The sequence below is a fragment of the Vibrio sp. L3-7 genome, from assembly GCF_963898195.1.
Classification (GTDB): domain Bacteria; phylum Pseudomonadota; class Gammaproteobacteria; order Enterobacterales; family Vibrionaceae; genus Vibrio; species Vibrio echinoideorum.
The window spans coordinates 173,015-230,685 of the sequence record NZ_CAWQUW010000001.1; the positions used below are offsets into that span (position 1 = coordinate 173,015).

The following is a 57,671-nucleotide window of genomic DNA, read 5'->3' on the forward strand; positions in this document are numbered from 1 at the left end:
TTGGCGCATGCCGTTTTCAGCTGTTGCTTCAGGGATGAAACGTAGGCCTGATTCGAATAGACGAACGCGAGACTGTTGACGCTTCTGGTTGTGAACAACTGTGTTTAGAAGACCTTGGATTAGGCCAAGACGCATTGCTGACATGTCCGCAGAGATTGGGAATGGCAGGATTAGCGGCTCAACACCAGGTACAACAAGTTTTTGCTGTTCTGGTTCTACGAAGCTGTATGTGATTGCTTCGTGGTAGCCACGGTCTACAAGAAGGTCACGAACGCGCTTAAGCGGTTGGTTAGCTTCTTTGTGGTCATTCATTTTAAGTGCCGCTTTAGGCGCTTGGTTTGGAATGTTATCGTAACCGTAGATACGACCTACTTCTTCAATTAGGTCTTGCTCGATTGCGATATCAAAACGCCAAGATGGAGACGTTGCCGTCCAGCCAGCTTCTGTCGTTTCGACGTTACAACCTAGGCGAGTAAGAATTTCCACTACGTCGGTAGATGGGATTTCGTGACCTAGTAGGCTGTCTAGCTTAGCGCGACGTAGAGCAACTACGTTTGCTTTAGGAAGATCAGCTTCAGATTCGCTGCCGTTTACTGGCGCAACTTCACCACCACAGATTTCAACTAGAAGCTGTGTTGCACGCTCCATTGCTGCTGCTTGAAGTGTTGAATCAACACCACGTTCGAAACGTAGAGAAGAATCTGTGTGAAGGCCGTAAGCACGTGCGCGACCACGGATGTGATCCGGTGCGAAGAATGCAGCTTCAAGAAGTACGTCTGTTGTTTCAGTAGTAACACCTGAATCTTGACCGCCAAAGATACCAGCGATTGCTAGTGCTTTGTTTTGGTCTGCGATAACAAGTGTGTTGCTGTTTAATTCAGCTTCGTTGCCATCTAGAAGTGTTAGTTTTTCGCCCTGCTCTGCTAGACGAACCACGATACCGCCTTCGATCTTAGCTAGATCAAATGCGTGCATTGGTTGGCCTTGCTCTAGCATCACGTAGTTTGTGATGTCTACAACTGGGTCGATTGAACGGATACCACAACGGCGCAGTTTTTCTTGCATCCAGATTGGCGATTCCGCTTTCACGTTTACGTTCTTAACCACACGGCCAAGGTAACGTGGACAAGCATCAGTTGCTTTGATTTCAACAGATACTGTGTCTTCAATGCTTGTTGCAACAGCTTCAACTGTTGGCTCTGTAACGTCTGCGCGGTTTAGTACGCCAACTTCACGAGCAAGGCCACGGATGCTGAAGCAATCTGCGCGGTTTGCTGTTAGGTCTACGTCGATAGTTACGTCGTTAAGCTCAAGAAGCTCACGTACGTCCATACCTAGCGTTGTGCCTTCTGGTAGCTCAAGGATGCCGTCAGATTCTACGTCGATACCTAGCTCAGAGAAAGAACAAAGCATGCCGTGCGATGGAACGCCACGTAGTTTTGCTTTCTTGATTTTGAAGTCACCAGGAAGTACTGCACCAACTGTTGCTACTGCTACAGTTAGGCCAAGACGACAGTTAGATGCACCACAAACGATATCTAGCAGCTCTTCTTCGCCGATATCAATTTTAGTTACTTGTAGTTTGTCTGCGTCTGGGTGCTGACCGCACTCAACCACTTTACCTACTTTAACGCCGGTGAAAACACCCGCAACAGGTTCTACATCGTCAACTTCCAAACCAGCCATAGTGATTTGGTGAGCTAGCTCTTCGCTGTTAATTGCAGGTTTAACCCACTCGCGTAGCCAAGATTCACTGAATTTCATAGTTTTGACTGCCCCGGATTACTTGAATTGTTTAAGGAAACGAAGGTCGTTCTCGAAGAACGCACGAAGGTCATTTACGCCGTAACGAAGCATCGTTAGACGCTCTACACCCATACCGAATGCAAAACCAGAGTATTTCTCAGGGTCGATGCCAACAGAGCGAAGTACGTTAGGGTGAACCATGCCACAGCCTAGAACTTCTAGCCATTTGCCATCTTTACGTTTCACGTCAACTTCAGCTGAAGGCTCTGTGAACGGGAAGAATGAAGGACGGAAACGCACTTCAACTTCTTCTTCAAAGAAGTTACAAAGGAAATCGTTAAGAATGCCTTTAAGTTGTGCGAAGTTTACGTTCTCATCAACTAACATACCTTCCACTTGGTGGAACATTGGCGTGTGAGTTTGATCGTAGTCGTTACGGTAAACACGACCCGGAGCAATGAAGCGGAAAGGCGGTTTGCCGTTTTCCATCGTACGGATTTGAACACCAGAAGTGTGCGTACGTAGCATTAGATCGGGGTTGAAGAAGAAAGTATCGTGATCAGTACGAGCTGGGTGATCGTCTGCGATGTTTAGTGCATCAAAGTTGTGGAATGCATCTTCGATCTCAGGGCCAGACTCAGTGCTAAAGCCAAGCTCACCAAAGAACTGTTCGATACGCTCAACTGTGCGAGTAACTGGGTGAAGACCACCGTTCTCAATGCGACGACCTGGTAGGCTCACATCGATAGTTTCTTCAGCTAGTTTCGCTTCAAGCTCTGCACGTTGTAGTGCGTCTTTGCGAGCTGCGATCGCTTGTTGAACAGCACCTTTCGCTTTGTTGATCTCTTGACCAGCAGTGCGACGCTCTTCAGGTGGAAGTTTACCTAGGCTTTGTAGTTGAAGAGTGAGTTCACCCTTCTTACCTAAATACTGAACTCGCACTTCATCAAGTGCGACTAACGAATCTGCTGTATCAATAGCAGTCGTTGCATTAGCAATGATCTCTTCTAGATGTTGCATCATTTCCTCATCTACCAGTTGGTAGTGTCCGTATCGGATGATTAGTTTTTTTAGATAGCTACACATAGTAATCAAACACGCTACCAATGCCAAATTGAATCGCTAAAAGAGCAAGTTATTGACTAAAAACACGGCAAATTTAACAGGATATTAATGAGGAGTAAGAAGAAGTGGAACAATTACTGGTTCCACTTCTTTATTTGGAGCCGAGCTAGGTTTTAGATTTAAAGCGGCTAGACTCTAGATTTAAAGTCGCTAGGTTCTAGATTTGAAGCGAGCGGAGCTCTAAAACTAAAGTGAACCGTGCTCTAAATCTGAATGGAACTGCGCTCTAGATTTTAAATGAACTGAGTTCGATATCTGAATCGAGCACACGCTGTTTTTGCCCGCGTTTTTCGCTAAATAAACAGACTCATCGGCGGCTTTAACCAACTCATTCATGGACCCGAATTCTTGGGTTATTTCAGCTACACCGACACTAATACTGCCAATCCAAACTTGATTACTGGTTTCAACCTCTAATTCAGACACTTTCTGTCGAGTCGTTTCCGCGATGTGCATACCGCCTTTAAGGTCGGTATCTGGGCAAATCACCAAGAACTCATCGCCCCCTAATCGACACACAATATCGTCATTGCGAAACGCATTTTTCAGTTCACGCGCGAGGGTTTGTAACACCAAATCACCTGCATCGTGGCCACTGGTGTCGTTAATGCGCTTGAAGTGGTCGGCATCAATCATAATGCACACTAAAGGCATGCCAAGTTCTTTCGAGTCTTGCCAATGTACCGCTAACTGTTTAAAAGCACTGCGACGGTTAGGTAATTTAGTGAGTGAATCTGTTAACGACAGTTCTTCAAGTTTCTTGTTCGCTTGTTTTAACTCTGCCGTACGTTCCTCGACTTTTTCTTCGAGTAACTGGTTGAAACGTAACAACTGCTTGTTGCGCTCAGAGACTTGTTCAAATAAGCCGTTAAGCGCAGCGAGTAAAGGGATGGTTGAAGAGTCTTTCTGCTTTTTTTCTGCTTCAAACGCTTGTTGAGGTGTTGCTCCCTTTTCTATCGCGGCCACTTGTCGAGCCATGTTTTGGTCGATACCGAGGATGTGGTATGCAAGCCAATGGATGAGGAAATCAAGTAACTGCCGTGCTGACGACTGATCTTCTTCCAAGATGAATGCTTGCATGCTGTAGATATCTCGCATAAACATGCGATGAACTTTGATGTGTTCTTCAATGTGTAAATCGTATACACCGCAATCTCTCATTAAAGATTCTTCTTCTTTAAAATGAAATTCGGCATAGCGTGTGAGATCGAGTAAAGCGACGCTCATGTCGTCTATAGAGATAGTATTCTCTGACAACAGGTTTCCATAGTGGTTGATAAAACCAACAAGGTATTGATGTTGTTCGTCTACGACACCAATGCCTGTTTCAAAGTTATTATCCCAATTGAATGAATTCATATATCCCTTAGGGCCGATACCACCAGCACGTTTCACATGCATATTCGGAGGTTATAGATGCTCGAAAAATATAACCATTTTACCTGTGGGACTATTCGATTGTTTGATCCATTTTATAAAAATACGACTTTGAACATTCTAAATATGGCTCATCTTAAATTTGAGACGTTCCCTTTAACAAGAACGCCTCACGAAACCAACATTAACTTATTGGAAATACCTAACTTTTCGGAAATGCCAAGTTCTTGGAAATGCTAAATGGTTGGAAATACTAACTTTTTGTAAAGACTAAAAATAATATTCCAACGCCATCTCAACAAAATCGTCCTTACGCGCGAAGAACAACAAATCTTCTGGGGTTTCGTTCTCAAACAACCACGCGTTTAATCGCCACTTGAGGTTGTTGTTAATACGGCTAGATGCTTCGAGCTTTGCACTGTAGACATCGCTGTTATCTAAGTCTTGAGTAATGCCCGTTAACACCTCGGTCCCGTCTTCATCGTTCAAGGCGAAGCGCGCTCCAAGAAACACATCGTTTTGACCGACACTTTGGGCATTATTGCCTCGGCTGTCGTACAGGTATTCAGCAATGAAGCCAATATCCCAATACGACTCTAGCGCGCCAACCCATGTGTATTCAAAGCCTGTCGCGACACCTGTGTGGTTGTCGTAGCTGTCACGATAAATGCTTTCAAGCTTCCATAACCAGTCACCCATAATGCCTTGCACATCTAACCCAAAATGCTGCATTTGCGCGTAATACGGCTTGAGTTCATTGCCTTCTACACGATAATAAGGGTCACGATTTGTGCCGCCTAAATAGCTTAAACCGACATCCCAATCGCCGTACATTTGGCTATAACGCAGTGCCACATCAACGTGCTTTTCTTCTTTCGATGATTCGTAAAGCGCATCGTCTGAAACGGGTACGGGCGTTCTTAACCGACCGTCTTCCCCTGCAAAGGTACGTTCACGAAAATACGGCAGTAACATAGCATCGATGGTTCCCCAGTCTTTGATGGACGTAAAGTGCACCATAGGCTGACCCAACTTGGATTCGCCATCGACCGATTCAATCGCATCGGTTTGATTTACTACGTCCACTAAGTGCGCCGATTCAGTCACGCCCCAGAACACTTTGCCTACACCCACTCGCAGTTCGTAATCGTCCCAATAATTGAGATATAGAGCTTCACGAACATCGCCATGAGTTCGTTCATCGTCTTCGCTGTCTAGGCGAAAAAACGGCGTGAAGGTAAAGCTGCCGTTGCCCTCTTGTTGCTCCCAGTAAAACTCCGGTTGCAAAACCAGTGAACTTTGCCCTTTATCCTGCCCTTGTAAGCCGTCACTAAAGAACTGCCTGTGTTCAAGGTTAACCTGCCCTGCTAGCTGTGGGGTGACCTGTTCTAGTCGCTCTTGGCTAAACAGCTCTACTGGCTCAGAGCTAAAACCTGCCGCCACACATGGCAACGACACCTGCATTAGCCCAACGGTCGCCGCCAAGGTTAAGGATAACTGCGTTCCTGTTAACACAATCCTTTTCATATTCTTGCCTTACTTTGCACGTTTAAGTGTGTTTTTTTGAAAATCCTTGTCCTTAAGACCGGTCTGGAACGCTAAATCTGTCGTGGTTAATACGGTACTTTTGCCTGTTTGGTGGTTTTGCATCGACATGGTGTGCGCGCGCCAGTATTGGTTTAGGTATTGTTTGTAGTCTTGGAACGAGAGGGTTTTTAGCAATGCACCTTTACGGTCGTAAAACTCCACTTGAACGGGGCGGTAATATTGTTGGTCTAGCCATACTTTCTGCATGGTGTAGCCAGAGTTTTTGTCGGTCGGAACTTGCTCCAATACAAAGGTATCAACACCTTCGATTTTGGCGTCTTCAATGTAGTTGAAGGTGTACTTTCCTAGCTCGAACGAGCTCAAATCTTCGTAAGCAAATTCACTGCCCATAAACGGGCCCGATTTGTTACGTGAAGAGATGCGTTTTACTCGTTTCAATGCTGGCAGATACAGCCATTGATCATCTGATTTCGCTATGTGTGAGTGGTTCAAGAAAGCCGTGCCTTTTACGTCACGCGGCTCATCAAAAATGGTCAACCCTTTGTCGCCATCGTCATCCACTTCTAACGACTTCAATCGCATTAGGCGCGAGCTACTTTCGCCTTGTTTGTTGCGAAGTAGCATTTCCATGGTCGCAACAGAATCGCCCCACCCCATATCGACGGCTTTACGCTGCTCGGCGATCTCTAAGCCTTTCGCAGGATCGGCTAACGCAGGGAAAGCCACGAATGCGCCAATAGTCATCAATGACGTTATTAGTGTTTTCTTTGTAATAGAGTGTTTAAAGCTTTTCATAATGATCTCCTTGAGTCAGCCCACCGCAGCAGGCTGACGATTCCTTATTTGGTTGAAGTAGTCAGTTCGCCAACTGGTTTAGACGGGCTAGATTGCTCTTCTTTAGATAGCTTTGATTCGTGCTGAGGTTTATCTGAATAGTGAGTCTGTTTGTCGAAGATCATCAGTAAGCTCGGTAGCAAGATGAAGTCGACCACCAGCGCAATAAAAATCACAATCGCACTGAGTAAGCCCATGTCAGAGTTGAGTCTGAAGCTCGACATCGCCAATACAGAGAAACCCGCCACTAACACAACCGTGGTAATCCACAATGCACGGCCAACAGTGTGGAAGGCGTACCGAACCGCTTCTTCCGCTGATTGCCCTTCTAATCGTGCTCGTTGGTATTTACTTAAGAAATGCACCGCATCATCGACAACAATACCCAGCGTGAGCGTGACTACGACGGACAGACCAAGGTTGATTTCACCGGAGATAAGCGCCCACAAACCAAAGCCAATAATCGCCGGGGCAATGTTTGGTACTAGGCTGATAATGCCCAAGCGAACCGAGCGCAATGCAAAGATCATCAAGCCAGAGATAAGTACTAAGGTGATAGGCAGAGTTGATAGCATGCTCGCCATGTTGGTTTCCCCGATATGGGCAAACATCAGCGACGGGCTAGACGCCACCACTTCATATTGAGGCGCATTGGCTGCAAACCATGAGTAAATACGCTCTTCGAGTTCCACCAATTCAACGCTGCCTAGGTTGTCGACCGTCAGCACCATTTTTATCGATGATTTATCGACGTTGATTTGGTTGTTCAAGTCCAAACCATAAGGCAGAGACATCTCATAAAGCAGTAGGTATTGCGCCGCAAGTTCACGGTTAAGCGGCAGTTGGTAGTAGCTGTCATCATCGCCATGCATGTTCTTATTCAAACGCATGTAAACATCGGAAAGCGTGGCCACATGATCGGTTTCTGGTTGTATGCGTAGCCAATCGGTAAAGTCACCAATCGCTTGCAGGAATACAGGATCAGCAATCGCTTGAGATTCGTTGGTTTTCACCGCAATACTGATGGTCGTCATGCCGCTTACGGTCTGTTCCATGAAGTCTGCCGCTTGTCTGAACTCGCTTGAGGTATCGAAATACTTCACCGATTCATCATTCACTCTGTTCAATGGAATTAACGCGGCTGCGCCAACAATCACTAAGGTAGAAATAGGCAGCAGTGCTTTACGGTTCGCTACGACAAAGTCGCCCAGTTTATCCATGAAAGTGACTTTGCTTTCCGCTGCTTCATTGGCTGGTAAAGTCTTTACTGGCAATAGTTTTAACAGCGCAGGCAACATAGTCACGGATAGGAAACACGCGATGATCACGCCCAATGCCGACAAGTTACCGAAGTCTCGCAATACTGGAGAATCCGACATGTTCATCATCAAGAAGCCAATCGCGGTGGTGACAGAAGTAATCAAAATCGGCATCGCATTAAGCTTGATGCTGTATTGAATGGCTTGGGCTTTCTCCATACCGCGTTGCATCGCTTGTCTCATGGTCACAATCACGTGAACACAATCGGCAACAGCAAGGGTTAACACCAAGGTTGGCACGTTAACCGTTGCGGTGCTGAGGAACATCCCTGCCCAGCCAGACAAACCCATGGTCGCGACAATCGAAGAGATAATCACAACTAAGGTAGCAAGCACGCTAAAGAACGAGCGCAGCATAAAGGTTAGGAACACCAACACCACTAACAGCATTAACGGCACCAGTGTTGAGCTGTCTTCTTGAGCCGAGGTCATAAAGGCGTTATTCATGGCAATGATGCCCGCCTTATGGAATTCGACATTAGGATATTGTGCTTCATAGCGGTCAATCATGGCGTTGATGGCCGCAATGACTTCTTGCACTTCCGCCGTTTTGTCCACTTCGGGCAATTGCACCGTCACGTTAACAATGGTCACATCGCCGGAGGCCGATACCAATGCATTCTTAAGCAGTGGTTCGTTGAGCGCGATCTGTTTTACTTTGGCGATCCGCTCTGGCGTGTGCTCGTATTCTTCGTACAGCAAGTCTTCCACTAACAAGTCGTCTTCAACGGCTTCGGTATGCTGATAATTGGCAAGCGAATCGACACGGCTTGAGTACGGGATCTGCCACGCATCGACCGTGAGGTTTTGAATTAAGGTGAGGGTTTCTGGAGTGAAGACATTGCCGCCTTCAGGTGCGACAACAATCGCAAGGTTGTCGGTTTTCGCAAAGGTAGTTTGAATTTCATCGAACGCCATCAACTGTTTGTTGGTGCCTTCGAAGAAGATGTTGTAATCCCCTCTAAAGTAGAGGTTCTTTGCCCCTAATGCAGAGAGCATGATGATTGAAAAAACCACTAGCAGAACGATAAACGAACGCTTGGTCGGTATTGAGTGCCAACTGTTATTTAGATCCCCGTTTACGCTATCGACATTACGGTTATCTCGATTTTGGTGATCGAGAGCGGGCTTCTGGCTGTCATGTTCCATCACAGTCTCCATTTGTGACGATTCGTCATAGTTGTGTCTTAAAAAGCCAGCCGAAGCTGACAAAAGACACAATTCTTAGTCATACACTCAAGAAAACCAAAACAACACTAGGCAAACTTAAGTTTATGACGAATCGTCACTAATGATTATTAATAAACCCACATAGGTGGGTTTAGTTGAAGCTTATCGACCTACTGACTCTAAGTAAGCGACTTCTTCACTGAACAGTTCTTGTTCTACACGGCGCCAGGTTTTACGGTAATCCCAATCACTCGAAAGGGGCTGCCAGTTGAGGCCGTCTAAAATCATGTTCGCGTTATGTAATACTGAATACGGATCTTGTAACCGCTTGATACAATGACTGTTTGAAGCATTCTGAGACAAAGCATTTGAACCAAATGCGATTGACCAGTTGGCGAATACGATGGCATCTGAACCCACGCCAGAAGAGAACTTTAGGTCACCGGCTTCTACTGCTTGATTGACGAGCAGATCCGCTTGTTCGATAACGATTTCTTCTAATTGATTCATCTCGGCCACGCGTGCACTGGAGGCTTTCTCTAGTACCCATGGGCTTTTCGCCATAATCGCGCAAGTTGATAATACCGGTTCCATACGAGCATAAACTCGGTACGCAACATGCAATGCCACAATCTTTTCGCGTGAGTTGCCTTCAAACTCTCCAGAACGAGCAAACAACAGTGCCTCAGACTTTAGAGAATGAATACATAACGCTAAAACCACGTCTTCTTTGCTGCAAAAGTGATTGTATATCGTACCTTTAGAATAAGAGCTTGCCGCCGTTAGCCTATCCATCGTTAGATTTCCGAACCCTTGTTCTCGAACCAGATCTTTTGCTAACAACATCAATTCTACTTCTCGGTCGGCTATGGATTGCTGCTTCTTAGACAGCACCGCCTTGCAACCAAAGATACTTTGTTTATCGCCTTTACAACCAAAGCCAAACATAATTTTTCAGTCCGTATTTGAGCTTAGCTATTACCTAAGCTTAATCAGCATTTAAAACGCTCCTGTCCAATATATTAACACGAATAGTAAATTCATGTGGTTAACCATTTTATGACGCTTCGTCATTTCTGACTTATCGTCATAATAGCGCAAATATTGATCATATCAAGGTGTTTTATAAATTTAATATGATTTGTGAATAGATGGGCAAATATGTCAATACATAGATAAGTCAATCATCAGTAGTCACCAGAGAGAGAAGGTTGGCATTTTCATGAAGACAACACGAAAGTTAGAAGCTCATTCTGAACGTTAATAGACCACATTATTTTAAGCCTTGGTGCAGAATCAGACACGAAAAATACGACCGTAAACCCCATCTTTAGCCACCTTCTGACCTAAAATGAATGAGTGTAGGCTTACTTTTTGGGGCAGACCTCTCCTTATGGTCAATATTTGGCTTACTAATGTCGTTTTCTGTTAAGTTGCTATAAATTCGGTAAGGGGTGACTTACAATAGTGACAACGACTTACCTTTTTTGAGAACACGATATTGAGCGCCAAATATTCTTATTTAGCTTGGCAAGTGAATACTTCTAGCCCAGCAGAAAAGCTGGTTTTATTGATGCTTGCAGATGGTGCTGATGAATTCGGTTACACCAATGTATGCTTGCAAGCGGCAGGTCAACTTTGTGCTCTCTCGACGTTCGGTTTAGCCGACTGCCTTAAGTGCTTAGTCGACCAAGGTTTTCTCGATAAAGTAAAAGTAGATTATCGAGACAAAAAAGAAATACACGTTTTCAAAATGCTCATTGAAAGAGAGCAAACTGCGGTTCAAGTTGAAGCTCAACCGACCAATAGCATACCGGTTTACTCTACTGCACCTGCACCTGCACCTGCACCTGCACCTGCACCAAAGTTTCAGCCAGCGCCGGCACCGATGCAACATACGCAGTATGCCCCTCGCCCACAAAGCCGAGGCTCAATGACCAGCAATACCGTTTCAACCCATGATCTTGATGAAGAGATCATTCCGACATGGGCTGAACGTGCTTTTAAATTCTCCGGCCTTGCTGGTGACCATAATTTAATATGGAAAAAATTTGTCCTCTGGTATAAAGCCAAAGCCAATGAACTAATGCCAATATCACGCATCGAATCTAAGCTGCAGTATTGGTTAGTTAACGAGAAGCAAAATGAAAGACAACAACAGCAGAAGACCGCTCAATATTCAGGAAATGCAGGACAAGCTCAAGGAAATGGGTATAGACAAAAGCTTAGCCCATCTGAACGCTTCAGGCAGCAGCTCATTCAAAAAGGCAAAAAGCCAACCTTCTGAGCCAGCTCAACCTGTTGTTCCTGACGCTACAGTACAGCCTACCGCACCTGAAGTGATTGAAGCACAAAGTACAGAAGTGAACGTAGCGACACCAAACGCTGCGGGCTCTGGTGCGTCTCAACAAGTGCCTGTTGTTGATCAAGATCCAGCAGAGTTAGAGCTAACCGATTGGTGTATCCATGTGTTCGGTTCTTTCTTGAGCGTGTACGAAACTCAGTGGGAATACCAATACGGTAGTGAACCAAGCGGTAAGTTTCTTGAGTTTGCCCACTCTGTTGACTCAGACGGCCTTAACCGCGTGCTAATGCACTGCCACGAACGTATTCAGCTTGGTAACAGCTGGCCGCCGCAAATGGGTGAGCTTTGGATCCTGAAAGATTCTTTGACTGAAGAAGAATTGCTGGATAGCCGTATTCGAGTGTTGTCGCGTAGTGCTGCGAACAAGATTGAGAAATGGTTAATTCAAAACAAGCTGTATGACTTAAAGCGCACTGCGGAAAACAAGCTCGATGGCCTGTTTAAGAAATACTACTTGGAAGCAAAGCGTTTAGATGAGAAAGGCATGCTGGAAACAGAATTGCCGCAGTTCCTTCTTGCTGCTAACTCAGTGAAGAACTTGAACGACTTGAAACGCGAAGAGTACGAAAGCCAACACGGCAAAGCGGTTAACCCAAGAATTCAGAAGATTCTAAACAGTAAGAAATAGCGCTGCTCGCTTAACTTATACCGCTTAAGTCAACGACATTACTATTCTACAGATACAAAAATGCCAGCTATCAAGCTGGCATTTTTTATTGAATTCTTACGAACTCTTTAACGACTATCCGACCGTTATTTACGATCGCCTTACTGATTAATTACAGTAGGTGGATAGTTGCGTTTAGAGAGAAAACGCCAGAGTCGTCATCTTTCATTTTGAAGTTTTGGTAGCTAGCGCCAACAGATAGTGGACCAAAAATAAAGTACTCAGCGCCAACTGCAAACATTACGTCTACATCGTCTTGCTTAAAGTTATCGCCTTTCACTTCGTATGAGTGAAGGCCGCCCTTCGCGTATACGTGTAGAGGACCGAAATCGATGCTTGGTTTGATCGCTAGGTAAGCTGTGCTTACGTCAACACCTTGTTTAGCGCGGTTGCCGTAGCTAACGTTGTCGAAAGAACCAAGATCCCAGTAACCAGCTTCAACACCAATTAATGGAAGGATACCAGTACCCACGTGGATACCCATCGCCGTTTCATCTTCACCAGCAAATGAGTTTTGACCACCCATTACGCCGCCGTACAACCAAGAATCAGCCATTGCTGTTGAAGATGCACCTAGCAATACTAGTGCTAATAACGTTTTTTTCATATTCGACCTTTTTCGTCCTAGTGGCAGGCCTTGAGTGGTAATAAATTGCCACCAAGTCGCCCTGTATGTAATAACTATTCAATTAGTAATGCAATAAGCAAGATTTATACCTAAACCTTGCTATTGCGTCTAGCTTTATTCCTTAGCAAGCATCAATCGCGTTTTTAACACGCTTATCTGATACTGGGTAAGGCGTTCCGAGCTGCTGTGCGAAGAAGCTTACACGAAGCTCTTCTACCATCCAACGCACCTCTTTTACATTTTCTGGAACCGCGATCCCTTTTGGGATTTTATTCAGCAGCTCTTTGTAATCATTCATTACCGACTCAACTTTGATCATATGCAAGCGATCTTTGTTCGGGTCAATCGGCAGTTTTTCCATGCGACGCTCAATGGCTCTCATATAGCGTAGAATATCCGGCAGACGTTTCCACCCGCATTCTGTGGCAAACCCCTTAAAAATCAAACCTTCTACCTGAGCTTTTATGTCAGAAAGTGCGAATGCCATTGAAAGGTCAACACGTCCTTTCAGCTTCTTACTGATGCTGAATGCCGTAGTTAAGATGGTTTCAACCTGTTGAGCAATCTCAACCACGCTGTCACCCAGTTCCGCACGTACGTGTTCTTTCAATGCTTCAAACTGCTCTGGCTCCCAAACCAAACCGCCCTTCTCTTCAATCAGCTTATCAATACCACAAGCGATACAGTCATCGATAAGATCGAGTACCTGTCCGTATGGGTTGAAGTACAAACCTAACTTAGATTTGTTCGGCAAGTTAGAGTGCAGGTATTTGATCGGCGATGGCACGTTCAACAGGATTAAACGACGCTGACCCGATTTCATTGCCGAGATTTGCTCTTGCTCGGTTTCGAACAGTTTGATCTCTACGCTGTCTTTGGAATCTACCAGCGCGGGGAATGCTTTAACATCGTAGCCGCCACGTTTCTGTTGGTAAACTTTTGGTAGCTCACCAAAGCTCCACGTGTGCAGGTTCTGCTGTTCAATATCGTCGTCAGCAACCTTAGAAAGCGTTTCTTGAACCTTGTCTTTCAGGCTTTCTTTTAGCTCATGCAAGTCTTTCTGTTCTTTCAGCTTACGCTTGCGATGATCTACGGCGCGGAATGTTACCTTTAAGTGCTCAGGGATCTGGTCTAACTTCCAGTCATCACGCACCACTTCTACACCTGTCATGCGGCGCAGCTCTTTTTCAAGAGAATCCAACAACGGAGCTTCTAACGGTGTAACACGAGCCAAGAACGCATCGGCGTAGTTTGGCGCAGGTACAAAGTTACGGCGTAGCGTTTTTGGTAGCGACTTAATTAAGCTGATCACCAGTTCCTGACGTAGGCCTGGGATCTGCCAATCGAAGCCGTTTTGGTCGATCTGGTTCAAGATAGGCAGCGGGATATGTACCGTTACACCATCGTTGTCGTCACCCGGCTCAAATTGGTAGCTCAACTTCAGCTTGATACCATTTTGGTGCCAGAAATTCGGATAATCCAAATCAGTAACGTGGCTTGCATCGCCTCGGAACAGCATCGACTTTTCAAAGTTCAGCAACTCAGGTGTTTTTTGGCTGGTTTGCTTCCACCATGAATCAAAGTGACGGCCTGAAACGGCCTCTTCACCAACACGTTGGTCATAGAAATCGAACAGCTCATCATCGTCGATCAAGATGTCACGACGACGTGATTTATGCTCTAACTCTTCTACTTCTTGCAGTAGCTTGCGGTTCTGCTTGAAGAAGGCGTGCTTGGTTTCCCACTCACCTTCGACTAATGCACTGCGTACAAACAACTCACGGCTGACGGTGGCATCAATCGCTCCGTAGTTCACCAAACGTTTTGGAATGATTGGGATTCCGTAAAGCATCACTTTTTCGTGTGCCATTACTGCCGCTTGCTTCTTCGACCAATGTGGTTCGCTGTAACTGCGTTTAATCAGGTGTTTCGCTAGTGGCTCAATCCATTCAGGTTGAATCTTCGCGATAACGCGACCCCAAAGTTTTGAGGTTTCCACCAGCTCAGCAGACATGATCCACTTAGGCTGTTTCTTAAATAAGCCAGACGCAGGGAATATATGGAATCGCGCGTTACGAGCACCTTGATATTCATTCTTCTCTTGGTCTTTCATACCGATGTGCGAAAGCAAACCTGATAGCAATGACATGTGAATGCCATCGTAACTGCCCGGTTCACTATTCAGCTTGGTATCCAGTTCACGCATCGCTTGGTGAATTTGGAAGTACACATCTTGCCATTCTCGAATGCGTAAATAGTTTAGGTAATCTTGCTTACACTGTTTGCGGAATTGATTACTCGACAGCTCTTTCTGTTGCTGCTTGATGTAATCCCACAAGTTCACAAATGTGATGAAATCTGATTCTTTATCAAAGAAGCGTTTGTGCTTCTCGTCAGAAGATTGTTGCTTGTCTGATGGACGCTCACGCGGATCTTGAATCGACAATGCAGAAGCAATAACCATCACTTCATGAAGGCATCGGTTGCTTGGTGCTTCAATCACCATACGCGCTAAACGAGGATCAATCGGCAACTTAGCCAGCTTGCGGCCAATCGGCGTTAGCTTCTTCTTGTCGTCGCCTTGATTCTTGTTTTTGTTCGCAGACGGTTCTGTTGTTGCGATCGCACCGAGCTCTTCAAGTAGCCTTACACCATCTTGAATGTTGCGCTTATCGGGTGCTTCAACAAATGGGAATGCTTGAATATCGCCTAGGCCGAGAGCCGTCATCTGAAGGATAACGGACGCTAGGTTAGTACGAAGAATCTCTGGGTCGGTAAACTCTGGGCGTGATTCGAAATCTTCCTCAGAGTACAGACGAATACAGATACCTTCCGCAACACGACCACAACGACCTTTACGTTGGTTAGCACTCGCTTGAGATACTGGCTCAATCGGTAGGCGCTGTACTTTAGTACGGTAGCTATAACGGCTAATACGCGCTGTACCCGGGTCGATAACATACTTGATGCCCGGCACGGTTAACGAGGTTTCTGCCACGTTGGTCGCGAGAACAATGCGTCGTCCTGTATGAGACTGGAAGATACGGTTCTGCTCACCTGACGATAGACGGGCGTACAGCGGCACGATTTCGGTATCACGCAGGTTTCGTTTACTTAAAGAATCGGCAGTGTCACGAATTTCACGCTCACCGTTCATGAAGATCAAGATATCGCCAAGGCCTTCATCACACAGCTCATCTACCGCTTCAAAAATGCCTTCGATTTGATCGCGGTCTGAATCACTTTCATCACCACCTAACGGGCGGTAACGGGTGTCTACAGGGTATGTACGGCCAGATACTTCAATAATTGGGGCATTGTTGAAGTGCTTAGAAAAGCGCTCTGGATCGATGGTCGCCGATGTAATGATAACTTTAAGATCAGGACGCTTTGGTAGAAGCTCTCTCAAGTAACCCATGATGAAATCGATGTTCAAGCTACGTTCGTGCGCTTCATCGATGATGATGGTGTCGTATTGGCTTAAGAAACGGTCGTGCTGAATTTCCGCCAGTAGAATACCGTCGGTCATCAATTTGATTTGTGTGTTATCTGAAATTTGGTCGTTAAAACGAACCTTATAACCAACAAAATCACCCAGCTGTGTTTCCATCTCTTCCGCGATGCGGTTTGCAACTGAACGTGCCGCAAGACGACGAGGCTGAGTGTGGCCAATTAATCCCATGCGGCCGCGGCCAAGCTCAGAACAAATCTTAGGTAACTGAGTGGTTTTACCCGAACCGGTTTCACCCGCCACGATAACCACTTGGTTTTCAGCAATGGCTTTCGCAATGTCATCGCGCTTTTGGCTAACAGGAAGAATCTCTGGGTATTCGATGGTTGGTTTATGCGAGGCACGCTGAGTTGCCGTCATCATTGACTTGGCAATGTCTAACGCAATCTCATCAAAGACTACGTTCTTGGATTGTTCGTTTTTAATACGGTTAGCACCAGCAATTCGCTTACTCAAACGGAAGCGATCGCGCATCATACATTCGTTGAGCGCTTTACGAAGAGAGGCTGGGCTATTCTGAGATGTTTTAGTATGGGCCGCTGAATGATCAGCAGGTGTAGCTTTTAGTTGATTAGCTTTTGGCTGTTTAGCTTTTAGTTGCTTAGCAGGTCGGTTCGATGCAGGTTTGTTCGATTTCGCTTCGTTCTTTGGAGAACTCGGCTGTGCTGCATTCTTGTTGTTGTCTGCTTTTTCCGGAGACGAAGTCAAAGCGTGTCCTATTCTTGTACTTATTAAACTCGCGCGATTATATCACAAGTCTCAAACAAAAAAGCCTGACAACAAAGGGAAAACCTTTCGCTATCAGGCTGATTATTTAAGCTAACGCTAGCAGAAGCTATGAAAGCAAGGTCAAGTGTAAGTCGTTCCTTGTAAACTACGGCTAAAAGCCACCGTTACAAACTACGCTTAGAACTCGTACTGGAAGTAAACCGTGTTGTAGTTACTGCCGCCTTTGATACGCCCAAACTGAGAGGCATTTTCAAAGATCGCAGAACGGTGATGCAATGAATAACCGAACCATAAATTGTTTAAGTCGTTCTTGCCAATCAAGTCGCCGACGTTCACGTCGAATGAGAAGTCTAAGTAGTTCAACAGATGGCTTGCTGTGTAACCTTTGCGGTCCATCTCAGAGCCTTCGATATAGGTAATCGAATCGATGTAAGACATACCTTCTGCCACACCAACACGCCACTGAGTTGGCCAATCAAAGGTGTAGTATGCTTTGATTGCGATGATGTATTCAGTGCTGCTTGATTGAACGTCTGAACTCCAGTGGTGCGCGATACCTGGAGTCAAATAGATGTCCAATGGGAAGCCGAAGATCTCATCGGTTAACGGGTGTCCATAGAAGAACGAGGTCAACTGATTGTTGTATTCGTCTTTCTCTCTATTGAACTTCATGATGTCGCCAATATTGGATGGCGTAGCCCAGCCGTGTGCAACACGTAAATACGGCGCATTGCTCAACTTAGGTTTCGGTGCTTTCTCTTTGTCGTTAAAGAAACCAAAGCCAAGGTAAAGTTCGCCTTGATAGCGGTCTTCTACTATCGACGAATCGTAGGCGTTGTCGTCTAATCGAGTGACACTGGTTGAACCCAATAAATACAAGTTTGAAACCACGTGGTAACGCGCTTCAACACCAACATTAAGGTCTACACCCGCACCAATCGACTCGCCTGCCGAAGAATAGTACTCACTATTGAAGTCCGCGCTTTTGTAACGAAGTGTCGCACTCGGAGTGAACTCCCAATCGCCCGTTTCATATTTTGCTTTAGCACGTAGATTTCCATGGAAATTGTACTCACTGTCGCTCATAAACTCGGTTTCGAGCTTCCACAGCTCATCCCACTGGTAACTGACTTGCGCACCAAAATCTGCAGTATCACCCTCAATGGCATTTTGTTCAGAAGCTGGTATATCAATAAAGCGCATACGCGATATCGCATTCAATGACCACTTTTCATCGTCAGTTTGATAGAGGTAAGCCCCCATTTCAGTACCATCGATAAATACATAGTCGTTTTTAAAAAACAGCATCGGGACAAATGAGTTGACCGATTGATCACCACCAGACGTGTCGTAAGGAATACTCGCGGTGCGGAACATTGCAGCAATGCCCCACTCTTGCTCTTCAGCAGCCCAAACCACGCTATTACCTAAAAAAGCGTTACTTAATAAAACGGCTCCATACGAAATGAGCTTCGGTGAAAATTTGTGCTTCATTCTTGTGTAATTACTCTTTGTAATAATTTTTGTGTTACTGAATAGACATTTATTGGCCATGCCAGCCAACTAGTTTTAGGTTTGATCGACATTGACCGTTACAATGAAGAATATTCTCGGTTAAATGAAAGTATTGTGAAAGTCTCAGAATTACAAAACATTATAGACCACTTACCCCAAGATTCCGATCCAGATATTGTCATGGGAGAAGAGTGGCTGCCTGAGCGTTTGGTTAACACCAGACTAAATAGCGACATGCTGTTTCTCGAATTTGATAATGCCCCGGAAGAAAACCAAGGGGACGAAGAAGGCCGTGGCTTTGTTGAGCACGAGATTGCCATGATTCGAGAAAAGCTAGAACAAGTATTAGACGATCCTTCCGATACCAAAACTAAAGCCGACGCCTTATTAGCGATATTTCTGATGGGCCATGAACTTTCTAGCTCAGAAGTTATCGAAATACTTGAAACAACTGAAACTGAGATGGCAGAGCAGGAAACAGCAGAAGCTGAAATGCCAGAGCTTGAAGCCGTCGAATTCGAAATAGCCAATCTCGAAAGCACTGAACTCGCAACCAAAGAGCTTAAAAACACCGAGATCGAAACAAAAGAACTCGAAATAACCAAACTCGACGACTAACTCCACCGATTTAGGAACCGCATTGAAACGCTCGACGACATCACCACTTCCCTTTTTGCTTGCAGGTCCGATTTTAAGAAAAACCACCGCTACTGAGGTGGTACTTTGGATAGTGACCAGCTCGCGACTTATCGGTACAGCCGAACTATTCAATACGGGGCAAGACACGCCTTTCTATACGTCGCCACTTGAAGAGCAAGAGTCGATTCAAGTCGGAACACATGCTTGGGTAACCTTGATTCATTTGCAAGGTGAGTTCCCAACCAATACGCCCCTTGAATACGACATTCAAACAGAGTCAGGCTCGCTGGTAACACAGGCTCCTTACCTTGTTTACAACGGTAAGTCTCGCGTCGAATTTAAAATCTCGACGGCGGCAGACTACATCTTGCATGGCTCTTGTCGAAACCCTCATCACCCAAGCAAAGACAGCCTAGTCGCTGCAGATAACAAAATCGCACAACAAACGGTGCTTGAACGACCAGATATGCTGATGATGAGTGGCGATCAAATCTATGCTGATCACGTAGCAGGCCCGACGTTAGACGCGATTCAACAAGTGATTCAACTTCTTGGTCTTGTTGGCGAACGCTTGCCGACGGATTCACAGGTAAGCACAATCGACAGTAGTGAAGCGTTATTTACGAGTGAATATCACCTGTATCGACGTCATCATCTGCTGCCTCACCACAACACTTCCGATTCACTACTCGATAAATTATTTCCAAAGCGTGGGATTCCTATCTTCAGTTCGACCGATAGTGAGAATCACTTGGTCACTTTGTCTGAATTCATCGCAATGTACTTGCTGGTTTGGTCTCCGACTTTGTGGCAGTGCATCAACCGTGAACGATTAATAGAAAATGATTTCAAACAGGCCGATCGTCAATTAACTCCTGCCGAGCAACAACAGTGGAGAGATGAGAGCGTTATCATTGATGACTTCGTCGCAGGCTTACCTCAAGTGCAGCGTCTGTTTGCTCATATTCCGACTTACATGATCTTCGATGATCATGATGTCACTGATGATTGGAACCTTACCGTGGGTTGGGAGCATGCTGTCGACCAAAACCAGTTCGCCACTCAAGTGATTGGTAATGGCCTCGCTGCGTACTGGATGTGCCAGGGCTGGGGTAACAAACCGGAAAGCTTCAACCATGAGTTCATTGAGCAAGCGAGACAGCTTTTTGTTGTTCAACCGCGCATTACTAAACAAACGCATGATGAAGCCGATGATAACAATACTACTCACTCTATTGGCAACATCGAGCCAGACAAGCATCAAGCCTTCATTGAAATGCTGAGTCGCTTTGAAGAATGGCATTACACGATAGATACCTCACCAAAAGTCATTGTATTGGATACTCGAACGCGTCGCTGGCGCTCAGAGTCTCGTATGAATAAGCCTTCTGGTTTGATGGATTGGGAAGCCTTGATTGAGTTTCAGCATCAATTGCTGCATCAAGAAAAAGTAGTGATCGTTTCTGCTGCACCGATGTTTGGCGTGAAGTTTATTGAAACATTGCAAAAAATGGCGACCACAATCGGTAAGCCATTGGTGATTGACGCTGAAAACTGGATGGCGCATCCGGGCAGCGCCAATACCTTGATTAGTATCTTTACTCACACCAAAACACCAACGAACTTTGTGGTGCTTTCTGGTGACGTTCACTACTCTTTTGCTTACGACATTAAGCTTAGGTATCGCAGAAATAGCCCGAACATCTATCAAATCACCTGCAGTGGCATTAAAAATCAGTTCCCTGCTTCGCTGCTTAAATTCTGTGACGTGTCGGATCGCCTGTTGTACAGCCCACGCTCAGTACTCAACTATTTCACGAAGCGTAAACGTTTAAAAATAGAGAAGCGTAGCCCTGATAACCAAACTTTCTATCGCCTTTCGAACCGAAGTGCGATTGGTGAGTTAAGGTTAGATAACGAAGGTAAGCCGCAAGCGATTACAACGCTAAGTGGTGATGGAAAAGTGACACGTTTCCCTGAACCGGATTAAACAAGTGTTCCTTATCGCTCACTTATCCGTAATGTCAGTTTTGAGTAAAGACGCTTGCGATCACACTCTGTAGACCCAATAGTAATAATATTCACCATAACTGGAATGCTCTTATGTTTAACTCACTAACCTCGTTATTTAAACAATTAGTTGAAGGCTCTGATTTGGGTAAAACGCCCACCGCCTCTCCTAACTTGGCTATCGCCAGCTTGTTATGTGAAGTCGCAGGTGCAGACCACGCGATTAACGAATCAGAGCAAGAAGCCAAGATCCACTTACTTCAACGTTTATTGAACATCACCGAAGAAGAATCTAAAGCCTTATTGGTACAAGCTGAGCCTCAAGTTGAACAATCTGTTTCTTTATACGACTTCACTTCTCAACTGCGAGAGCTTTCGCAGCCTGTTCGCATAGACCTAATAAAGGCAATGTGGGAAGTGGCGCACGCAGATGGAGAGATTGACCCACTTGAAGATTCAGTGATCCGTAAAACCGCAGAATTACTTTACGTTGACCATAAAGATTTCATCAAAAGTAAATTAAGCGTTCTGGGCGAAGATTAGGCTCTGAATTGAATCAATAGCGACGGCTCAAAAAACCGTCGCTGTTGGATTGGATGAAACAGGATAAAATTGATTTAAGCTAAGCTGCTATCTATGAACTTACTTGAAAATTCTATGAGCTTACTTGAAAAATGGGACATGAATTAGCGCAAAGATCGGCCATAGAGAATGCCTTTTAGTTCCAATATTTTCCCGTCTTTAGTCACGTAAGCACCGCGCTGATCAGAAACCATCACACTGCGCTTATTGTTGTGGTGCTGAATAAAAAGATTTTTAACATTGAAGGTTTGTTGTCCGTGGGCTTGGTCTTGTTCCAGCTGATAGAAATAGTAATGATTACCCCAGCGTAAAAACACACCAAAAAACTGCTTGGTTTGTACTACTCGACCGTCTATATCATAACCAACATAACGCATTTTTGACCGGCCATTCTTTAGCTCAAGTGTCAGCATCTCTGAGCCAACGTTGTCATAACTGCCTTTAAATTGATAAGCCCCTCTGGTCATTATTCCAGACATTACGCCATACATTAAGATAACGGACAAAGTAACTAAGATGGGTAGCCAAAACTTACGCTTCATCGACAGTTCCTTCTGTATTTTCTAGTCCTTGTTTCTTTTCTGAGCCTTGTAGCTCTTCGCTTCCTTGTAATTCTTCTGTCCTTTGTAGCTCTTCTGTCCTGTGTAGCTCTTTTGTCCTTTGTAAACCTTCTGTCCCTCGTAAGTCTTGTAAGCCTTCGACACAACGTTGTGACTCAAAACCCGAACTGACGTCTTGCCAGCCAGTCTGGTTCAGCACCACTACTTGTACACTGCCACAGTCGACACCTGTACGATGAAGGTATATTGCCTCAACTCCGGGCTCAGAAAGCGATGCAAGGTCTTCCATCAGCATTGAATCAAACTCAACGCTGTCGTGGTATACATCAATGCCATTAATAGACGTTCTCTCCATAAACAGGCCAAAGTAGGACAGCACCACAACCAACAAAACGCTCACACCAATACCAGCGCCGAGCGGCACTAATTGAGCTTTAAACTGAACTAAATGGAACAATGACCGACGCTTGGAAGACGATATTTCAGTAACCTCGACGGGTTCAGATTCTATCGCGGGTTGAACCTCATCTTTCTCTGGCGCGACAAAACAGTATCCTTCTTTCTGGACAGTAATAACCTTGCAGTCAGATCCGACTTCCTTAAGCGCGGTACGAACGTTTTTAATCGCGACATTAAGAGAGCTGCTTGTTACTACTCTACCCGGCCAGCAATGCGTTAGAAGGAACTCTCGCCCTATGGTTTGTGAACAATTACCCATCAAGTGTTTTAGAATTAAACATTCCGATGGCGATAAGGTCACAAACTTATTTAGAGAAAGGTTAAGCAATTGCCGGTTATCAAGTTCAATAACCAAGTTATATTCTTGTATTTTATTATTATTCATAAGGTGAGCGAACACTGTTAATTAACTCACCTTAGAATAACATGGTTATTTGGTTTATATCAAAGTTACAGTGCTAATTTAAAGCCTAACTCGCTGATGTTTACACTAGCAAACCCTAATTTAACCGCGTTGAGTTCATTCGCGATATCAAGCGCATGCTGTTTGTCTCGAGCTAATACAGCGATAGAGTATACAGGACGAATCATTGCCGTTTGATTCGGCTTTGACTCAGCAAGCGCTTGATTTTTTAAATACGCAGAAGTAATCACACCTTGAGCACTCCAATCAACCACTTTTTGCAAGTCGACACTAATGACCTTGTCTGCAATTAATTGATCTTCAGGCTCTTTCCAAGACAATTCAATCGCGTAATTAGTAAACGCGACTTCAGTATCTAACCACTTACTTCCAATATCTCTTATTTCTGTAATTTCAGCTAACTCTTTAAATTGCAGAGGAAGATTACCAATAACACGTCTTACTTCCTCTTCACTATCGGCTTCCATAACAAATTTAATAATAGGGAATGATTGGTCGCCAATGAAGCTTTCAGAAACAAACATATCGTGAATTAACCCTGCATCAATCAAATTAGCAAACGCCTTTTTCTGATTCGGCATTGCATTGAATACAGCTTGCGCATCTTGAGTTTTCCAAGCAACAGACACCCCATAAGCGGCGGAGTAACTGCTGACGGAAAACAAAAAGCTAAAAAGAACTAAAAACAATCGTGGTACATATTTCATTTGAACAGGCTCTCAATTAATTGCGGATGACTTCGTAAAGGTTAGGATCGGCGCTGACTCCCTCAATCTCGATGGCAGGCAGTTCTTTTCCCATGACCGAAATAGCGTCAAGGAAATGCTTCTGGCTTTCCCAGTTTGCTACGTTCACATACAGGTAGGTCGCATCTGTACTGATTGCTCGGTGTAGTCTTGTCGAGATATACCCGGGTTGCTGAGTGAGTAAATCCCTAGCACTCTCCCAATAGGCTAAGGTTTCAACTTCTTTATTCGCATCAACTGAGAAGGTGTTAATAAGCACAACAGGTTGTGCGAATACTAATGGACTCACACTCAACAAACTCAACGTTATAGCTCTTTTGATCAAACTCTTCATGCTCTTCATATACCTCTCCGTGGGTTAGATTAGATAACGCTATCAGAGATACCACTGTCATCAATAGTCGGAGTGATGATTTAATATTAATTAAATCGATGCGTTATTATTAATATTAAACATGAGGTAAACATATTCATAACACATGACAGACAAATATAATGGAACATTAAAAATCAATAATGGAATACCGCATGAATCAAGAAATAATGAGAAACATTGTAGACAACAATGAAGTAAAGAGAGTGGATTCACTGCATTGGGGAATATTAATCACCGTCATGGTTACATTGACTCTCGGTTTGATATCGAGTCGCCTACTTCCCTTTCCTGATAAATATCCAACAATATTCATCCATCAGATTTTTGGAGTTGTTGTTTTAATTGGGGCAACCATACTTATTTTCAGAATGATGACTAAACCTAAAAGAGGCCAATGTGGATTTACTATTCCTAAGTTGGTGCAATTTATTCAAGTATCAACATTGGTTTTTATTGCACTATCAGGTTTAAGTATCGCATTGATTGATACACCGGTATTCAGTGTTTATGTATGGGTATTTAGCGAAGGGGCAACAAAAAGAGAAATGGTTAGCCTATTGTTTTTTATTCATGCTACTGCAATTAAGGTTTTCATGTTGTTGGTAACGTTACATGTTTTAGGCGCAATGAAGCATCATTTTTTCGATAAGGGTGATAAGTTGAAAAACATGCTTGGAAAATAGTTAGGTTGAACAAGGCACTAAGTTTAATAAGGAACTAAGTTAAATAAGGAAACAGGCCGAATAACAAATTATATTGAATAACTAGAGCCAGAAATTTGATTTATTTTTCACCTTTCCTTGAATACAAAAAAGCCACCTAGTTTTTCATATAGAAACTCAGATCATATAGAAACTCAGAAGGTGGCTTTTTGCTGTCTGTTGTTCTTTTAAGAGACTAATCGCTTTTAAAGACTAAAGCATCGTCAATGTAAGCTTCGCTAGATTATAAGCATCCACATAACCAGAATGCTGACGACCTTCCCACTCAATATTTTTCGCTTCTTGAGCTGCACGATGACCGATACGTTTATCTTTCAATCTATTTTGAACCCGATAAAGCGTAGCGATATTCAGGAACTCGTTAAACAGTGGCTCGATGCCTTTTTCTTTACATTCGTTATGTAAGATTAAGTCATCACGTCCCCACGCTGCATAGATTTTTTTAGGACCACCGAAGTTTTTCATCATCGACTTGATCACAGATTCTAATGGACGCCCCTGTTTTTCGATTTTACGAGGAGTAATGCCCGTTAGCTCGGCACAGAATAGAGAGACTTCGTCCTTCTCTGGCTTAACGTAATATTGTGCTCGCTTCACGATAGTTCCAGACGCTAGATCAATCTCAGCAAGACCAATTTCAATGATCTCACCTGTTGTTCCCACACCGTCTTCGCTCCAACAGCACATTTCCAAATCGAAACACACCACTCGATTGTGATTCATACGTCGCCTAATTCTCTCGTCAAAAATTTCGTGAAATTGTACATGAGCCCAGTCCAGAACTCGACCCTAGTTGTATCAAGTGCTCATTTAGCCTGCAATTGTGACTCTATTTCGACCATTTGACTTACTTTGATACAACATGCTGTCGGTTCGTTGCAGGATTTCTTCTGTGCTTTCATTGCTACGAATAGAGGCACCAATACTTAACGTGCAGTTTAATTGGCGGCCTTGATGTTCACAGTGAGAGTCGCTAACGGTATTTAGAATGCATTCCAAATAACGCTCCAACGCTTCATGATCTGAGATGCTCGAAATTATGCAGAACTCATCACCGCCCAAGCGGAACAAGTCATCCCCTTCCTTCAAGCTAACAGAGATAAGTTTGATAACGTGAATAAGTAACGCATCGCCTGCTGGGTGGCCAAATTGGTCGTTGATGCCTTTGAACTTATCGACATCAAACCCAATAAGGCTAAATGGTTGTTCGCGATCTATCGCTTTGTCTAATTTCTTATTAAATGCACGTCGGTTATAAACCTCGGTCAAACTGTCATGATTGGCTAAGAAGCGTAGCTCTTCCGTCCTCTTATCAAGCATTTGGTACAAACGTTGTTTTTCACGGATTTGCAGATTTACAATGTAGGCAAGCAACAAAGAGATAGTGGTACCAACTAAAGCAATTCCGGCTAACACTAATCGACCATAAAAAGAGATGCATGAGCTTATCTTGTAGTCGATTTTCCAATCGCGATTAGTCAGGCTAATGGTTTTAGTTATATGGTGTCCTGATACACCCTCAAAGCCGTCGGTTTCAAACAAAATAGGAGAATCTTCTGCTTCAAAACCAGTATCGGTAACTCGCACATACACGTCCATATCACCCGCAGTCGACGCCAGCAGATTCTCAAAGTAATAAGTTGTACGAACCACACCAATCACCACACCTAGTAAATTGTCACTTTCACCTTCAAATACAGGGTGATACACCAGCATGCCACTCTTTTTAGTGTCTTGGTCTAAGCCATCTTGTATCAAGCGGACTTTGTCTGAAATATTCGCTTTGCGCGTCTGCTTAATATTGTCTAAGACGAGCTTAAATCGCTCACGAGAAGAGTAAAAGCCCAGAACTTTGTTGTTGGGTGCGGTATTCGGGTAGATATCGGTAGCGATAAAGGCAGGTTCACCATCTAAGATGTAACCAAAGGTTTTTGGTTGATGCTTCGGAATGGTGTACAGCTTGTAAAATGGGTATTTCTGTTTCATCTGTGCCGTATGTTCGGCGATTTCGTCTATCGATACTTTTTGCATCCATTGCAGGCCAATCAAACTCTTTGAAACGTTAATGGTTTGCTGTGCAAAACGGTCAAACCTATCCCAGTCTTCAGGATCATTCGCATAGAAAAAATTGGCACCAGAACCGATGTAAGCGACATCATTATCGATAAATGCTTTTAGGCTTAAAGTTTGACTCTTAGCAAAGTTGTCCAAGTTCATGCTCAACGCACGATTTTGATTGAGAGCCACCAACACAAAACACAGCACGGTGATCAGAAAGGTGACCAAAAAAGCAACTAATGGCAGAGTTCTTCTCTTCAACCCTGTTAGCGGGTCGATGGTATGCGGCATACATATCTCATGTTGGATTATATAAAGTCATAAGTATATAACGTTAAGGAATCATGCTCCATTCATGTTTAGTCCTAAATCTGACACAAAATGGGCAATGTTTACCTCCCTCTCACATCAAAGGCTATTATTCGAACAAATCTCGACTAATTTTCACTCTAACACGCCAAAAACCCACTTGATTAAAAACATTAAATACAGCCCTTAAGCCTTGAATATGCTAGTATCCACCCATATTTATAGCTTGAAAGAAACCGTTTTGCCTGAGTGCTACAGAGTTTTCTTTCCAACCCGTATATTCAACTTAACCAATGAATATACCGTTAAATCAATTTAAAGAGAAAATCACTATGATCGTTGATTTGAACCTAATCCCACAGACGTTTGATATGCTTCACGCAGGCCTAACTGCATCAAGCGTTTTACTACTGCTCATTGCCGTTTCTCGTAAAACCAAAGTCGTTGAGAAAGTCGTAGAAAAACCAGTAGAAAAGATCGTTGAAGTAGAAAAGCCTGTAGAAAAGATTGTCGAAGTTGAAAAAGTGGTTGAAGTTGAAAGAGTCATCGAAAGAGTGGTTGAAGTTGAATCTAAACTCGCAACAGCACCAACAGATTCTGCAATGCAACTGCTTTCAATCATGCAACAAGAAGCTCGCCTTATCGATTTCCTAAAAGAAGACTTAACTTCGTTCTCTGACGAAGAAGTTGGCGCGGCGGCACGTGTTATTCACACTGGCGGCCAAAAAGTATTAGCAGACTACGTAACACTTGCGCACATCCGTAATGAAGACGAAGAGACTCGTATTACGGTAGTTGAAGGCTTTAACCCTCAAGAGATTCGTCTAACAGGCAACGTAACTGGTAATGCTCCGTTCAACGGCACACTGGTTCATAAAGGCTGGAAAGCAACTGACATGAACCTGCCTAAGCTTGCTCAAAACTACGATGCATCTGTCATTGCACCGGCAGAGGTGGAGCTATAATGGAACACCAAAACCATTCTTCATCGCAAGAGCATTCACAAGAGCTATCTTCTCAAGAGCAACATCAGACGCCTAAGTTCAGTGTTGGTATCGATTTAGGTACAACACACTGCGTTTTGTCTTACATCGACACAAGCAATGAAGACGCTCGCGTTGAGGTGATGCAAATCCCTCAACTTACGGCTCCTGGTACGGTAGAAACTCGCAGCCAACTAGGCTCGTTTCTATACCAACCGCACGAACACGAAATGAACTCAGGTTCTCGCGTTCTACCTTGGTCATCTGAGCCAAAAGCACTGGTTGGTGCTATCGCTCGTAACCTTGGTTCGAAGACCCCTATTCGCTTAGTCGCTAGCGCGAAATCTTGGTTATGCCACAGTGGTGTAAACCGTCGCGACGCATTTCTTCCTGCAGGTAGCCCTGAAGAAATTGAAAAAGTATCTCCGCTTAAAACAACTGAGTTGTACCTTGAGCACCTTAAAGATGCTTGGAATCACGCGAATCCAGAACACAAACTGGCAGACCAAGATGTAACGATCACCGTCCCTGCTTCGTTTGATCCTGCCGCTCGTGACCTAACGGCAGAAGCTGCACGTAATGTGGGCTTCACTCACCTGACTCTTCTAGAAGAACCACAAGCCGCACTTTATAGTTGGATTGATAACAGCAACGACACATGGCGTGATGAAGTAGACGTTGGTGACATTGTGCTTGTTGTCGATATCGGTGGTGGTACAACTGACCTTTCTTTAGTTGAAGTAACACAAGATGATGGCAATCTAAGTCTGAACCGTATCGCAGTAGGTGAACATATCCTACTTGGCGGCGACAACATGGACTTAGCTCTAGCGTATCGTCTGAAAATGAAACTGGCTCAAGAAGGCAAAGAACTGGCTCCTTGGCAGGTTCAAGCCATGACTCACGCTTGTCGTGATGCGAAAGAAGCACTGTTAAACGATGGTGAACTTCAATCTGTGCCAATCGTTGTTCCAAGCCGAGGTTCTAAGCTGCTTGGCGCAACCCTGAAAACAGAACTGACTCAGCAAGAAGTGCAACAGACATTAGTTGATGGCTTCTTTCCTAAAGTAGAAGTGACTGAACACCCTGTACAAAAAACACGTGGTGCACTGACTCAAATGGGCCTGCCTTACGCACAAGATGCAGGTATTACTCGTCACATTGCTGCATTCCTTTCTAAGCAAGCGAACGCGCTTTCTGGAAATAGTGAAACCGCTCAGCAAGATTTCAACCCGTTTGCAAACATGCCCGGTATGCCAGGCGCTGAAGCGCCAGCGGCAGACTTCATCAAGCCAACAGCGGTTCTGTTCAACGGTGGTGTTCTAAAATCGAACCTACTGTCAGAACGCCTTTCAGACACGATCAACGAATGGTTGATCAATGCTGACGCTGAGTTTGCTAAACAACTTACTGGATTGGATCTAGACTTAGCAGTTGCAAGTGGCGCTTCTTATTACGGCGCAGTTCGTCGTGGTCAAGGCGTTCGTATCCGCGGTGGTATCGCTTCTTCTTACTACGTAGGAATTGAAAGCGCGATGCCAGCTATCCCGGGGATGGCTCCTCCAATGGAAGCACTGTGTGTTGCTCCGTTTGGTATGGAAGAAGGTTCAAGCGTTCAAGTTCCTAGCCAAGAATTTGGTTTGGTGATTGGCCAGCCAGTACACTTCCAATTCTTCGGTTCTACGACTCGTCGTGAAGACGTAGCGGGTACGCACCTTGATCATTGGGCTCCCGAAGATCTTGATGAACTTCCAGAGATTCAAGTGACACTGCCGGTTTCTGAAGGTCGCCGTGAAGGTGAAGTGGTTCCGGTAACCCTAGCCTCTCGTGTTACTGAACTCGGCACGCTTTACTTAGAAGCAATTGCTGCTGATAACGGTCAGAAATGGCACGTTGAGTTCGACGTTCGTGAAGACGCAAACTCTGACAGCAACAATTCAAACCAAGAAGCATAATCAATCAACGGCACCTTAACGGGTGCCGTTACTTTATCAATGCGATTCCCTAGCCCTGTACTAAAAGAATTCAAACGACAAGCTTAACAGGGAATATCAATTCAATGACAGTGAGCACCTATTCCCGCCTCAGTCATACATCTTCTAGGGAATTTCGTTGTTATGAACAACAATAATAAGACCAAGACTATCAACAAACTGGTCATCACTTTGGCAGAATAAGGTTTTGTATGGCATCTCCTCGTTTTTTAGTCGGCATTGACTTAGGCACAACCAACACTGTGGTTGCCTACTGTGAAATCAACGACGACCTACAGCATGCTCCCGTTTCTCTTTTCGATATTGATCAACTCATCGGCCCCGGTGAAGTGGTTCGCAAGCCCCTACTCCCATCCTTTCGTTACCACCCAGCACAAGGTCAAATCTCCCCTTCTGACCTCACCATGCCGTGGGAACCAAGCTTAGTTGCAGGCGATATTCAAAACGTCATCGTAGGTGAATGGGCGCGCGAACTGGGCGCAAAAGTTGAAGGCCGTCAGGTATCCAGTGCTAAGAGCTGGTTATCTCACCAAGCCGTTGATCGTAACTCCGACATTCTGCCTTGGGCAGGTGCGGCTGATGTCGATAAAGTGTCGCCGGTTGTCGCAAGCGCAAGCTACCTCAACCACATCCGCCAAGCATGGAACTACCGCAACCCAAGCAATAAGCTGGAAGACCAAGACGTTGTAGTCACCGTTCCCGCTTCATTCGATGAGACCGCACGTAAGCTGACACTCGAAGCGGCAGAACTCGCAGGCCTAGGTAAGATCCTACTACTCGAAGAGCCTCAAGCCGTCTGTTATGACTGGTATGCTCGTCACCAACAAACCGCAGCGGATGAACTTCAACAGATCCCGTTGATCTTAGTCTGTGATGTAGGTGGAGGCACCACAGACTTAAGCTTAATAGAAGCGAAATTCAACGCAAATAACGATTCGAACAACGACGGTAAAAACGAGCTAGCACTCGACCGTATCGGCGTCGGCGAACACTTAATGCTAGGTGGTGATAACCTCGATTTAGCGCTTGCTCACCTTGCAGAGCAACGCTTCAATCAAAACAAAAAGCTGAATGCTTCTAACCTAACCAAACTGATTCAACAGACTCGCGCCGCAAAAGAGAGCCTGCTTTCTGCCAATGCGCCAGAAGACGTGAAGATCACCATGCTAGGCAGCGGCTCAAAATTGCTTGGCGGTACGAAAAGCATTGGTTTAACCAAGCAAGAAGTTCATCAGATTGCATTAGAAGGCTTCTTTCCGCTTTCAGAGTTCACTGAAGTATCAGACAAGCGTCGCAGCGCGGTGGTTGAATTTGGTCTGCCGTACGTTGCCGACCCTGCAGTAAGTAAGCACGTTGCAGAATTTTTAGCACAGCACCAACAAGTGTCCAAAGCCGCACTGGAAAATTCAAACTCTATCGAATTCGATGACTCCAAACCTGCTATCCCTGTTGGTGTGTTACTCAATGGTGGTGTGTTCAACAGTGAGCTTGTGACTGAGCGTATTACAAAGCTGCTTGGCAATTGGAACGGTTCTCCAATCACTGTATTAGACAACCCTCATCCTGATTGGTCTGTTGCGCTAGGTGCGGTTGCGTTTGGTAAAGCGCGTCGTGGTGCACAATTGAAAATTGGTGGTGGTGCTGCTCGTTCTTACTTCTTACATCTACAAGAAAAGAACAAGATGGGTAAGGCACTTTGCTTGCTTGCTAAGGGGACCGAAGAGGGTCAAGAGATACGCTTGAACAGCCGTCGTTTCTCACTAACTTTGGGTGAACCGGTACGTTTCAATCTATTAACTTCAACGCACGATCAAATCGCTCATGACACCGCTATTCAAAATGGTGTGATGGTCAATGTCGATGCAGACTTGTTCTCCCCTCTTCCACCTTATATTTCTACGTTGGAAGGGTCTGGCAACGCCGAACTTCAAGCCAACCAAAAAGAGCGCGTTGAAGTATTGCTCGCTTGTCAGTTAACCGAAGTCGGCACGCTGAAAATGGAATGCGTGAGTACCGAAGATGACTCAAAACGTTGGTTACTTGAGTTCGAAGTAAGAAACAAACAAGGTGATGAATCTGATACCTCTAAGCTGCATCCAAGATTGGACGAGTGTAAGGAATTAATTTCTCGCCTATACAGCGGCAACAAGAAAAGTGCTGAATCTAAAGAGATCAAAACTCTGTCTAAAGATCTTGAAAAACGACTCGGTAAACGCGACGAGTGGGACTTTACGACTCTTCGTCACTTGTTTGATACCTTCTCATTAGGTCGTAAACGCCGCCGCCGCTCTGAAGCACATGAGAAGAACTGGCTTCGTTTAGCGGGTTACTCGCTACGTCCAGGCTTTGGTGATCCAACTGACTCATGGCGTATCGAACAAATTTGGGGCCTTTACCAACAAAGCATTCAATTCGAAAACCATCAAGGTTGGACCGATTGGTGGGTATTTTGGCGTCGTGTCGCTGGCGGGTTAAACCAAGATCAGCAAGAAACTATCTTAGCAGACATTGCTAAGTACCTTCACCCAGGCGCAATGAAGAACCCTAAGACAGCCAAAGATGCACAAGACAATGGTTATGAAGCCATGGTTAGATTGGCGGCATCACTTGAGCAACTGGAAGTGGAAGACAAGGTACTGCTGGCTAGTTGGTTCTTGAGCAAGGCGATTAACCATAATCAGTTTGAGCAAGCACACTGGTGGGCTCTAGGTCGATTGGCTTCAAGAACGCCTTTGTATGGCAGCCAGCATAGTGTAATTCCTAGAGAACAAGCTGAACAGTGGCTACCGAAATTGCTTGAACAGAACTGGCAGAAAGAACAGATGATTGCCTTTGCCGCTGTGATGATTTGCCGTAAAACGGGCGACCGTCAGTTTGATATCTCTGACGATTATCGAAATCAGGTGATTGAGAAGCTAAAACAAAGCAAGGTGCCTGATTCTTGGTTGATGCTAGTAAGGGAAGTGACCGAGCTTTCAGAGAGTGAGTCCAAGCGCGTGTTTGGTGATGCATTACCAAGCGGATTGAGCCTGATCAATGGTTGATCTTTAACATAACCTTTGGAAGCCGATTAGCTTCTACGATCAATTAAAAAAAGAAAAGCCACTTTCGATTCGTTGAAAGTGGCTTTTTTATTGGTGGCTAAAGGCCTGTTTGCAAGTGTCTGGTTGGTTAGTGTTTCGTTGACCAACATCTAGTCGATTAGAGGCTTGCTGGTTAAGAGCCTTAGCCGTATTGCTGTTAATCATTATTAATGTTTCGTTCCAGTTGGGTTAATAGGAAAATCCGTGTTTTCATAAATATCTGCTAACTTTTTCGGTTTCTTCTCTTTGATTCCTTTCGTTGAATGGTTATGAGTTTCGCTTAAAAGCCATTCCTCATGCATTTTTGCCGAATCCAAAAACTCTGGATCCTCCATTGCTTCCTTGCGAAGTTTATTTACACGTTCGAGAGTATCCCAAATCATAATACTTCACCTCCACTAAGGCAGTACTATAAAGATAGCCCATTACATTAAAACTTCAACTAAGCCAATGAGATAGCGATCTCAATTTCATAAAACACTCTGCTACAACCCAATGCATATCACTTAAACGTTAAGGCTAAAATAGCCAAAATTCACCATTGATCATCGAAGATCATCGGGCATAAAAAAAGCGAGCTCAATGCTCGCTTTTTGTTTGTCTATCTGTTGATCGGATCGCCAACACTCGCTCGATTAAATCACACCGAACCTAAGCACGGTTACCAATTTTAACGGTACCGTTTGTAGCAAACCAAAGTGTTTCTGAACGGCGACGACCTAGTAGAATTGGGCCATCATCGTAGAACAAAAAGTTCTTCCAGTGTTTCTTGAAAACTGACCATTTGGTTTCTAAAACATTGTATTTTTCGTAACAAAAATAAACAGTTACGTCATCTTGCCAATCAATGAAGTTTAGAATTTCTTCTGGCATTTCAGGCTCATCCGCTTCCCAATTTGCCATCCAACTGATCTCTTCATTCCAGTTCGAAGCTTTGCTTGGCCAGTCTTGCGAGCTTAGTCTTTCCGCATCAGGGCTTTGAGGGCTCACGTTCTCTTTCCAAAACTGAGACGCTCTTGCCTGTGTCATTGGCTTAATCTTTTCCAAGTCCTCAGCTGGTAGCGGCATCGACTGGTGAGTAAAAATCCATTTTCTTTGGTATTCGTCCAAAGTTGTATACGACATCAAAATTCCTCAAATATCTTCTCAGGCTACTGGATTACCATGCCTATATGTTCTTTTTGACACAGCGGCGATTAGAGATCGCTTGATATTCACTGTGTCTAAAATGCTGTTTACGTTTAAAAGCTACTGGCGTTTCAATACTTTTCCCCGTAGCAAAGATTGGCGTCTAAAGAGCGCGCTTGTCTTCCCAGTTCGGGTTCACTAAAGCCGTCAGTATATGATCTTCCCATTTACCGTTAATCTGTAAGTATTCTTTAGCAAAACCTTCTCGTACAAAACCGAGGTGTTCGAGTACGCCAGCACTTCGTTCATTGTGAGGCATATAGCCTGCCATTAAACGATGCATGTTTTGTACATCGAACATGTAGTCTTTTGCCATACTCAAGCCTCTACGCATGTAGCCGTGGCCTTGGGCTTTTTCAGCAAGCGAATAGCCGACGTTACATGCATAGAAAGGGAATCGAGATAAATTACTGAATGAAATGGTGCCCAACATTTCGTTGGTGTCATCATTAACAAGCAAACAGTAATAGCCTAGTCCCATTTTATGAAGCTCATTCAACTTAATCAATCGTTGCGCCCATCCAGCCCTTTCAAAGAAAACCGCTTCACGAATCGGTTCCCAAGGCTTTAGGTATTCTTTGTTCGTCTGAAAGTACTCACTGATCATGTTCGCGTCGTCGATTTGCGCCGTGCGTAGAATAAGGTTTCCATCGCGTTTATAAACACGTTCTGGTGTACTTAAGTCTTCCATTCGCTTTTCTTATTCCATTAACTTGTTCAGTTTTTTCTGATCCCATAATCACGAAGCTTATTCGCAATTGAGGTATGAGAGACATTCAAACGTTTTGCTAACTTACGGCTCGATGGGAATGACTGATAGAGCTTTTCAAGGATCTGAGATTCGTAGTCTTTCATGATCTCATCCAATGAACCGTCTAAGCTCAGGTTCGCCATTCCAGCCGTCATGGTTTCAAGCTGAGGCAAGTGGAATTGCTCAACCGTTAACGTGTCAGAGTCTAACTCTGTTAGTGCACGTAGAACCATGTTGTCCAATTGGCGAATATTACCCGGCCATTGGTAATTACCTAATTGGTCAATCAACTCTTGAGTTAACTTTGGCTTTAACATACCTAGCTGCTGTGCGTACTTAGCAACAAACAGTTCCAATAACGGAGCTACATCATTCGAACGTTCACGCAAAGCAGGAATAGACAAAGTTAATACATTCAATCGATAGAACAGATCTTCACGGAATGAACCCGAATCCGCTAATTCAGACAGGCGATGACGTGTAGACGCGATAATTCGAACGTCTGCATGCATCTCTTCTTCTTCACCAACACGGCGGAATGAACCATCTTGTAGGAAACGTAATAGTTTGATTTGTAGATGCGGGCTCATTTCGCCAATTTCATCTAGAAATACCGTACCGCCATTCGCTTGCTCGAAGATGCCTTTATGACCTTGTTCATGATTAAATGAACCCGGAGCATGACCAAACAATTCGGTTTCTGCCACGTCGTCAGGCATTGATGCACAGCTTAAAATCAAGAATGGGCAAGAAGAGCGATTTGAACGGTTATGACACGATTTTGCCAGCATCTCTTTACCCGTACCCGTATCTCCTTCAATCAGCAAAGGCTGATCCAACATAGCCAACTTCTTAGCTTGGCTGATCAAGGCTTTGTGGCGGTTAGAAACACCCACAAAATGCTCAAAGCCTAGGTTGTTCTGTTCAGGAATCGCGTCTGGTGGATTCATCTCTTGGTTACAAGAACGAATCGTCATTACAGCGCTAGCCAGTACCGCTTCGTTAACTTCACCACCAAGATAAATAGGCAATATCTCGATAGAGAAGTCTAAACCTTCCAACACCACAACTTCACGATGGCGCGTTACATCGCCCTCGATCCAGCGAGCAAAGTTGAAACTAGGAACAAATGTCGATAGCGGCTCACCGATGACTTCATCTTCTTGCTTGCCGAATAGGTTCAGTGCAGCGTGGTTAGCCATGTCGACTGAGCCTTTAAGGTCAATCGCAATCATTGGGTCAGGTAGGTTCGCGAGCAGTGCAATCAGCTCAGTGTTATGCCTTTCACTTGGCATAAATTGGATTTTACGTACATCCTTCACACCTGAAATTCGGCGAATTTCAGCCATAAGTTCACTAAAAGCATCAAAATTAATATCAGGGCAATTTAGGTAAATAATGCCTTTAACATCAATTTCGATTCCTCTTAAATCAATGCTTTTTGAGGCCAAGATATCGAGCAACTCACGCGTTAAGCCGAGTCTGTCTTCACACAATACTTCAAGACGCACAAATAGTCCTATTATAGGTGTCAGGATAAGTTGACAGTAGTTTGAATTAAGCTCTGAGTTCAGTCAAGAAGAAGAGTAAACATATGTTTACTCTTCTTCACCAAACGACTTAAGCCAGTGTCTGGAATTTGTTGACCATTACAGATGAACAAATTTCGGACTCTGTATTTCAAAGCTATACGCTTTTACTTCAAACCAGTGCGCTCTTATTTCAAAGTAATGCGCTTTATTTCAGAAAGGACGGCTTTACGAAGATCAGATAATTTTATTTTTCGCTCATTGTGCCAAGGCATAGGACGAAGCAAAGTCATGGCTTTTAAACCCAGTCGAGCGGTTAAAATACCAACACCTAAACCTTGCCCTGCTCTTGCAGAGACTTTACCCGCTAAGTCCATCGAGACTAGGTCCATACTCGCGTCTATCGCCAGTTCGCTGGCACCCGCAGCAGCCATGTTGATTAACACCAACTTGAATAACTTAATGCGCGACCAGTAACCTAGCTCAATGCCGTAGACATCAGCAAGCTTGTCTATCATGGTGAAATTACGCCACGCCACCAACAACATATCCGCCGCCGCGAGTGGGCTCACAGCAACCAGTGCTGCTGATTCCGTAGAGAACTTGGTAACGATTTGAGTGGCGACTTTATCTTGCTGACTCACGACCAACGCATCATACATATCCAACACTTCAGCATCGCTGTGCGCCGGGTTAATACTGTTCCGCCACTTATCGTACGAAGGAGACTCAGCAACTATACCGCCCTGCTTGGCAATGTTTTCACAGAACGCTTTGCCTTTACCGACACTCTGGCTTTGTAACAGCTCTTCACTCTGCTCTTGCACACTGAAATGGTCTTTCAGTGAACGCAGCTTCCATAGCTCTTTACCTATTGCGCCTAAACCCAATGAAGCAATAGCTGCGATAAAGCCCGCCCAACCTAACGCGAGCCAGTCTGCTGTTTGAATCGCGGTAATGACAGAGTCAATGGCTTGCCAACCGACTAAACCAGAGAAAGCGACTAACAAGCCAGTTCCAAACCACTTCTTCTTTTTGCTCGGTCGAATCACTTGTTCCAGTTGCTGCTCAGCGTCACCATCAAGGTCGGCTTCCACTTGTGGCGCGACGGGTACAAATTTCTCTTGTTCCGTGAACAGTTGTTGAGCGCCTAAGTCTGGGTTAACTTCATTCTTATCCGGCTCATCGAATGAGGTCTTCAATGGTTCATCAAAGACCTGTTTTGTTTTTAATTCACTCATTTTGATTGCCTCAATTACTTCAACTTGTCGCCAATGAGATACTCTAAAACCTTGTCGACTCTCAGATGCTGACAAGGCTCGTCGGAGTGTTGCTCCATTGGTCGAAAACTGGTGAAATCAAACTGGTTTGTTTCCCAATACTGTTTGTTCGGTAGCTTACGTGGTACCTCACCCGGATACATAGTTTGAGGAACGTTATCTAATGTCGTTCCTTGCAATGCAGGAACTTGGAATGAACCTGAAGAAATATAACCTGCACTTGTCGCTTGAATCGACGCGATACTCATGCAACTCATGTCGATATGTTCAAACGCCGCCTGTTGCCAAGCCGGATGCACCATCTGTTGCAACAGCGATACCAAGTTCGGATGTTGATCCGGTGTCACGTGGTCAGCCTTGGTGGCTGCAAACAAGATCTTGTCTATCTTTGGAGCAAACAAGCGTCTTAAAATATTGCTTCGTCCATACTTAAAACTCTTCAATAACTGCTCTAGCGCACCGCGCATGTCCATGAAAGAGTCATAACCGGCATTGAGCGGTTGTAAGCAATCAACCAGAACAATTTGTCTGTCAAACGTAGCAAAGTGATTCTTATAGAACGCTTTGACTACTTTCTGTTGGTACTCTTCATAACGCGCTTTCAATACTGCGTAGTTACTGGTTTTTGAAAACTTATCTTCAGGTGCTTTGCACGGGAAGAATTGCAGTACAGGCGCACCTTCAAGTTCTCCAGGTAACACGAACCTACCGGGTTGTACCCAATGCAGTCCGTTATTCTTACAAGTATGAAGGTACTGAGTGTAGCTATCAGCAATCGCGACCAGTTTCTTTTCGTCAGCATCTGCTAATAAATCGATGTCACCGCGGATTGCGTTCCAGTCTTGTGAATAGGTTTCCCTGTCGCCTTTCAACGCTGCGAATTGAGACTGACTCCACGTATCGAAGTCCATATCCAACAAGGGTAAATCAAGTAGCCACTCTCCCGGGTAATCGACAATATCGAGGAAGAGCGTACTGTTTTTACTCAGTAGCTTTTTCGCGCCCTTCGCAGGTTTATATTTGATCGCTAGACGAATCTCACTGACATCTCGTGTCGGCACTGGCCATTCTGGTGGCTGCGCATTCAACGATTCCATCGCTTCATCATAAGAAAAACGCGGGATCATCATGTTGTGTTGAGGAATGCGTTTAGCGCCAATAATTCTTCCGTCTCTCGCCGATGCAAGTAGAGGCAAATTTTTGTGGGTAGACGTATGAAGAAGCTGATTAACCAGCGAAGTAATGAATGCTGTCTTACCCGCACGAGAAAGCCCCGTGACCGCTACTCGAATATGAGAATCCGTTCCTCTGCTTATAAAGTCACTCATTTCTTGAGTTAGGTGTTTCATTTGAACGACTCCGTGATAGTTAGGCTAGCTGATTATGATAATAGAGAGGCAGCCTATGTTCTTTCCCTGTTGGGATAGTATGTATGCTTTTGCTTTTTCTTTTGCTAATACGTAGTGAGTATGCAATACACATTCTTAATGCTAGATGAATAAAAGCCCCTGACTACATTCATAATCAGGGGCTTTAGAATTTTTCTGCGATATCCGACGTTTAATCGTCTTCAATCAACTTGTAGATAACAAACAGTGCAATCTCTGCAATTAGCCAAAGCGCACAAGTAATTGTCACGTATTTATTATCAAAGATACTGATCCCTTTCAAGATCAGGTCATATCCAACAAAAGCACCAATCACCACTGCCAAGATAATCTGTAGGATCTGAATAAAACGAGGCATTCCTCTCTCCTATATTCTTATATCAAACGATGTGTTTATCACTATATCATTGATAATAAGACAAAAGTGCAAATAATGCTGCACTTTTGTCTTCAACTTTCTGTCAAGAATTGCAATTCAAACGCTGAAGCTAGCGTCTGTTACAACTTTTTGACTTCAGTGAATTATGCTTTTTCAGCTTCAGCAATTTTCACTTTCCACGTGTCAGGGCCGATCTGGTGCGCGTTAACGCCATTTGAGTCAACCGCGACCGTTACTGGCATGTCTTCAACTTCAAATTCGTAAATCGCTTCCATACCGAGATCTTCAAACGCAACCACGCGTGCTTTTTTAATTGCTTTCGCGACTAAATAAGCTGCACCGCCAACCGCCATCAGGTAAACCGATTTATGTTGTTTGATTGACTCTACCGTTGCAGGGCCACGTTCTGCTTTACCAATCATGCCCATAATGCCTGTTTCTTCTAGCATCATGTCAGTGAACTTATCCATACGAGTCGACGTTGTCGGGCCAGCAGGACCTACCGCTTCATCGCGTACCGCATCAACAGGGCCTACGTAGTAAATGAACTTACCTTTCAGGTCAACGCCTTCTGGTAGGCCTTCACCACTTTCAAGCATGCCTTGAATACGCTTATGCGCTGCATCACGACCGGTTAAGATCTTGCCTGATAGAAGAACTGTTTCGCCTGTCTTCCACTCTTGTACGTCTTCTTTGGTTATTTCATCAAGGTTAACACGGCGTGTATTTGCGCCCGCTTCCCAAGTGATGTCTGGCCACTCTTCTAACTTAGGTGGTGTTAGCTCTGCTGGGCCGCTGCCGTCTAATGTGAAGTGTACGTGACGTGTTGCTGCACAGTTAGGGATCAAACATACAGGCTTAGACGCAGCATGCGTTGGCGCTGATTTGATTTTTACGTCCACGACAGTGGTTAGACCGCCAAGACCTTGTGCACCAATACCAAGCTTGTTTACACGGTTGAAGATATCAAGACGAAGCTCTTCTTCAGCGTTCTCTGGACCTTTGTCGATAAGGTCTTGGATGTCGATGTGTTCCATCAGAGATTCTTTCGCTAGTACCGCTGCTTTTTCAGCTGTACCGCCAATGCCTATACCTAGCATGCCCGGTGGACACCAACCAGCACCCATCGTCGGCAGCGTTTTCTCTACCCACTCTGCAATGTCATCAGAAGGGTTTAGCATGACCATCTTGGTTTTGTTCTCAGAACCGCCACCTTTAGCCGCGATTTGAATTTCAACTTTATTACCTGGAACCATATTAATGTGAACAACCGCTGGTGTGTTGTCTTTTGTATTAATACGCTTACCTGCAGGGTCCATTAGGACAGATGCACGCAATGGGTTATCTGGATTGTTGTAAGCTTGACGAACGCCTTCATCAACCATCTGTTGTACTGTCTGATCCGTTTCCCACCTAACATCCATACCGATGTTCACGAAACAAGTAACAATACCCGTATCCTGACAAATTGGACGATGACCTTCCGCAGACATACGCGAGTTGATAAGAATTTGAGCAATCGCATCTTTTGCTGCTTGGCTCTCTTCTTTTTCGTACGCTTTTTCTAGGGCTTGGACAAAGTCTAAAGGGTGATAATAAGAAATGTACTGAAGTGCGTCAGCGACACTGCTGATCACATCTTGCTTACGAATAACCGTCATTGCATGCCTCTTTATTGTTCTGGTTCCATGTGGGTTCTTGGTGTGACTGTTTTTGTCTAACCGGATTAGTTGGTTTAGCTTTTTATTATGTTGAGCTGTATTTAGTTGCTTTAGCAATCGCTTGCATAGCTTTAAACTAAACCATTTGGTTTGCACCGTTCTAATCAAGAACCCATTTTATTTTCAATTTATGATACTCTTGCTTCCTCTCACACGCCATGCAGTGATCGAACTCTTTGTCACAAATTAAACAAATGAATAACAACGAATTTCGCTCTATCCAAATCAAGCCGCTTCAATATCAATCAACTTTAGCTAAACAACTGTTTTCTCATATTGAAAGTATGCCGTGGGCAATGCTATTACGCTCTGCTTCAGAAAGCCACGTTGATAGTCGATACGACATTTTAGTTGCTCAACCCATCGCCACCTTCGAAACTATCGGTGCAGAAACGACCGTTAATGTTAATGAAGAGTGCGAGGTTTCAACGTCGGATCCTTTCGAACTACTCGACCAATATCAACAGCAATTATTACCAACGACAACGGAACACAGCGAATTACCATTCGTCGGCGGTGCGTTGGGTTATTTCAGCTACGATTTAGGTCGCCGTGTTGAGACATTACCTTCTCTAGCGCAACGTGATATTGAAGCTCCTGACATGGCGGTTGGCTTATATGAATGGGCCATTGTCGTTGATCACAAACTGAAGACGGCATGTATTGTCGGCCAAAATATTGATTCACATCTCGATTGGTTAACCTCGCAGTCAAAGCACAATGCAGTAATCCAACCTTGCTTTGGATTAACGACGCCATGGCAATCCAACATGAGTCAAGATAGCTATGCGAACAAGTTCGATAGTGTTCAAGAGTACTTATTATCGGGTGATTGTTATCAGATAAACCTTGCTCAGCGTTTTCGTGCCGATTACCAAGGCAGCGAATGGCTCGCTTATGAAAAGTTAGAGCAATACAATTCGGCACCGTTTTCCGGCTTTATTCGTCTTGAACACTCAGCAATCTTAAGTGTCTCGCCAGAACGATTCTTAGAGCTCAATAGTGGCACCATAGAAACCAAGCCAATCAAAGGCACGCGTCCTCGTTCTGATGATCGTGAAATTGATGATGCCCATGCTCAAGACTTGATGAGTGCAGAGAAGGATCAGGCCGAAAACCTAATGATCGTTGACCTACTGCGTAATGATATTGGTCGCGTGGCGAAACCTGGTACGGTTCACGTCCCTAAACTGTTTGATATCGAAAGCTTCCCTGCTGTGCATCACTTAGTAAGTACAATCAGAGCCGATCTAGATTCTCAATATTCAGCAACTGACTTATTGAGAGCTTGTTTCCCCGGCGGTTCGATTACTGGCGCACCAAAAGTGCGAGCAATGCAGATCATTGAAGAGTTAGAACCCCATCGACGCTCCGCTTATTGCGGCAGCATTGGCTACATCAGTCGAAATGGCAGAATGGATACCAGCATTACCATTCGTACGTTAGTTGCTGAAAACAACACGCTCTATGCGTGGGCTGGCGGTGGTGTGGTGTTCGATAGTGACTGTGCCTCTGAATACCAAGAGACGCTCGATAAGCTGAGTCGCATTCTGCCTGTGCTTGAAGACTGCTAAACATACGTCATTTATTCGTCAGTTAATCAGCTAATCAGCTAATCAGCTAATCAGCTAGCGAAAAGCAAAAAAAAGCCGAAGTCATCGATATGATAACTTCGGCTTTTTAATATTTGATTCAAATAAACGCCAAACACGACTACCGAACGAATGAGACCTAATAGCCAACAGGAACTAATAGCTGATAGCTGATAACTGATAGCTGATAGCTGATAACAAATAAGCACTAAGCACTAAGCACTAAGCACTAAGCAACATTCGCCGGCACAATACCCCATTTATGGAGCATTTCTTTCAGATCATTCGCTGTGTATGGCTTACTAAGAATGTCATCCATACCACATTGGATACAGCGCTCACGCTCTTCTAACGTTGTACCCGCTGTTAGTGCCACAATCGACTTGCTATAGCCTTTCTCTCGTAGCTTCTGCGTCGCTTCAAAGCCGTCCATGACCGGCATTCTGCAATCCATGAACACAATATCGTATTCGTTATTGCTCGCTAACTCGAAACCTTCTACGCCATTGCTGGCTATGGCAGGGTCAATTTCGTATTTGCGTAACATTTGTTGGATGATGATCTGATTCATCTTGATGTCATCGACCACCAGCACTTTTAATAAAGACAACTCAACATTTGATTCGACATTTTTGGCCACTCGTTCGTCTTCAAGCGATACTTCGATAACTTGTAGAGGTACAGAAATAGTAAAAGTTGTTCCGACTCCGACCACACTCGACACACTAATCTCACCATTCATCAGAGCAACTAGCTTGCGACAAATCGCTAAACCTAACCCGGTACCCTCATAATTTCGGCTGCTCGAACTATCAGCCTGAGTAAAAGGTTCAAACAAGGTTTTATGTGCCGACTCGGCTATGCCAACCCCTGTATCTTCAACAGAGAAAGCGAATTGGTTGTTGCCCCATTCAATATCAACATTTACATGCCCGTCTTCTGTGAATTTAATCGCATTGCCAATTAGGTTCACAAATAGCTGAGTGATACGCTCTAAATCCCCATTGAAATGAGTCGGTACGTTTGAGGCAACAGTGATATTAAATTCAAGCTGCTTCTCAATCGCACGGTTGGTAAAGATACTCTGAATCGTGTTTCTCAAATCATTCAGCGCAAACTTCTTCGGAATAAGCTCCAACATACCCGCATTAATCTTACTGTAGTCCAGTAAGTCATTAATGATGGTTCTTAGAAACTCACCAGATTGGCTTAGGTTATTGACTATTTCACGTTGAGAGCCGGTTAATTCGGTATCACTGATCAATTCAGCACTACCCAACAAGCCGTTGAGTGGGGTTCTTAATTCGTGGTTAATCATCGCAACGAAATCGCGTGTTGCTCTTTCGGACTCTTCTGCTCGTTTGCGTGATTCAATATTTCGATTGATGGCGAGCTGATGAGTTAACGCACTGCATATCAGATCTGTTACCAGCAAGAGTTGGCTCTCGATAAACTCATAGTCTTGGTCCAGTAACCTAACCTTAACGATCAGCGCACCAACAATCACCTTCTCGACTTCGAGCGGCACTGTCAGTAATTCACCTTGCCATTGAGGTTCTTGAATATCTTGATCTAACTCGCCGACCGTTTCGTCGCCGTAGTCGTATGCTAGAAGCTGAGGGATGAGTTTAGGCGGCAGTATCAGGCGACTGGCTTCAATCAAATAACTGTTGGTCACGTTAGCCGTTAGTTCAGACAACATGATGTCATCGAGATCATTCCTAAGAAACGCGCGCCCAAAATTGATCAACAGGTTGTCGATTTGTTCTTGAAACTCAATGCGGCGGATATTCGCGTTCGAACGCTTTTCTAACTGACGCAGCGCAAGCTCAAGCTGTTGGTTGGCCTCAAACAATTCGAGGCTCTTTTGTTCCAACAATGCTTCAGCCGCTTTGCGTGCCGCTATTTGACGTTTAAGCTTTTTCTCTAGGGCAGATGCCAGATCCATATTACTTTTCGACTTTTAAATTAAACCTAACCACACTTTGGTCATCATTCTGAGGTGTCATTTCTACCATTATGGTTTCGTTATGGTAGTCAGCGCACCCTTCTATTAGCCCTAAGCAAACATGTGACATGCATCTCGCACTCTTGTAATCAAAGATGAGTTGCGCTTCAGTCGTGGTAATAAAGCTAAACTCAGGTGGCTCAGCATCAGGGTAGAGCTTCTTCACTTCTACGTGAATATAGCGCTCTACGTGTTGAATAAATTGAAAAGTGGTGTTGCTATGGGCAAGGCTCGCTTTGTTCGGTAAAGAGGCTAACAGGTTCTTAAACACTGACTGCCCAAATACGCGTTGCAAACTCCCTGCATCGATATCGGTTTTCTTACTCAGGTTAATAATGAGCTTCACGAGATCTTTATGGTCGTAACTTCCGACTGATGTGTAGATCCCTTCGTCTTCTGACATTTCTAAAACTTCTTCCAAAAGCTCTAAACCAAACTTATCTTCAACAAGCTCTAAAAATTCGGTGAATATGATTCCTTTCATCTCATACCTTTTGTTCTATTTCTTTTTAGAATGAGCCACTAAGTGAGTGTTATCAAATTCTTAAGAACAAAATAACCACCCGTCACTCAATTTTATGACATGAGTAACGCTTACTGACTCGTATGCACTTATTGAATATAGCAAAAACCTGAGAATTTAAGATAAAGCTTATATAGCTTGTCTATCTTATGTATCACTTGTCTGTCTTATATATCACTTCCCTGTTTTTACCTTGCTTGTTTTCTTTCATACAATTTCTCCGCTTGGTTTAGACCTTCCTACTTAAAGTGACCCTATCACTATGCTACCGGGTATTTAGCCAACAAAGAGGGGAGCAAGGAGCTGCTAAATAACAAATGGACATAAGCCAAACGAACCGCACAGCGAGCAAAACAGTGAGATTGGCTTTCGACTCAATGTTGTGCCTATACTTAAAATGATAATAATCAATATATTGGCATGACATGAATAAAGATCGCTTCCTTCAACAGTTCCAACTTAACCCAACCGTTGGCTACCACCCAGAGTCCGTTGAACGTGTTTCTCATATAACTGGGGATCAACTTCGGAAAGCGGCAGTCGTAGTTGGTTTAGTTGAAAGAGAAGACGGTTTACATGTCATTTTTACTAAAAGAGCAGCACATCTTAAGCACCACCCGGGCCAGATCAGCTTCCCTGGAGGAAAACACGAACTCTCCGACCCATCTATGCAATTTACGGCACTGAGAGAACTTCATGAAGAGGTAGGAATTCGATCGGATCAGGTTAAAATTGTTGGGCAATTACCAGTATTGAGTACCATTAGTAAATTTTCGGTTACACCGATTGTTGCAATGGTCGATCCTGATTACAAAGCTGTTATTGATGAGAACGAAGTTGCCTCTATTTTTGAGGTTCCTGCCACCTATGTTTTAGACCAAGCTAAGTTACACAGCCACATGGTGAATTTTAAGCAAATCAAACATCGTGTTTTCGCCATGCCCTTCGAAGAGCACCTAATTTGGGGCGTCACAGCACAAATCATCCAATCATTGCAGCAGCATGTAGTGCAACAAATCACATAGAAACTACGTTTTGTTTAAACTCTGTTAACAAAATCCAGCCTTTCTATGGAACAGATTTATTAATGCAATTTTACGCAAACGTTTCCCTAGTATAAATCCAAACAACACCACCTCTGACATTAAAAAAACTAATGCCAAGCATGAGCATAAATCACCTGTAGCACACCATTTTCGTGATCAAAAATCCGTTTTTCGCATATCATGTGACACGCCGTTTCAATACATGATTTAGATCTATTTTTTGCAGACTAAAATTATGCAGAATTAGCCCCAACTTATTTCCTGTTCCCAAAAAATGAGTAATTTAACATGAACACAACAACTTCTTCGGCAAATGCCGTTAAAGATTCAAGCAAGTTTAACTACAAAGATTTTACCTGGTGTTTATCACTATTCGGTACAGCAGTTGGTGCTGGCGTACTATTCCTTCCAATCAAAGCAGGTGCGGGTGGTTTTTGGCCACTAGTTATTCTTGCTCTAATCGCGGCACCAATGACTTGGTTCGCACACAAATCTCTAGCTCGTTTCGTTTTATCTTCTAAGAACCCAGAAGCTGATATTACGGATACAGTTGAAGAACACTTTGGTAAGACTGGCGCAAACCTTATTACTTTTGCATACTTTTTCGCTATCTACCCAATCGTTCTTATCTACGGCGTTGGTATCACCAACACAGTTGATTCTTTCCTAGTAAACCAAATGGGTATGGAATCTATTCCACGTCCTCTTCTTTCTGGTGCACTTATCCTTGCTATGACAGCAGGTGTTGTATTCGGTAAAGAGCTGATGCTTAAAGCAACTTCAGCAATGGTTTACCCACTAGTATTAGTACTACTAGCGTTATCTTTCTACCTAGTTCCTGACTGGAACACTTCAATGATGGAAACAAGCCCAGAATGGTCAGCAATGCCTTCTATTATCTGGCTTGCGATTCCAATCATCGTGTTCTCTTTCAACCACAGCCCAATCATTTCACAGTTCTCTAAAGAGCAACGTCGTGTATACGGTGACGACGCAGTTAAGAAAACTGACGCGATCACTGGCGGCGCAGCAATGATGCTGATGGGTTTTGTAATGTTCTTCGTATTCTCTGTAGTGCTTTCTCTATCTCCAGAGCAACTAGCAACAGCACAATCACAAAACATCTCGGTTCTTTCTTACCTAGCTAACGTTCATGAGTCTCCACTTATCTCTTACATGGGTCCTCTAGTCGCGTTCGCAGCAATCACTTCTAGCTACTTCGGTCACTTCCTAGGTGCTCATGAAGGTCTTGTTGGTCTAATCAAATCTCGCTCTGGTTCTTCAATCAGCACGATTGAGAAAGCATCTCTAGCGTTCATCGTTGTTACAACTTGGATTGTTGCGGTAGTTAACCCAAGCATCCTAGGTATGATTGAAACAATGGGTGCTCCAATGATTGCAGCTATCCTGTTCCTAATGCCTGTATTCGCGATGCAGAAAGTACCAGCAATGGCTAAGTACAAAACTTCAGCACCTGTGCAAATCTTTACAGCTTTATGTGGTCTAGCGGCTATTAGTTCTGTAATCTACGGCGCTCTTTAATCTCAAGCCTTTTTTATAAGATGGCATCCATCTTATATCGCGAGATTAGACAAAAAATATAATGATAATAAATGAGCCTCCCTACTCCCCTTGGGAGGCTCTCTTTTTGAGGTAATCGCTATGCTTAGTGTATTTGATATCTATAAAATCGGTGTTGGTCCATCGAGCTCACACACAGTTGGACCAATGAAAGCGGGTAAAGAATTTATTGATGACCTACGTTCAATGGGAAAATTGCGCGACATCACTAAAATCACCGTGGACGTATATGGATCACTATCACTGACAGGGAAAGGTCACCACACCGATATCGCTATCATCATGGGTCTTGCTGGCAACACCCCTGAGAAAGTAGATATTGACTCTATCGCGGGCTTTATTGCACGAGTAGAAGAAACTGAACGTCTACCTGTTGGTATGCACTGTCATACTGTTTCGTTCCCTAAAGATGGCGGAATGAATTTCCATAAAACCAACCTTTCTCTACACGAGAACGGCATGAGCATTCATGCTTGGGTTGATGACGAAGTAGCTTACTCAAAAACGTACTACTCAATTGGTGGCGGTTTCATCGTTGACGAAGAGAGCTTCGGCAAAGAAGAAGAAAACCCGATTAAAGCACCTTACGAATTCACAACAGCTGAAGAGCTGGTTAATCAGTGTAAAGAAAGTGGTCTTTCTATCAGTACACTGGTTATGAAAAACCAAGCGGCTTTCCACTCAGACGAAGAGTCTCGTACTTACTTCGCAAACATCTGGAAAACGATGCGTGAGTGTATGGATCGCGGTATGAATACTGAAGGTATCCTGCCGGGTCCATTGCGTGTACCTCGCCGTGCAGCTTCACTTCGCCAACTTCTGATTACTTCAGAAAAAACAACCAATGATCCAATGACGGTTGTTGATTGGGTGAACATGTTTGCATTCGCAGTAAACGAAGAAAATGCTGCCGGTGGCCGTGTTGTTACTGCACCAACTAACGGCGCATGTGGCATCATCCCTGCTGTATTGGCGTACTACGACAAGTTCATCCAAACGGTGACAGAGAAAGATTACATCCGTTACTTCGCAGCTTCTGGTGCCATCGGTGGTCTTTACAAGCGTAACGCTTCTATCTCTGGTGCTGAAGTTGGCTGTCAGGGCGAAGTTGGCGTGGCATGTTCTATGGCTGCTGCTGGTCTTGCTGAGCTTATGGGTGGTAGCCCAGAGCAAGTATGTATGGCTGCAGAAATTGGCATGGAACACAACCTAGGTCTTACATGTGACCCTGTTGCTGGCCAAGTACAAGTACCATGTATCGAGCGTAACGGTATTGCTGCAGTTAAAGCAATCAACTCAACTCGTATGGCACTTCGTCGTTCTTCTGCTCCGACTGTATCTCTAGATAAAGTTATCGAAACTATGCTAGAAACAGGCAAAGACATGAACGCTAAATACCGTGAGACTTCTCAAGGTGGTTTGGCAGTTAAGGTGGTTTGTTAGTTAGCATTAGTTTGCTAGTCAGCATTAACTTGTTGGTCAGCATTAGTTAACAAGCCAACGCTTAACTCAGTCTGCTTGATAACGAGCAGATAATAAAAAGGAACGCCAATGCGTTCCTTTTTTTGTATCTAAAAGCTTTTGTAGCTGAAATTTGGTGACTGATTTATTCAACCGACCAAATTGTTTTGTTAGATCACCTGCGAGATAAGCAAGAAGCAACCAAACAACAGTGAGAAAACCATCATTACGTTGCCACCTTCTGCGCGATATCTATCGTCAGCAACTTTCATGAAACGCTGCTTGTGAACCATCACTAAAGGAACAAACACGGCCAAGAACACCAAGATGATGCCCGCGTAGTTCAACACTTGTAAGAACTTGTCTGCTGCAAGTAATGAACCCGCCAGCGGTAAGATGAAGCTAATGCAATACGTTACCGCCGTATTTTGATTGAACATATCTTTGTTCTGGTTGAACAGCGCCATCGCCACACCAAAGAAAGAGGTCAACAACGCCAAGCCAGTGAAGGTAGACAGAACGTTACCCACCCAAGGAGATTGAGCTTCAAACGCAGCCATCAAGTCAGACACATTTTTGAAGCTTCTGAATTGCTCTTCGCTCAGGTTACCCACTACCGCAAACAACCAACACAGGTAACACACTAATGGAATCAGAGAGCCTACGATCACCATATTGCGTAGCTGCTTGTCTGTCGCTTCGTGGTTGTAAGAAACTAAGGTTGGAATCACAACCATAAAGCCAAAACTGGTAAACAGGATCGCGCTGGTTTTGATGAGGTCAACATGATCATGGCTTGTCACCTGCATCAAGTTCTCATGAGTCATACTTGGCGCCAAGAACGTCATGGTGACAAACAGACTGACCAACATCACAAAGAACAATGCACGGTTCAGCTTATCAATCACACCAGTTCCACTCGCCACCACGGCTCCGGCGATAAGCGTAAATGCAATTTGACCCGTTGTAGCACTTATCTCAACACCAAAGTTAGACAGCAACTTACTTAACAAGTCGCCAGCACCCAAGATGTATGCCATTAGCAAGCAAATCAGTAGCGCATAAAGCAACCCATTGGTAAGCAGTTGACCTTGTTTGCCCAGCGTTTTTCGAGCAATAGAGTTCAATCCTAAACCGCCACCAGCTTTGATGGTCGCTTCTAGAAGTAATAATGCTGCGTAAGTGGTACCGAAACAGATCAATACCATCAGCAGCGTGCCGTAAAGCAATCCGAATTGAGCCAATACCATTGGGATCGCAAGCATACCAGCACCGAGAGCGGTACCAGCGATAATTAGGGAGCTCCCTATCATTTTAATATTCATTGTCTTTAACTTATTTGTTTAGTTTTTATAGATGTGAGTCTTCGTTCATCGATGGGATGACAAAGGAGTTCAGATAGAAATAAAGTTATAAAACGAATAACAATAGGAGCGATAAGCGATAAAGAAGCGTGCAGAGACGTTGTCGAACAGGGCGTTCAAAGGGGAGCTTGTCTTAAAAGAGGTAAAACGAGAATCATGAGTTTGCGTTAACTGATGTGGTGAACCTTCCGTAGGTTCGATGATCGGTGATGTAATCTTGAATTTCATGTATGTGTCCAATAAGTCACATTCCATAGTATTTAAAGCAGCGTATCCGTTGCTGCCCTACCTCTCTCATAGAGGTCTTTTCATCTTATAGAATGGGTCTCGAAACACAACGCTATAACCACAATTTTTGCTATTAAATTGAACAAAACAGCCATTTGAGCATAAATTAACCACTAAACCGTATAAAGCAACAATCATTATTAGTAATAAGTTAGCCTCAGAAATACACCAAACCCATTAACAACAATGCTTGTACGTAGAATAACCCAAATAATAAGACAGGCACAAAAAAGGCGCTCTTGTGAGCGCCTTTCGTAACTTTGAAACTTTGAAACTTTGAAACTTTGAAACTTTGAAACTTTGAAGACTATAACCTCAAAAGCGATATTGAATACTATCGTATTGAAGGCAATTACTTTAAAAATATAGCTTTGAAATTACAGTCTCGAAACCTTATTCACCGCGGTAGATACAACCGGCAGTGCATGTTTCTTTAATTTCAACTTTGCTTAGAAGCGGCAAGTTTGGTTTTAGCTCGTTCCAGATCCATTTAGCTAATACTTCACTCGTTGGGTTTTCTAAACCTTCAATGTCGTTCAAGTAGTAGTGATCAAGACGGTCGTAGATTGGCTTGAAGACTTCTTTAATTTCAGAAAAGTCGATTACCCAGCCTGTATGTGGATCAACTTCGCCTTCTACGTACAAACGAACAAGAAAAGAGTGTCCATGCAAACGACCGCACTTATGCCCTTCTGGCACGTGTGGAAGATGGTGGGCTGCTTCAAACATAAACTCTTTGTATAACTCAGATCTCATTGTGTTTCTCAGGCTAAAAAAATGACACGCAATTTTACGTAAAACCCTGTCACTTCACAAGTTCTATCAATAGTAAGCCTTCAAACTGATTTTATAAGACCAAACCTCACCAGCTACAGGTATTAATAAAATTAACATTTAAAGATTACAAACACGGAAACAAGATCATACTTATCGTTATTTAATGATAAATTACTGACACTTACGCGCCAAAAAAACAACACAAACTTGCTACATCACAGAAACATAACCACAACCGGAGCATGGTCACACTATTCGTTATACCCCATAGGTAGTAGGGTTTCTGACACGTAAAGTATGCGCGTCATTATAAATAAAAAAAATAACCCCCTATGCGCTCAACAATCACGTTCAAAATCCTGGTGGCTTTAGCCATCGTGTTTACATTCTTGCTTGCCATATCGACGTATTTTCAATATTCGCAACAGAAAGAGTTAGTTAACTCTGTACTCAGTGAACAATTGCACGATAAAGCGAGTAACTATTTCGATAGCCTTAATATGATGATGCTTACGGGCACCATGGCACAAAAAGAGACACTTCGTCAGAAAGCGTTAGCTCAAGAAGGTATTGAAAATGTTCGTGTATTGCGCGCTGATGCGGTGAGTAAGTTATACGGGCCTGGTAATGACAACCAAACGCCTGTTGATGATATTGATAAACGAGCGCTAGCGGGTGAAACCGTTATCGAACCCTTTTCTGCCGATTGGGGAAAAGGCTTGGTTATTGCTCTGCCAATGAAGTCGAGCGAGAACTATCGCGGCACCAATTGTGTGGCATGTCATATGGCGCCAGAAGGGGAAGTATTAGGTGCAATTAGACTTGAATATAACCTTAGCCATGTCAACTCGCTGATCAATACTCAAACGATGACAGCGATCGGTATCATGGCGGTGATCTCCTTTGTCGGATTCGTTCTTACTATGGGATTGATTCGTAAGATAATCGTTCGCCCGCTTCAACAAACCTCTCGCTTTATGACCCAAGTCAGCAGTGATAAAAACCTATCCACTCGGCTTCCAGAGCAAAGCAAAGATGAAATTGGTACGCTTGCTAACTCCATCAACTCGTTCATGGGCACTGTTTCCAACAGCTTAGAGAGGGTACAAGACACCTCGCACAAACTGAATGCTTCAGCCAACCAACTGACCAGTGTTGCACAAATTACCGAGCAAGCCGCCAGCGATCAACAAAACGAAACAGCTGAAGTACAAAACAATATCGAAGGAATACAGGCACAACAGATCAATGTAGAACAAGCCACTTTAACCGCTTCAGAGCTCATCAATCATACCGCTGATGTGGCATGTAAAAGTGCTAACCAAGCACATGATGCAAGCAGTGAGATAAAGAATCTAGTCAGTAGCATAGAAGAAGTGAAACACAAGATACTGACACTCAATGAGCAAACCGGAGAGGTTTCTTCAATATTGAGTGTTATTCGAGGCATTGCCGATCAAACTAACCTGCTCGCCTTGAATGCAGCGATTGAAGCTGCTCGCGCGGGAGAACAAGGTCGGGGCTTTGCGGTAGTGGCAGATGAAGTTCGTAATCTTGCATCACGAACGGCTGAAGCTACAGGCAGTATTGAATCGATTATCCATCAGTTCCAAAAAGGTAGCGAAGAGTCGTTAACTTCGGCCGACCGTGTTTGCGAACAAGCACATCAAAGCTCAACAGATATCGACGCTCTGTCCGTTCAAATGAATGGTGTCGTTGAAGAGATGAAGCAGGTGCTGGCTCATGCGCAAAATATTCAACAACAGACGCAATCCACCACACACGCGACTGAAGATGTTCAACAAAAGGTTGAAACCATCACTTATCACGCTGATAACACATCGCAGTCTGCGGCTGAGACTCGTGGAATCAGTAATGATTTAGAAGAGCTGTCTGATCACCTTGAATCTCTTATCAACCAATTCACCTTATCGAGCTCTAATACCAACGATAAAGGTCAGTCATAAGTCGGTAAAACTCTCCTACCGACATCAATAAAAAAGCGCTCAAAGATGAGCGCTTTATCTTCATAACAATGTCTAGTTCCGGGTTTCAGGCTTTCAGGCTTTCAGGCTTTCAGGCTTTCAGGCTTTCAGGCTTTCAAAGTACCTTAAACCATGATTAGTGCGTAATGGAAACCGCGGTTAAATCTTTATGCTTGTGGTACATCGCGTGTTTGAATATCAGATTCGCACTCACGGTATCCATTCCTGCGACCTCTACATAAGCGCCTTTTTTACGGAACTTAAATACGACCTTATCAAGCGCCTCAACCGACGTGTTATCTAGGAACGACGCATCCGATATATCGATCGTCACTAAAGACGTGGCGTTGTCATAATCAAATAGATCGACAAAGGCATCCGAAGAAGCAAAAAAGACATGGCCTTTTACTCGATGAGTGGTGTGCAGTTCGTTGGTCACCACTTCATCGGATATAAAGACCATCGACTTGCTAGCATGCGCATAAAACAGAGCCGATAGCACCACGCCAACCGCAACACCTATTGCGAGATTGTGAGTAAACACCACCACCGCCACGGTTGCTAGCATGGTTACGTTAGTTGGGAGTGTGTGGTCTTTAAGCTCAACAACAGAACGCCATGAAAACGTGCCGATTGAAACCATGATCATCACAGACACTAAAGCGGCCATCGGTATCAGCTTCAACCAATCAGAAACAAACACCACCATCAACAACAAAACAACACCTGCAATTAAGCTTGATAACCTCGTCAAACCGCCAGATTTGATATTGATTATCGACTGGCCGATCATCGCACACCCCGCCATGCCACCAAATAAAGAGGCCACGATATTCGCTACACCCTGCCCTTTGCATTCATTGTTTTTATTACTTTCTGTATCAGTCAGATCATCAACGATCGTCGCTGTCATTAAGGACTCTAATAAGCCTACGAGGGACAGAGCAATAGAATAAGGAAGTATGGTCGCCAACGTATCAAACGTGAATGGAATATTCGGAATCAAAAATACCGGGAGTGAATCGGGAAGCTTACCCATATCGCCAATTGTTCTGACATCCAAACCAAAGAGCATACTAACGACAGTAAGTACTACGATGGCAATCAATGGAGACGGTATCGCACTGCCTAATTTAGGGAAATAAGGAAGCAGATAAATAATGGCTAAACCAAGAGCAACTAACAGGTAAACGCTTGATGGCACATTGATGAGTTCGGGGAGTTGCGCCATGAAGATAAGAATCGCGAGTGCGTTAACAAAACCCGTTATGACTGATTTTGAAACAAAGTTCATTAAGTTACCCAGCTTGAGATAACCCGCGGCAATTTGAATCACGCCAGCAAGGAATGAAGCGGCGAGTAGATATTCTAGCCCGTGGTCTTTAACTAAAGTAACCATTAACAGCGCCATTGCGCCCGTTGCTCCGGAGATCATTCCCGGACGACTTCCAACCAACGCAGTGACGACACAAATACAGAAAGATGCGTATAACCCTACTTTAGGGTCTACGCCTGCGATAATTGAAAATGCGATAGCTTCAGGGATCAATGCAAGTGCAACGACAATCCCAGATAATGAATCTCCTTTAACATTTGATAACCAGTGTTTTTTTAAATAATTAAGCATGTAATTCTCTTTTACTTATACAGTCATCCCTGCCTTGTTGAGACATAATTTGATCGACTGTTTTTCTTGAATGAGCGAGCGCTCGAAAAGTGCGGGTGTAGAGAGAATGCAGGGGCTAAGGCGGCGTAATTAACACGTGAACATTAAACTCCTCTGGTTTGTGATTGGTTTGCTATTGATTAAGTAAGCTCAAGCCGATTAATAATAGGCACTAAGGTAAACAGTAAAAATTAAGCTAGCGAGTAAACATTAGACTAGATCGTAAGTATTAAGTTGGATCGTAAGCATTGAGCTAGCTTGAGCCGCGCCAATATAAAGTGAGTCTTGATGCAATCACACATTCATTATTGCAAACAAAGATTCCAAACCTATACCAGCTCGTCAACGGTTACGGCTATTCATTAAAACGGTTACGGCTATTCACTAAAACCGTTACTAACCTAGTTTAATAACCTAACTTCGGCATGACGTTTATAAACGTCTAACGGCAATTACACCGCATGAAATCGAACAAAAAAACAACCCTTAGTGGTTTTTCTTGTCTGTAGACACAATATTTCTTTCGTCGAGCAAGAATAAAGGTTGAAGCTGTCCGTATGACAGGTAATATGTTCAATCGATTTAAAAAGTTTATACAACTCAATGTTTCGGCTAATTATTGTGCAAATGTCTATTTATTTGTATTAATGCCAGTAACTTTGAGCTGAATTTGTCCCTCAATGGAGAATGAAACCAACATGACTTACGCGCCTGTAACAGACGTACTTGGCGGCAAGCTAGCGGTAGACAGTGAAGTAACTGTTCGCGGCTGGATCCGTTCACGTCGTGATTCCAAAGCTGGAATCTCTTTCCTTGCCATTTATGACGGCTCTTGTTTCGACCCGATTCAGGCCGTGGTTCCTAATAATCTTAATAATTACGAAGACGAAGTATTAAAGCTAACAACTGGCTGCTCTGTTGAAGTAACGGGTAAGATTGTTGAGTCTCCTGCGAAAGGTCAAGACTTCGAACTAGCAGCAACTGACGTTAAAGTTGTAGGCTGGGTTGAAGACGCTGACACTTATCCAATGGCTAAGACACGTCACTCTATCGAATACCTTCGTGAAGTTGCTCACCTACGCCCACGTACAAACGTGATCGGCGCAGTAGCACGTGTACGTAACTGTTTATCTCAAGCGATTCACCGTTTCTACCACGAGCAAGGCTTTTTCTGGACTTCAGCTCCGCTTATCACTGCATCTGATGCAGAAGGCGCTGGTGAAATGTTCCGCGTATCTACGCTAGACATGGAAAACCTACCTCGCACTGACGAAGGCAAAGTTGATTTCAACGAAGATTTCTTCGGTAAAGAGACTTTCCTAACTGTATCTGGCCAACTTAATGCTGAAGCCTACGCTTGTGCACTAAGCAAGGTTTACACGTTCGGTCCTACGTTCCGTGCTGAAAACTCAAACACAAGCCGCCACCTAGCTGAGTTCTGGATGGTTGAGCCTGAAGTTGCGTTTGCAGACCTTGACGATGTAGCGAAACTGGCTGAAGACATGCTTAAGTACGTTTTTGCTGCTGTTCTTGAAGAGCGCCGCGACGACCTTGAGTTCTTCGCTTCTCGCATCGACAAAGAAGCAATCACTCGTCTAGAGCAATTTGTAGACGCTGATTTCGCACAAGTTGACTACACTGACGCAATCCAAATCCTACTAGACT

Annotated in this window: 45 protein-coding genes (2 of these 45 running past the window's edge); 15 read left to right on the forward strand and 30 right to left on the reverse strand. The window is 44.1% G+C overall.

The genetic code is table 11. From position 1 onward, the window contains the following. From pheT to AACW75_RS00900, 7 genes are all read right to left on the reverse strand, one after another. On the reverse strand, nt 1-1,764 hold the 5' portion of the coding sequence (gene pheT, locus AACW75_RS00870; RefSeq protein WP_145568228.1) for a phenylalanine--tRNA ligase subunit beta. Its footprint begins 624 nt before the window's first position; the window shows 1,764 of its 2,388 coding nt (coding positions 1-1,764); its start codon is at nt 1,762-1,764; its stop codon lies off the left edge, out of view. A gap of 18 nt (nt 1,765-1,782) precedes the next feature. Continuing rightward, a complete protein-coding gene (gene pheS / locus AACW75_RS00875; protein ID WP_004734764.1) occupies nt 1,783-2,766 on the reverse strand; it encodes a phenylalanine--tRNA ligase subunit alpha in 984 nt (327 codons plus the stop codon). A 291-nt stretch (nt 2,767-3,057) separates the two neighbouring features. Next, a complete protein-coding gene (locus AACW75_RS00880) occupies nt 3,058-4,230 on the reverse strand; it encodes a GGDEF domain-containing protein (protein WP_145568227.1) in 1,173 nt (390 codons plus the stop codon). 288 nt (nt 4,231-4,518) lie between these two features. After that, a complete protein-coding gene (locus AACW75_RS00885; RefSeq protein ID WP_145568225.1) occupies nt 4,519-5,775 on the reverse strand; it encodes a hypothetical protein in 1,257 nt (418 codons plus the stop codon). Nucleotides 5,776-5,784: 9 nt separating this feature from the next. Next, nucleotides 5,785-6,540, reverse strand: coding sequence for an outer membrane lipoprotein-sorting protein (locus AACW75_RS00890; RefSeq protein ID WP_237297380.1), 756 nt, complete (start codon nt 6,538-6,540; stop codon nt 5,785-5,787). A 95-nt stretch (nt 6,541-6,635) separates the two neighbouring features. Continuing rightward, nucleotides 6,636-9,161 (reverse strand): efflux RND transporter permease subunit, encoded by a 2,526-nt coding sequence (locus AACW75_RS00895; protein ID WP_237297362.1) that lies wholly within the window; start codon nt 9,159-9,161, stop codon nt 6,636-6,638. 120 nt (nt 9,162-9,281) lie between these two features. Beyond that, nucleotides 9,282-10,067, reverse strand: coding sequence for a TetR/AcrR family transcriptional regulator (locus AACW75_RS00900; protein WP_017074568.1), 786 nt, complete (start codon nt 10,065-10,067; stop codon nt 9,282-9,284). Between the two features lie 553 nt (nt 10,068-10,620). Between AACW75_RS00900 and AACW75_RS00905 the strand changes: the two genes are divergently transcribed. Together AACW75_RS00905 and AACW75_RS00910 are read left to right on the forward strand one after the other, a co-directional pair. Continuing rightward, entirely contained in the window at nt 10,621-11,406 is a 786-nt protein-coding gene (locus AACW75_RS00905; protein ID WP_145568223.1) for a hypothetical protein, read from the forward strand. Beyond that, a complete protein-coding gene (locus tag AACW75_RS00910) occupies nt 11,327-12,112 on the forward strand; it encodes a hypothetical protein (RefSeq protein WP_145563856.1) in 786 nt (261 codons plus the stop codon). The genes AACW75_RS00905 and AACW75_RS00910 overlap by 80 nt, the downstream gene beginning before the upstream one ends. Before the next feature lie 151 nt (nt 12,113-12,263). On the opposite strand, the gene AACW75_RS00915 is transcribed toward AACW75_RS00910, so the two are convergent. The 3 genes from AACW75_RS00915 to AACW75_RS00925 all read right to left on the reverse strand — a co-directional run bounded on the left by AACW75_RS00915 (nt 12,264) and on the right by AACW75_RS00925 (nt 18,513). Continuing rightward, entirely contained in the window at nt 12,264-12,758 is a 495-nt protein-coding gene (locus AACW75_RS00915) for an outer membrane beta-barrel protein (RefSeq protein ID WP_017074571.1), read from the reverse strand. A gap of 142 nt (nt 12,759-12,900) precedes the next feature. Continuing rightward, complete coding sequence (gene hrpA, locus AACW75_RS00920; RefSeq protein WP_237297363.1) at nt 12,901-16,998, reverse strand: ATP-dependent RNA helicase HrpA; 4,098 nt, start codon at nt 16,996-16,998, stop codon at nt 12,901-12,903. A gap of 198 nt (nt 16,999-17,196) precedes the next feature. After that, complete coding sequence (locus tag AACW75_RS00925; protein WP_135454999.1) at nt 17,197-18,513, reverse strand: MipA/OmpV family protein; 1,317 nt, start codon at nt 18,511-18,513, stop codon at nt 17,197-17,199. Between the two features lie 81 nt (nt 18,514-18,594). Between AACW75_RS00925 and AACW75_RS00930 the strand changes: the two genes are divergently transcribed. The 3 genes from AACW75_RS00930 (at nt 18,595) to AACW75_RS00940 (ending at nt 21,726) form a co-directional block, all read left to right on the forward strand. Next, nucleotides 18,595-19,152, forward strand: a complete 558-nt coding sequence (locus tag AACW75_RS00930; protein ID WP_145568221.1) for a hypothetical protein — start codon at nt 18,595-18,597, stop codon at nt 19,150-19,152. A 22-nt stretch (nt 19,153-19,174) separates the two neighbouring features. Then, the gene (locus AACW75_RS00935; protein ID WP_135455004.1) at nt 19,175-21,163 is read left to right on the forward strand and encodes an alkaline phosphatase D family protein; all 1,989 of its coding nucleotides are present in this window, start codon (nt 19,175-19,177) and stop codon (nt 21,161-21,163) included. A 113-nt stretch (nt 21,164-21,276) separates the two neighbouring features. Further along, entirely contained in the window at nt 21,277-21,726 is a 450-nt protein-coding gene (locus AACW75_RS00940; protein ID WP_017074576.1) for a tellurite resistance TerB family protein, read from the forward strand. 143 nt (nt 21,727-21,869) lie between these two features. On the opposite strand, the gene AACW75_RS00945 is transcribed toward AACW75_RS00940, so the two are convergent. The 4 genes from AACW75_RS00945 to AACW75_RS00960 all read right to left on the reverse strand — a co-directional run bounded on the left by AACW75_RS00945 (nt 21,870) and on the right by AACW75_RS00960 (nt 24,288). Further along, complete coding sequence (locus tag AACW75_RS00945) at nt 21,870-22,307, reverse strand: hypothetical protein (RefSeq protein WP_017074577.1); 438 nt, start codon at nt 22,305-22,307, stop codon at nt 21,870-21,872. After that, entirely contained in the window at nt 22,297-23,169 is an 873-nt protein-coding gene (locus AACW75_RS00950) for a winged helix-turn-helix domain-containing protein (protein ID WP_145568220.1), read from the reverse strand. The genes AACW75_RS00945 and AACW75_RS00950 overlap by 11 nt, the downstream gene beginning before the upstream one ends. Before the next feature lie 65 nt (nt 23,170-23,234). Then, nucleotides 23,235-23,915, reverse strand: a complete 681-nt coding sequence (locus AACW75_RS00955; protein ID WP_017074579.1) for a hypothetical protein — start codon at nt 23,913-23,915, stop codon at nt 23,235-23,237. A 16-nt stretch (nt 23,916-23,931) separates the two neighbouring features. Further along, nucleotides 23,932-24,288, reverse strand: coding sequence for an antibiotic biosynthesis monooxygenase family protein (locus AACW75_RS00960; RefSeq protein ID WP_145568472.1), 357 nt, complete (start codon nt 24,286-24,288; stop codon nt 23,932-23,934). 194 nt (nt 24,289-24,482) lie between these two features. Between AACW75_RS00960 and AACW75_RS00965 the strand changes: the two genes are divergently transcribed. Beyond that, complete coding sequence (locus AACW75_RS00965; protein ID WP_145568219.1) at nt 24,483-25,013, forward strand: cytochrome b/b6 domain-containing protein; 531 nt, start codon at nt 24,483-24,485, stop codon at nt 25,011-25,013. A gap of 231 nt (nt 25,014-25,244) precedes the next feature. On the opposite strand, the gene AACW75_RS00970 is transcribed toward AACW75_RS00965, so the two are convergent. Next, nucleotides 25,245-25,775: a 3'-5' exonuclease gene (locus tag AACW75_RS00970; protein ID WP_017074582.1), complete on the reverse strand. Its 531-nt coding sequence runs from the start codon at nt 25,773-25,775 to the stop codon at nt 25,245-25,247. A gap of 87 nt (nt 25,776-25,862) precedes the next feature. After that, entirely contained in the window at nt 25,863-27,401 is a 1,539-nt protein-coding gene (locus AACW75_RS00975; protein WP_145568218.1) for a sensor domain-containing diguanylate cyclase, read from the reverse strand. 350 nt (nt 27,402-27,751) lie between these two features. Between AACW75_RS00975 and AACW75_RS00980 the strand changes: the two genes are divergently transcribed. From AACW75_RS00980 to AACW75_RS00990, 3 genes are all read left to right on the forward strand, one after another. Continuing rightward, the gene (locus AACW75_RS00980; RefSeq protein WP_017074584.1) at nt 27,752-28,384 is read left to right on the forward strand and encodes a DUF2760 domain-containing protein; all 633 of its coding nucleotides are present in this window, start codon (nt 27,752-27,754) and stop codon (nt 28,382-28,384) included. Continuing rightward, nucleotides 28,384-30,357, forward strand: coding sequence for an Hsp70 family protein (locus AACW75_RS00985; protein ID WP_135455011.1), 1,974 nt, complete (start codon nt 28,384-28,386; stop codon nt 30,355-30,357). The genes AACW75_RS00980 and AACW75_RS00985 overlap by 1 nt, the downstream gene beginning before the upstream one ends. A gap of 230 nt (nt 30,358-30,587) precedes the next feature. Beyond that, a complete protein-coding gene (locus AACW75_RS00990) occupies nt 30,588-33,440 on the forward strand; it encodes an Hsp70 family protein (RefSeq protein ID WP_145568217.1) in 2,853 nt (950 codons plus the stop codon). 206 nt (nt 33,441-33,646) lie between these two features. On the opposite strand, the gene AACW75_RS00995 is transcribed toward AACW75_RS00990, so the two are convergent. The 8 genes from AACW75_RS00995 to AACW75_RS01030 all read right to left on the reverse strand — a co-directional run bounded on the left by AACW75_RS00995 (nt 33,647) and on the right by AACW75_RS01030 (nt 41,655). Beyond that, complete coding sequence (locus AACW75_RS00995) at nt 33,647-33,862, reverse strand: hypothetical protein (protein WP_017074587.1); 216 nt, start codon at nt 33,860-33,862, stop codon at nt 33,647-33,649. Nucleotides 33,863-34,130: 268 nt separating this feature from the next. Continuing rightward, entirely contained in the window at nt 34,131-34,604 is a 474-nt protein-coding gene (locus tag AACW75_RS01000; RefSeq protein ID WP_029224992.1) for a DUF2947 domain-containing protein, read from the reverse strand. Between the two features lie 166 nt (nt 34,605-34,770). Next, complete coding sequence (rimJ, locus tag AACW75_RS01005) at nt 34,771-35,358, reverse strand: ribosomal protein S5-alanine N-acetyltransferase (RefSeq protein WP_145568216.1); 588 nt, start codon at nt 35,356-35,358, stop codon at nt 34,771-34,773. A 26-nt stretch (nt 35,359-35,384) separates the two neighbouring features. After that, nucleotides 35,385-36,929 (reverse strand): transcriptional regulator TyrR, encoded by a 1,545-nt coding sequence (gene tyrR / locus AACW75_RS01010; protein ID WP_102553162.1) that lies wholly within the window; start codon nt 36,927-36,929, stop codon nt 35,385-35,387. Nucleotides 36,930-37,135: 206 nt separating this feature from the next. After that, nucleotides 37,136-38,188, reverse strand: coding sequence for a YcjF family protein (locus tag AACW75_RS01015; RefSeq protein ID WP_145563838.1), 1,053 nt, complete (start codon nt 38,186-38,188; stop codon nt 37,136-37,138). A 14-nt stretch (nt 38,189-38,202) separates the two neighbouring features. After that, the gene (locus AACW75_RS01020) at nt 38,203-39,576 is read right to left on the reverse strand and encodes a YcjX family GTP-binding protein (protein ID WP_145568215.1); all 1,374 of its coding nucleotides are present in this window, start codon (nt 39,574-39,576) and stop codon (nt 38,203-38,205) included. 211 nt (nt 39,577-39,787) lie between these two features. Then, a complete protein-coding gene (locus AACW75_RS01025) occupies nt 39,788-39,973 on the reverse strand; it encodes a hypothetical protein (RefSeq protein ID WP_004734731.1) in 186 nt (61 codons plus the stop codon). Nucleotides 39,974-40,137: 164 nt separating this feature from the next. Continuing rightward, nucleotides 40,138-41,655 (reverse strand): fumarate hydratase, encoded by a 1,518-nt coding sequence (locus tag AACW75_RS01030; protein WP_145568214.1) that lies wholly within the window; start codon nt 41,653-41,655, stop codon nt 40,138-40,140. Nucleotides 41,656-41,909: 254 nt separating this feature from the next. Here AACW75_RS01030 and pabB point away from each other — a divergent pair, with 254 nt between their 5' ends. Further along, nucleotides 41,910-43,289: an aminodeoxychorismate synthase component I gene (gene pabB, locus AACW75_RS01035; RefSeq protein ID WP_145568213.1), complete on the forward strand. Its 1,380-nt coding sequence runs from the start codon at nt 41,910-41,912 to the stop codon at nt 43,287-43,289. A gap of 247 nt (nt 43,290-43,536) precedes the next feature. On the opposite strand, the gene AACW75_RS01040 is transcribed toward pabB, so the two are convergent. Further along, on the reverse strand, nt 43,537-45,255 hold the full coding sequence (locus AACW75_RS01040; protein ID WP_135455023.1) for an ATP-binding protein: 1,719 nt from the start codon (nt 45,253-45,255) through the stop codon (nt 43,537-43,539). A gap of 1 nt (nt 45,256) precedes the next feature. Beyond that, complete coding sequence (locus AACW75_RS01045; RefSeq protein WP_102553157.1) at nt 45,257-45,799, reverse strand: heme NO-binding domain-containing protein; 543 nt, start codon at nt 45,797-45,799, stop codon at nt 45,257-45,259. Nucleotides 45,800-46,263: 464 nt separating this feature from the next. On the opposite strand from AACW75_RS01045, the gene AACW75_RS01050 reads away from it, so the two are divergent. The 3 genes from AACW75_RS01050 (at nt 46,264) to AACW75_RS01060 (ending at nt 49,908) form a co-directional block, all read left to right on the forward strand. Then, complete coding sequence (locus tag AACW75_RS01050; RefSeq protein WP_135455024.1) at nt 46,264-46,863, forward strand: CoA pyrophosphatase; 600 nt, start codon at nt 46,264-46,266, stop codon at nt 46,861-46,863. A 309-nt stretch (nt 46,864-47,172) separates the two neighbouring features. Continuing rightward, a complete protein-coding gene (locus AACW75_RS01055) occupies nt 47,173-48,426 on the forward strand; it encodes an aromatic amino acid transport family protein (RefSeq protein ID WP_017074598.1) in 1,254 nt (417 codons plus the stop codon). A 120-nt stretch (nt 48,427-48,546) separates the two neighbouring features. Next, on the forward strand, nt 48,547-49,908 hold the full coding sequence (locus AACW75_RS01060; RefSeq protein WP_145568212.1) for an L-serine ammonia-lyase: 1,362 nt from the start codon (nt 48,547-48,549) through the stop codon (nt 49,906-49,908). Between the two features lie 188 nt (nt 49,909-50,096). On the opposite strand, the gene AACW75_RS01065 is transcribed toward AACW75_RS01060, so the two are convergent. The 3 genes from AACW75_RS01065 to queD all read right to left on the reverse strand — a co-directional run bounded on the left by AACW75_RS01065 (nt 50,097) and on the right by queD (nt 52,334). Further along, nucleotides 50,097-51,239: an amino acid permease gene (locus AACW75_RS01065; protein ID WP_102553155.1), complete on the reverse strand. Its 1,143-nt coding sequence runs from the start codon at nt 51,237-51,239 to the stop codon at nt 50,097-50,099. 81 nt (nt 51,240-51,320) lie between these two features. After that, the gene (locus tag AACW75_RS01070; protein ID WP_133151727.1) at nt 51,321-51,518 is read right to left on the reverse strand and encodes a hypothetical protein; all 198 of its coding nucleotides are present in this window, start codon (nt 51,516-51,518) and stop codon (nt 51,321-51,323) included. 453 nt (nt 51,519-51,971) lie between these two features. Continuing rightward, the gene (queD, locus tag AACW75_RS01075) at nt 51,972-52,334 is read right to left on the reverse strand and encodes a 6-carboxytetrahydropterin synthase QueD (protein ID WP_017074600.1); all 363 of its coding nucleotides are present in this window, start codon (nt 52,332-52,334) and stop codon (nt 51,972-51,974) included. A gap of 353 nt (nt 52,335-52,687) precedes the next feature. Between queD and AACW75_RS01080 the strand changes: the two genes are divergently transcribed. Continuing rightward, nucleotides 52,688-54,322, forward strand: a complete 1,635-nt coding sequence (locus AACW75_RS01080) for a methyl-accepting chemotaxis protein (protein ID WP_145568211.1) — start codon at nt 52,688-52,690, stop codon at nt 54,320-54,322. 154 nt (nt 54,323-54,476) lie between these two features. Here AACW75_RS01080 and AACW75_RS01085 read toward each other — a convergent pair whose 3' ends face one another. Next, nucleotides 54,477-55,967, reverse strand: coding sequence for a SulP family inorganic anion transporter (locus AACW75_RS01085; RefSeq protein WP_145568210.1), 1,491 nt, complete (start codon nt 55,965-55,967; stop codon nt 54,477-54,479). Nucleotides 55,968-56,704: 737 nt separating this feature from the next. Between AACW75_RS01085 and asnS the strand changes: the two genes are divergently transcribed. Then, nucleotides 56,705-57,671, forward strand: the 5' portion of a protein-coding gene (gene asnS, locus AACW75_RS01090; RefSeq protein ID WP_017074603.1) for an asparagine--tRNA ligase. Its footprint extends 434 nt past the window's final position; the window shows 967 of its 1,401 coding nt (coding positions 1-967); its start codon is at nt 56,705-56,707; the stop codon falls past the right edge of the window.

What these genes read in the sequence shown, in the direction of transcription:
- AACW75_RS00975 (WP_145568218.1), bottom strand. Translation starts at nt 27,401, where the DNA reads ATGCCGCATACCATCGACCCGCTAACAGGGTTGAAGAGAAGAACTCTG.
- AACW75_RS00955 (WP_017074579.1), bottom strand. Translation starts at nt 23,915, where the DNA reads ATGAAATATGTACCACGATTGTTTTTAGTTCTTTTTAGCTTTTTGTTT.
- AACW75_RS01030 (WP_145568214.1), bottom strand. Translation starts at nt 41,655, where the DNA reads ATGACGGTTATTCGTAAGCAAGATGTGATCAGCAGTGTCGCTGACGCA.
- AACW75_RS00970 (WP_017074582.1), bottom strand. Translation starts at nt 25,775, where the DNA reads ATGAATCACAATCGAGTGGTGTGTTTCGATTTGGAAATGTGCTGTTGG.
- AACW75_RS00900 (WP_017074568.1), bottom strand. Translation starts at nt 10,067, where the DNA reads ATGTTTGGCTTTGGTTGTAAAGGCGATAAACAAAGTATCTTTGGTTGC.
- AACW75_RS01020 (WP_145568215.1), bottom strand. Translation starts at nt 39,576, where the DNA reads ATGAAACACCTAACTCAAGAAATGAGTGACTTTATAAGCAGAGGAACG.
- AACW75_RS00890 (WP_237297380.1), bottom strand. Translation starts at nt 6,540, where the DNA reads ATGACTATTGGCGCATTCGTGGCTTTCCCTGCGTTAGCCGATCCTGCG.
- AACW75_RS00965 (WP_145568219.1), top strand. Translation starts at nt 24,483, where the DNA reads ATGAATCAAGAAATAATGAGAAACATTGTAGACAACAATGAAGTAAAG.
- AACW75_RS01025 (WP_004734731.1), bottom strand. Translation starts at nt 39,973, where the DNA reads ATGCCTCGTTTTATTCAGATCCTACAGATTATCTTGGCAGTGGTGATT.
- AACW75_RS01015 (WP_145563838.1), bottom strand. Translation starts at nt 38,188, where the DNA reads ATGAGTGAATTAAAAACAAAACAGGTCTTTGATGAACCATTGAAGACC.
- AACW75_RS01060 (WP_145568212.1), top strand. Translation starts at nt 48,547, where the DNA reads ATGCTTAGTGTATTTGATATCTATAAAATCGGTGTTGGTCCATCGAGC.
- AACW75_RS01040 (WP_135455023.1), bottom strand. Translation starts at nt 45,255, where the DNA reads ATGGATCTGGCATCTGCCCTAGAGAAAAAGCTTAAACGTCAAATAGCG.
- AACW75_RS00985 (WP_135455011.1), top strand. Translation starts at nt 28,384, where the DNA reads ATGGAACACCAAAACCATTCTTCATCGCAAGAGCATTCACAAGAGCTA.
- AACW75_RS00880 (WP_145568227.1), bottom strand. Translation starts at nt 4,230, where the DNA reads ATGAATTCATTCAATTGGGATAATAACTTTGAAACAGGCATTGGTGTC.
- AACW75_RS00950 (WP_145568220.1), bottom strand. Translation starts at nt 23,169, where the DNA reads ATGAATAATAATAAAATACAAGAATATAACTTGGTTATTGAACTTGAT.
- AACW75_RS01045 (WP_102553157.1), bottom strand. Translation starts at nt 45,799, where the DNA reads ATGAAAGGAATCATATTCACCGAATTTTTAGAGCTTGTTGAAGATAAG.
- pheS (WP_004734764.1), bottom strand. Translation starts at nt 2,766, where the DNA reads ATGCAACATCTAGAAGAGATCATTGCTAATGCAACGACTGCTATTGAT.
- AACW75_RS00885 (WP_145568225.1), bottom strand. Translation starts at nt 5,775, where the DNA reads ATGAAAAGGATTGTGTTAACAGGAACGCAGTTATCCTTAACCTTGGCG.
- AACW75_RS00960 (WP_145568472.1), bottom strand. Translation starts at nt 24,288, where the DNA reads ATGAAGAGTTTGATCAAAAGAGCTATAACGTTGAGTTTGTTGAGTGTG.
- AACW75_RS01065 (WP_102553155.1), bottom strand. Translation starts at nt 51,239, where the DNA reads ATGATAGGGAGCTCCCTAATTATCGCTGGTACCGCTCTCGGTGCTGGT.
- AACW75_RS01085 (WP_145568210.1), bottom strand. Translation starts at nt 55,967, where the DNA reads ATGCTTAATTATTTAAAAAAACACTGGTTATCAAATGTTAAAGGAGAT.
- AACW75_RS00940 (WP_017074576.1), top strand. Translation starts at nt 21,277, where the DNA reads ATGTTTAACTCACTAACCTCGTTATTTAAACAATTAGTTGAAGGCTCT.
- AACW75_RS00990 (WP_145568217.1), top strand. Translation starts at nt 30,588, where the DNA reads ATGGCATCTCCTCGTTTTTTAGTCGGCATTGACTTAGGCACAACCAAC.
- AACW75_RS01000 (WP_029224992.1), bottom strand. Translation starts at nt 34,604, where the DNA reads ATGTCGTATACAACTTTGGACGAATACCAAAGAAAATGGATTTTTACT.
- AACW75_RS00910 (WP_145563856.1), top strand. Translation starts at nt 11,327, where the DNA reads ATGGGTATAGACAAAAGCTTAGCCCATCTGAACGCTTCAGGCAGCAGC.
- AACW75_RS00945 (WP_017074577.1), bottom strand. Translation starts at nt 22,307, where the DNA reads ATGAAGCGTAAGTTTTGGCTACCCATCTTAGTTACTTTGTCCGTTATC.
- AACW75_RS00925 (WP_135454999.1), bottom strand. Translation starts at nt 18,513, where the DNA reads ATGAAGCACAAATTTTCACCGAAGCTCATTTCGTATGGAGCCGTTTTA.
- AACW75_RS00980 (WP_017074584.1), top strand. Translation starts at nt 27,752, where the DNA reads ATGATCGTTGATTTGAACCTAATCCCACAGACGTTTGATATGCTTCAC.
- pabB (WP_145568213.1), top strand. Translation starts at nt 41,910, where the DNA reads ATGAATAACAACGAATTTCGCTCTATCCAAATCAAGCCGCTTCAATAT.
- AACW75_RS00915 (WP_017074571.1), bottom strand. Translation starts at nt 12,758, where the DNA reads ATGAAAAAAACGTTATTAGCACTAGTATTGCTAGGTGCATCTTCAACA.
- AACW75_RS00995 (WP_017074587.1), bottom strand. Translation starts at nt 33,862, where the DNA reads ATGATTTGGGATACTCTCGAACGTGTAAATAAACTTCGCAAGGAAGCA.
- AACW75_RS01055 (WP_017074598.1), top strand. Translation starts at nt 47,173, where the DNA reads ATGAACACAACAACTTCTTCGGCAAATGCCGTTAAAGATTCAAGCAAG.
- AACW75_RS01050 (WP_135455024.1), top strand. Translation starts at nt 46,264, where the DNA reads ATGAATAAAGATCGCTTCCTTCAACAGTTCCAACTTAACCCAACCGTT.
- queD (WP_017074600.1), bottom strand. Translation starts at nt 52,334, where the DNA reads ATGAGATCTGAGTTATACAAAGAGTTTATGTTTGAAGCAGCCCACCAT.
- rimJ (WP_145568216.1), bottom strand. Translation starts at nt 35,358, where the DNA reads ATGGAAGACTTAAGTACACCAGAACGTGTTTATAAACGCGATGGAAAC.
- AACW75_RS01080 (WP_145568211.1), top strand. Translation starts at nt 52,688, where the DNA reads ATGCGCTCAACAATCACGTTCAAAATCCTGGTGGCTTTAGCCATCGTG.
- AACW75_RS01070 (WP_133151727.1), bottom strand. Translation starts at nt 51,518, where the DNA reads ATGAAATTCAAGATTACATCACCGATCATCGAACCTACGGAAGGTTCA.